Annotated in this window: 41 protein-coding genes, 3 tRNA genes, 1 pseudogene and 1 other annotated feature (1 of these 46 only partly in view); of the genes and pseudogenes, 16 read left to right on the forward strand and 29 right to left on the reverse strand. The window is 49.5% G+C overall.

From position 1 onward, the window contains the following. The 8 genes from alr to BMX58_RS03410 form a co-directional block, all read right to left on the reverse strand. Positions 1-190 carry the start of an alanine racemase gene (gene alr, locus BMX58_RS03375; RefSeq protein WP_068621728.1) on the reverse strand. The gene continues 932 nt to the left of window position 1, outside the view, so the window shows 190 of its 1122 coding nt (coding positions 1-190); the start codon lies at positions 188-190; the stop codon falls past the left edge of the window. A 15-nt stretch (positions 191-205) separates the two neighbouring features. Beyond that, entirely contained in the window at positions 206-556 is a 351-nt protein-coding gene (acpS, locus tag BMX58_RS03380; RefSeq protein ID WP_068621905.1) for a holo-ACP synthase, read from the reverse strand. Positions 557-678: 122 nt separating this feature from the next. Further along, entirely contained in the window at positions 679-2229 is a 1551-nt protein-coding gene (gene cshA, locus BMX58_RS03385; protein WP_068621726.1) for a degradosome RNA helicase CshA, read from the reverse strand. Between the two features lie 405 nt (positions 2230-2634). Then, on the reverse strand, positions 2635-4011 hold the full coding sequence (locus tag BMX58_RS03390; protein ID WP_068621724.1) for a UDP-N-acetylmuramoyl-tripeptide--D-alanyl-D-alanine ligase: 1377 nt from the start codon (positions 4009-4011) through the stop codon (positions 2635-2637). Between the two features lie 138 nt (positions 4012-4149). After that, the gene (locus BMX58_RS03395; protein WP_068621722.1) at positions 4150-5235 is read right to left on the reverse strand and encodes a D-alanine--D-alanine ligase; all 1086 of its coding nucleotides are present in this window, start codon (positions 5233-5235) and stop codon (positions 4150-4152) included. A gap of 180 nt (positions 5236-5415) precedes the next feature. Beyond that, positions 5416-6165: a hypothetical protein gene (locus BMX58_RS03400; RefSeq protein WP_068621720.1), complete on the reverse strand. Its 750-nt coding sequence runs from the start codon at positions 6163-6165 to the stop codon at positions 5416-5418. A gap of 228 nt (positions 6166-6393) precedes the next feature. After that, positions 6394-7302 (reverse strand): zinc metalloprotease HtpX, encoded by a 909-nt coding sequence (gene htpX, locus BMX58_RS03405; protein ID WP_068621718.1) that lies wholly within the window; start codon positions 7300-7302, stop codon positions 6394-6396. A 36-nt stretch (positions 7303-7338) separates the two neighbouring features. Next, complete coding sequence (locus tag BMX58_RS03410; protein ID WP_068621716.1) at positions 7339-7896, reverse strand: LemA family protein; 558 nt, start codon at positions 7894-7896, stop codon at positions 7339-7341. Positions 7897-8077: 181 nt separating this feature from the next. Between BMX58_RS03410 and BMX58_RS03415 the strand changes: the two genes are divergently transcribed. Then, entirely contained in the window at positions 8078-8857 is a 780-nt protein-coding gene (locus tag BMX58_RS03415; RefSeq protein WP_068621714.1) for an SMI1/KNR4 family protein, read from the forward strand. Positions 8858-9255: 398 nt separating this feature from the next. Here the strand turns inward: BMX58_RS03415 and BMX58_RS03420 are convergent, their stop codons facing one another. The 9 genes from BMX58_RS03420 to BMX58_RS03460 all read right to left on the reverse strand — a co-directional run bounded on the left by BMX58_RS03420 (position 9256) and on the right by BMX58_RS03460 (position 18501). Then, the gene (locus BMX58_RS03420; protein WP_093088781.1) at positions 9256-10392 is read right to left on the reverse strand and encodes a DUF1801 domain-containing protein; all 1137 of its coding nucleotides are present in this window, start codon (positions 10390-10392) and stop codon (positions 9256-9258) included. Between the two features lie 282 nt (positions 10393-10674). Then, positions 10675-10938: a type B 50S ribosomal protein L31 gene (locus BMX58_RS03425; RefSeq protein WP_068621712.1), complete on the reverse strand. Its 264-nt coding sequence runs from the start codon at positions 10936-10938 to the stop codon at positions 10675-10677. 185 nt (positions 10939-11123) lie between these two features. Further along, entirely contained in the window at positions 11124-11486 is a 363-nt protein-coding gene (locus BMX58_RS03430; protein ID WP_068621710.1) for a DUF6568 family protein, read from the reverse strand. Positions 11487-11581: 95 nt separating this feature from the next. Beyond that, positions 11582-12841, reverse strand: a complete 1260-nt coding sequence (gene rho, locus BMX58_RS03435; RefSeq protein ID WP_068621708.1) for a transcription termination factor Rho — start codon at positions 12839-12841, stop codon at positions 11582-11584. Positions 12842-12972: 131 nt separating this feature from the next. Beyond that, on the reverse strand, positions 12973-14244 hold the full coding sequence (locus BMX58_RS03440; protein ID WP_068621706.1) for a UDP-N-acetylglucosamine 1-carboxyvinyltransferase: 1272 nt from the start codon (positions 14242-14244) through the stop codon (positions 12973-12975). A 318-nt stretch (positions 14245-14562) separates the two neighbouring features. After that, complete coding sequence (gene fba, locus BMX58_RS03445) at positions 14563-15420, reverse strand: class II fructose-1,6-bisphosphate aldolase (RefSeq protein WP_068621704.1); 858 nt, start codon at positions 15418-15420, stop codon at positions 14563-14565. Between the two features lie 175 nt (positions 15421-15595). Next, the gene (locus tag BMX58_RS03450; protein WP_068621703.1) at positions 15596-17206 is read right to left on the reverse strand and encodes a CTP synthase; all 1611 of its coding nucleotides are present in this window, start codon (positions 17204-17206) and stop codon (positions 15596-15598) included. A gap of 216 nt (positions 17207-17422) precedes the next feature. Next, positions 17423-18031 (reverse strand): DNA-directed RNA polymerase subunit delta, encoded by a 609-nt coding sequence (rpoE, locus tag BMX58_RS03455; RefSeq protein WP_068621701.1) that lies wholly within the window; start codon positions 18029-18031, stop codon positions 17423-17425. Between the two features lie 44 nt (positions 18032-18075). Then, entirely contained in the window at positions 18076-18501 is a 426-nt protein-coding gene (locus BMX58_RS03460) for a YwiB family protein (RefSeq protein ID WP_162268598.1), read from the reverse strand. Positions 18502-18716: 215 nt separating this feature from the next. Here BMX58_RS03460 and BMX58_RS03465 point away from each other — a divergent pair, with 215 nt between their 5' ends. The 7 genes from BMX58_RS03465 (at position 18717) to BMX58_RS03490 (ending at position 26579) form a co-directional block, all read left to right on the forward strand. Next, entirely contained in the window at positions 18717-19568 is an 852-nt protein-coding gene (locus tag BMX58_RS03465; RefSeq protein ID WP_068621697.1) for a lipoate--protein ligase family protein, read from the forward strand. A gap of 19 nt (positions 19569-19587) precedes the next feature. Then, on the forward strand, positions 19588-20973 hold the full coding sequence (locus BMX58_RS03470) for an HD domain-containing protein (RefSeq protein WP_068621695.1): 1386 nt from the start codon (positions 19588-19590) through the stop codon (positions 20971-20973). Continuing rightward, positions 20970-21782 carry a sugar-phosphatase gene (gene yidA / locus BMX58_RS03475; protein ID WP_068621693.1) on the forward strand — a complete coding sequence of 271 codons (813 nt, stop codon included), beginning with the start codon at positions 20970-20972 and terminating at the stop codon, positions 21780-21782. Before BMX58_RS03470 ends, yidA begins: the two co-directional genes overlap by 4 nt. 296 nt (positions 21783-22078) lie before the next feature. Next, entirely contained in the window at positions 22079-22957 is an 879-nt protein-coding gene (locus BMX58_RS03480; RefSeq protein ID WP_068621691.1) for a helix-turn-helix domain-containing protein, read from the forward strand. Between the two features lie 132 nt (positions 22958-23089). Beyond that, complete coding sequence (locus tag BMX58_RS03485) at positions 23090-23404, forward strand: hypothetical protein (protein ID WP_068621689.1); 315 nt, start codon at positions 23090-23092, stop codon at positions 23402-23404. A 571-nt stretch (positions 23405-23975) separates the two neighbouring features. Then, a complete protein-coding gene (locus tag BMX58_RS14575) occupies positions 23976-24338 on the forward strand; it encodes a hypothetical protein (RefSeq protein WP_131814035.1) in 363 nt (120 codons plus the stop codon). 105 nt (positions 24339-24443) lie between these two features. Next, positions 24444-26579 carry an ABC transporter ATP-binding protein/permease gene (locus tag BMX58_RS03490; protein WP_068621687.1) on the forward strand — a complete coding sequence of 712 codons (2136 nt, stop codon included), beginning with the start codon at positions 24444-24446 and terminating at the stop codon, positions 26577-26579. Between the two features lie 88 nt (positions 26580-26667). Here the strand turns inward: BMX58_RS03490 and BMX58_RS03495 are convergent. After that, positions 26668-26859: pseudogene (locus tag BMX58_RS03495) on the reverse strand (2-hydroxymuconate tautomerase); the annotation flags it as partial. Between the two features lie 73 nt (positions 26860-26932). After that, entirely contained in the window at positions 26933-28090 is a 1158-nt protein-coding gene (locus BMX58_RS03500) for an aminotransferase class I/II-fold pyridoxal phosphate-dependent enzyme (RefSeq protein ID WP_068621681.1), read from the reverse strand. Between the two features lie 265 nt (positions 28091-28355). Further along, positions 28356-28623 (forward strand) — a binding site (T-box leader). 362 nt (positions 28624-28985) lie between these two features. Here BMX58_RS03500 and BMX58_RS03505 point away from each other — a divergent pair. From BMX58_RS03505 to BMX58_RS03530, 6 genes are all read left to right on the forward strand, one after another. After that, positions 28986-30062, forward strand: coding sequence for a methionine ABC transporter ATP-binding protein (locus BMX58_RS03505; RefSeq protein ID WP_068621678.1), 1077 nt, complete (start codon positions 28986-28988; stop codon positions 30060-30062). Then, positions 30059-30739, forward strand: a complete 681-nt coding sequence (locus tag BMX58_RS03510) for a methionine ABC transporter permease (protein WP_068621675.1) — start codon at positions 30059-30061, stop codon at positions 30737-30739. The genes BMX58_RS03505 and BMX58_RS03510 overlap by 4 nt, the downstream gene beginning before the upstream one ends. Positions 30740-30929: 190 nt before the next feature. Beyond that, positions 30930-31784 (forward strand): MetQ/NlpA family ABC transporter substrate-binding protein, encoded by an 855-nt coding sequence (locus BMX58_RS03515; protein WP_068621673.1) that lies wholly within the window; start codon positions 30930-30932, stop codon positions 31782-31784. A gap of 85 nt (positions 31785-31869) precedes the next feature. After that, complete coding sequence (locus tag BMX58_RS03520) at positions 31870-32727, forward strand: MetQ/NlpA family ABC transporter substrate-binding protein (RefSeq protein ID WP_068621671.1); 858 nt, start codon at positions 31870-31872, stop codon at positions 32725-32727. Between the two features lie 118 nt (positions 32728-32845). After that, positions 32846-33703 carry a MetQ/NlpA family ABC transporter substrate-binding protein gene (locus BMX58_RS03525; RefSeq protein ID WP_068621670.1) on the forward strand — a complete coding sequence of 286 codons (858 nt, stop codon included), beginning with the start codon at positions 32846-32848 and terminating at the stop codon, positions 33701-33703. Between the two features lie 81 nt (positions 33704-33784). Then, complete coding sequence (locus tag BMX58_RS03530; RefSeq protein WP_068621668.1) at positions 33785-34972, forward strand: amidohydrolase; 1188 nt, start codon at positions 33785-33787, stop codon at positions 34970-34972. A 78-nt stretch (positions 34973-35050) separates the two neighbouring features. Here BMX58_RS03530 and BMX58_RS03535 read toward each other — a convergent pair whose 3' ends face one another. The 3 genes from BMX58_RS03535 to BMX58_RS03550 all read right to left on the reverse strand — a co-directional run bounded on the left by BMX58_RS03535 (position 35051) and on the right by BMX58_RS03550 (position 37517). Continuing rightward, complete coding sequence (locus tag BMX58_RS03535) at positions 35051-35470, reverse strand: methylglyoxal synthase (RefSeq protein ID WP_068621666.1); 420 nt, start codon at positions 35468-35470, stop codon at positions 35051-35053. 356 nt (positions 35471-35826) lie between these two features. Beyond that, on the reverse strand, positions 35827-37263 hold the full coding sequence (locus tag BMX58_RS03545; RefSeq protein ID WP_068621662.1) for a 6-phospho-beta-glucosidase: 1437 nt from the start codon (positions 37261-37263) through the stop codon (positions 35827-35829). Between the two features lie 14 nt (positions 37264-37277). Next, on the reverse strand, positions 37278-37517 hold the full coding sequence (locus BMX58_RS03550; protein WP_068621660.1) for a SemiSWEET transporter: 240 nt from the start codon (positions 37515-37517) through the stop codon (positions 37278-37280). A 226-nt stretch (positions 37518-37743) separates the two neighbouring features. On the opposite strand from BMX58_RS03550, the gene BMX58_RS03555 reads away from it, so the two are divergent. Further along, complete coding sequence (locus BMX58_RS03555) at positions 37744-38640, forward strand: MurR/RpiR family transcriptional regulator (protein ID WP_068621658.1); 897 nt, start codon at positions 37744-37746, stop codon at positions 38638-38640. A 193-nt stretch (positions 38641-38833) separates the two neighbouring features. Here BMX58_RS03555 and paiA read toward each other — a convergent pair whose 3' ends face one another. The 4 genes from paiA to BMX58_RS03580 all read right to left on the reverse strand — a co-directional run bounded on the left by paiA (position 38834) and on the right by BMX58_RS03580 (position 41288). Beyond that, entirely contained in the window at positions 38834-39352 is a 519-nt protein-coding gene (gene paiA, locus BMX58_RS03560; RefSeq protein WP_068621656.1) for a spermidine/spermine N(1)-acetyltransferase, read from the reverse strand. A gap of 24 nt (positions 39353-39376) precedes the next feature. Further along, positions 39377-39829 carry a MarR family winged helix-turn-helix transcriptional regulator gene (locus BMX58_RS03565; protein ID WP_068621654.1) on the reverse strand — a complete coding sequence of 151 codons (453 nt, stop codon included), beginning with the start codon at positions 39827-39829 and terminating at the stop codon, positions 39377-39379. A 320-nt stretch (positions 39830-40149) separates the two neighbouring features. Beyond that, positions 40150-40512, reverse strand: coding sequence for a MerR family transcriptional regulator (locus BMX58_RS03575; RefSeq protein WP_068621649.1), 363 nt, complete (start codon positions 40510-40512; stop codon positions 40150-40152). A 17-nt stretch (positions 40513-40529) separates the two neighbouring features. Continuing rightward, positions 40530-41288 carry a carboxymuconolactone decarboxylase family protein gene (locus BMX58_RS03580; RefSeq protein WP_068621647.1) on the reverse strand — a complete coding sequence of 253 codons (759 nt, stop codon included), beginning with the start codon at positions 41286-41288 and terminating at the stop codon, positions 40530-40532. A gap of 182 nt (positions 41289-41470) precedes the next feature. Here BMX58_RS03580 and BMX58_RS03585 point away from each other — a divergent pair, with 182 nt between their 5' ends. Continuing rightward, complete coding sequence (locus BMX58_RS03585; protein WP_068621645.1) at positions 41471-42448, forward strand: aldo/keto reductase; 978 nt, start codon at positions 41471-41473, stop codon at positions 42446-42448. A gap of 268 nt (positions 42449-42716) precedes the next feature. Here BMX58_RS03585 and BMX58_RS03590 read toward each other — a convergent pair. The 3 genes from BMX58_RS03590 to BMX58_RS03600 form a co-directional block, all read right to left on the reverse strand. Further along, positions 42717-42800: transfer RNA gene (locus BMX58_RS03590), tRNA-Leu, on the reverse strand. Positions 42801-42845: 45 nt separating this feature from the next. Continuing rightward, positions 42846-42916, reverse strand: a tRNA-Cys gene (locus BMX58_RS03595). A gap of 22 nt (positions 42917-42938) precedes the next feature. After that, positions 42939-43010: transfer RNA gene (locus BMX58_RS03600), tRNA-Gln, on the reverse strand. Positions 43011-43072 lie beyond the last annotated feature (62 nt).

A 43072-nucleotide genomic window follows, 5' to 3' on the forward strand; every position in this document is an offset into this window, starting at 1 on the left:
AAAAACCGTCCACTCCGGCTTCCTTCGCCTTTTTCGCGACCGGTACAGCCCCCAGTCCATAGGCGTCCGCCTTGACGACCGCGAAAAATTTCTTTCCGGGAGAAAGACTCTTCCGGATTTGTTGGATGTTCCACGAAATAGCTTCCAAATCGACTGTTTCTACCGTGGGACGGTGCTTTCCTACTACCATGTATTAAAGACCCCTTTACTTTTCTAGTACCACTTGAGCGGCAATGATGTTCCCCGAATGGGTGATGGAAACGAATCCTTTCCCCTCAAACGGAGATTTGGTTATTTCCGGCTTTCGGTTTTCTCCGGGCAAAATTTCGACGTCCTGGAAGGACAGTTTGCCGATGCCCGTGCCGTAAGCTTTCGAAAAAGCTTCCTTCGCGGCATAGCGCCCCGCCAGAAATTCCATTTGGCGCGACCCGCCCAAAGCCAAGAACAGCTTCATTTCCTCTTTTGTCAAAACCCGTTCCGCAAACCCCGCCCGCCGATCATAGGCTTTCGTGATGCGGTCCAGCTCGGTTACGTCCAATCCTATCCCATAAATCATTCCGATCGCCGCCTCTTCTGCATACATTGTTCTCATTTTACCAAAAAAAGAAAAATTTTCCACCATAAGAAAAACCCCTTCCCCAGGCGCGAGCCAGTCGGAGAAGAGGTTTTGGTTACGGATTAGTCGTTGCTGTTGCGGATAGTGAAGCTATGGCCGCTTTTTTTAGGTGCGCCGGTGTTGCCGCCGCTGCGTTTTTCGTCATAGCGTTTGCCGCCTGAACGTGGCTTTCCATCGTTTGAACGACTTCTGTTGCCGCCGCGTTCTCCGCCGCCGCGTCTGTCGGATGAGCTACGGTTGCCTTTGTAGCCGCCGCCACCTTTACCGCCTTTATAGCCGCCTTTGCCTTTTCTTGATGGCAATGGGCGTTCTGGTGTGATCTTGACAGGAACATCAGTCGCGTCTTTAGAAAGACTCTTCAAGAACGCTGCTACCAAGTCTTCTGGATTGTGGTCTTCCAATAGACGCACAGCTGCGCGTTTGTACTTGTCGGTCTCAGTTTCCTGCACCAATGTTTCCACTTGATCGATGGCTGCTTGCATCTGTCCGCGGAACGCTTCGTCGTCGGTCGGCGGCTTCAATGGTGTCATCGCTTTTTTGGTCAAGTTTTCGATTGTGCGCAAGTAATCCATTTCGTTTGGTGTCACGAAAGTAACGGACATACCTTCTTTACCGGCACGACCTGTACGGCCGATACGGTGTACGTAGCTTTCCGGATCTTGCGGGATATCGTAGTTGTAAACGTGTGTTACGCCGGAAATATCCAATCCACGCGCAGCAACGTCAGTCGCGACCAAGATATCCAGATCGCCTGTTTTGAACGCGTTCAAAACGCTCATGCGTTTTTGTTGCGTCAGGTCGCCGTGGATACCTTCCGCACGGTAGCCGCGCAGTTCCAAACCTTTGGACAATTCATCAACGCGGCGTTTTGTACGGCCGAAGACGATCGCCAATTCAGGATTTTGCACATCGAACAAACGCGTCATTGTATCGAATTTCTCGAAATCTTTACATTTCACGAAATATTGATCGATCAGATTCGCTGTCATTTGTGTCGCTTTGATTTTGACATGCTCTGGAGCGCGCATGAATTTGACGCCGATTTTTTTGATCGAGTCAGGCATTGTAGCTGAGAACAACAATGTTTGGCGTTCTGCTGGCGTTTCGCTCAAGATTGCTTCGATGTCTTCCAGGAAGCCCATGTTCAGCATTTCATCCGCTTCATCGAGTACCAATGTCTCGATGTGGTCCAAACGGATTGTTTTGCGTTTGATGTGGTCCAAAAGACGGCCAGGTGTTCCGACGATGATTTGCGGCTTGTTTTTCAAAGCACGGATTTGACGGTTGATGTCAGCTCCACCGTAGACAACCTGTACAGTTACACGTTTGTCCTTGCTTAAGCGGTACAATTCTTCTTGCGTTTGGATAGCCAATTCACGTGTCGGTGCAATGACGATACCTTGGATGACTTTGTTGCTGTTGTCGATTTTTTGAAGCATCGGCAATCCGAATGCTGCTGTCTTACCAGTACCGGTTTGCGCTTGCCCAATAACGTCCAACCCTTGCAAGGCTAAAGGAATGGTTTGCTCTTGGATCGGTGTTGCTTCCTCAAATCCCATTTGCTCGATCGACTTCAATAACTCCGGGTTTAACCCTAATTCTGAAAATTTCATGTTTCCTCCTATGATTGAGAAACTAAAATTTAGAGAGTCTTTTCTTTTACCCGCATGTTTCATGCGGTTCATAATCTTATAAATAAAAGATAAACCTTTTTACTTAATCCCTTGAATAGAAAGCTTGATAAATCAAACATTCTGCACTTCGCAGAAAAAACCCTCTTATTTCTCTATTCTTACCATCAGCAATAATAACACGCTCCGCGGATTTTTACAAATCATTTTCTCTCAGAATAATGAAATTTCTTACAAAAAAACCTTGATATAAGAATATTTCCAATGAAAATGACAAGTATCCCCACAATTTACTGACATTTGCCGTTTGCAGTTCCGGTTGGCCGAGAAACGAGGTTCCTTTGCTTTTGCGACGCCACTAGCAGCTCAAACACCTTACATTTCCTATTATACACGCAAAGCCGCCACAACCGCCAACAAATCCGTGCCGAAGCTGGATTTGATCAGCACTTGATCGGCTTGCTGCAGTTCCGTCTTCAGCTTGTCGATCAACGGCGCCTTCTCTCCAACATAATGATAAAGCGCTCCTTCAGGAAAGGCTGGCTTTAGTTTTTCGTAAAGAGCAGCCATTTCGGCGCCGTACAGATACACTTGATCGAAGTCCTCCGAAGAAATTTCAGTCGCCAAGGCAGCATGCATTTCTGAAGAATGTTCGCCCAATTCGCGGATATCGCCCAATACCACGATTTTTTTGCCTTCCCTTGGGAGCTGCGCAAACGAACGCAGCACCGCTGTCATGGAAGTCGGGCTGGCGTTGTAGGCATCGTTCAGCAGTTGCGAACCGTTGATTCCCTCAAGCCACTGGGTGCGGTTGGCGGTCAGCTGAAAGGTCGCCAAAGCTTCCTTCACTTCAGCCATCGTCAGGCCCAATACCTGAGCAGCAGCCAAGGCAGCCAAGGCGTTCCGGACATTGTACACGCCCAATACCGGAATCTCCAGATCGACCGCCGGATCGAGGTTCACACGGAAAGTCGTTCTGGTCTTGCCGGGAACGACAGCGTAGGCATAGACTGCATCGGTCTCATCCGTGCCGAAAGTCAGCTGACGGAAGCTGCTTCCTTGTGGTAGCTCTTCCGCGATCAGCGGCTCATCGCCGGGATAGATGAACGTTCCTTCCGGTTTCAGCCCATCCAAAATCTCCAGTTTGGCTTGGGCGATGCCGCGGCGGCTGCCGAGGAATTCCAGGTGGCTGTCCCCGATCAACGTGATGATGGCGACATCCGGTCTAGCCAAGCGGCTCAGCAAGCTGATTTCGCCGAAGTTGCTCATGCCCATCTCAAGCACGAGCACTTCTGTGTCTTCGGGCATCTCCAGGATGGTCATCGGCATGCCGATTTCGTTGTTGTAATTGCCCTGAGTCTTGTGGACGCGGAAACGGGCGGAGAGAACGGCCGCGGTCATGTCCTTGGTGGTCGTTTTGCCGTTGCTGCCGGTGATTGCGACAACTTTCGGGTGGACCATAGTCAAGTAGGCTTCCGCCAGTTTTTGCAACGCTTCGAGCGTGTCGTCCACCAGAATGACCGCGATTTCCTCCGGCGCTTCTCCCGCCGCACGGCTCCACAAGGTTGCTGTCGCTCCGTTTTTGATGGCCGCTTGGACATAATCATGCCCGTCCGTTTCCCCTTGCAAAGGCACAAACAGACTGTCCGGCTCCGCCTTACGGGAGTCGAAGACAACAGAAGTAATTTCAGCGAAGCGGTTGGCCGACGTATAATCGATCGCGCCCACTGCTTTCACAACATCGATGATGCGTAATGGTTTCATTTTGGGTTCCTCATTTCCGGTTTTACTTTGGTTTTGCTTTGGCTTGATCTAAAAAAGGCCGTCCTTCCCCTGAGATCGCAGCAAGCATCCTATGCTTTCGGTGCTGCTGGCGATCAGGAAAATCACGGCCTTTCATCTTTACTCTACAAATTGATAGGATACTTTCTCTTCATGGCGCTTCAAAGCCAGTTGGATCAATTCTTCCACCAAATCGCTGTACTTCAATCCTGTGTGTTCCCAAAGCAACGGATACATGCTGCGGGAAGTGAAACCAGGCAAAGTGTTGACTTCATTGATGTAGATTTCATTGTTTTTGGTCACAAAGAAATCGCAACGGCTCAATCCGCTGCCATCCAGCGATTGGAAAGCAACCGTGGCATATTCCTGCAGTTTGGCGGTGATTTCTTCCGGTAATTCAGCCGGAATCTGCAGCAACACTTCCTCATTGCCGTACTTCTCTTCGTAGTCATAGAAATCTTTGGTTTTAACGATTTCACCGGGTACGGAGGTATGCACATCGCCATTTCCCAATACGGCGATTTCGATTTCACGGGCTTCGATGCCCTGTTCCACGACCACACGGCGGTCGTAGCGGAAGGCTGTTTCGATCGCGGCGGTCAGCTCTTCCAGATTGGTTGCTTTGGAGATGCCGACGCTCGATCCCATGTTCGCTGGTTTCACGTACATCGGATAGATCAGGCTGCCTTCGCATTTGATGAAGATCTTCTCGCGGTCATTTTTCCAGTCATTGCGTGTGACGGCTACGTAAGGCACCTGCGGCAAGCCTGCTTGTTGGAAAAGATGTTTGCTGATGATTTTGTCCATCCCGCTGGCGCTGGCAAGGACACCGCAGCCGACATACGGCATATCCAGGACTTCAAACAGCCCCTGTACCGTTCCGTCTTCTCCGTTCGGTCCATGCAGTACCGGGAAAATGACAGCATCCTCAGAGCGGATATCAGCAGGCGAAATCAGCTCGCCGTAGGATTTTCCTTCTTTCGAGTCGGCAAAACGTTTTTCGGAACCAGGCTCCAAATAAAGATTCTCAGAGAATGCCACCGGACCCGAAAGAGTCTGCCCTTGAATCCACGCGCCTGCCTTCGTGATGTAGACGGGCACAACTTCATAATAGTTGAAATAGATTGCTTTTATGATCGAATGTGCTGTCAGGATCGAGATATCGTGCTCAGCACTCTTTCCCCCATAAATCAAATAAATTTTCATCGAGAAATCCTCCGAATTTTTTGATAACTACTCTAATCAAGGAACATTGTACCACATTTATTTTTTCCCTAAAACGATTTTTGTGAAAAGTGGTTGCCGCTCACGGTCAGCGCGGCCACAACCGCAAGTCCGGATCCGCATGCACCAAAAAAGCCTAAGTTGTGGCTTAGGCTTTCCTCTTCATTCGAAGTCTATATCGATGTTCCATTCATTGCGTTCCATGTCATAACAGATGGTGCCTACCGAATCCTTTTCGTTGAAGCGGCCGTCGATGCTGGCATAACGGTCTTCCGCGATGAACAATGGGATGCAGCACTTATTGCCTGCCGTGCTCATCTGCTTGAAGGAGATGACGGCTCCTTCCTTGAAGATCGGAATGAATTCCTTCACACGTTCGATCGGGAACGGCGCAATTTCTTTGCTTTTTTGGTAAAACCGTTTCTTCTCATTCACTTTTTCCGCCAGCTTGACGGTGATCGCTTCAGCGAACAGCTCGTGGAATTGATCCAGATAACGATAGTACATTTTGATGAACCCGTTCGGCATGGTCAGATAAATGTAGTTATTTTGTAATTTATAGTAGAACGGCGAGTGCAAGTGTGTATGCGCATGAGCGATATAAAGGATCTCGGATATTTCGATTGGGGTAAGGAGGTGCAACATGTCTACATTCACGAAATCGATCCATTTTCCCATAGCGGCATGGTTGTCCATCCCTTTTTGGAAGAATGCCTTCACGTTTTCTTGGCCTTTGATCACCTGAAACCCGGTATGATTGTCATAGGTTCCGATACTTTTTCTGCCGTCTATCAACAACAAGTTTTCCGGCAGTTTCCGGGCCAACTTTGTGTAGTCCTTCACCGCTATCCCTTTGCTTAAAACATAGTTGCTGACTGTTTCATAGTGAACATACAGCATATCTTCGTTCATGAATGATCCCCCCCTTTCCATAATATCCCTTATTATCATTCTACTACTTGCAGAACTGCTTAAGGTATCAGTACCATGTTAATATTATTACAAATCCGTATCTTTTACAAAGATAATTTGTCTTTTTCTCCTATTTTTTTTTGCGCCAATAATTTGAAAGGGTTTTCATATCAAAAGCCGAACTTTGTTTGGACGATTTGAACAAAACGTCCGAAAAAAAGAAGCTATTTACATAGCTTCTAATCGTTTGATCCGGTTTGCCGTGGAGGGGTGCGTCGAAAACAAGCCGTCACTTTCCGTTTCGCCCGTCTTCATCCTTTTGAACGGATTGACGATATAGAGCGAAGCACTGGCGGCATTGGCCGCCTCCATCGGTTCGCTTGTCGCAATTTTCCTCAAGGCGGAAATCAGCCCGTCCGGATTGCGCGTGAACTCAATCGCACTCGCATCAGCCAAGTATTCCCTGTTCCGCGAGAGCGCCAAGCGGATGATCGTGGCCACAAAAGGCGACAGGATCAGGATGAACAAGGACAGCACCAACAGGATGATGCCCAGGCCGCCGCTGTTGTCGTTCCTGCGCCGACGCCCGCCGCCACCCCAGAACATCATCCGGGTGCTGAACTGGGCCAAAAAGGCGATCAAGCCTGCAATGGCCAAAGCGACCGTGGATAGGCGGATATCATAGTTGCGGATATGCGCGAACTCATGCGCCAGGACTCCCGTCAATTCCTCCCGGTTCAGCTTTGCCAACAAGCCCGTCGTCACTGCCACCGAGGCCTTTTCCGGGGAATTCCCGGCCGCAAAAGCATTCGGGCTTTCATCCTCGATGATGAAGATTCTCGGAAAAGGCAACCGCGTCACGATCGTCATTTCCTCAACGATATTCCAGAGCATCGGATATTGGGCCTTGTCGGTTATTTCCTTGGCATTGTTCAGGCCCATGACCACTTGTGTGGATTGCGCCACCATGATGCCGACGTAGGCCAAGCCGATGATCAGCGCGAGCGCGACACCGGACAAGGCGTTATCCCAGTTCAGGTAACCGATGGCCGCGCCCAAAGCCGCAAACAGAAGGAAAAACAGGAATACGATCCATACGGTGCGCCGTTTATTCTGCTCAATTTGTTGATGGAGCAAAGGTACTCACCAACTTTCCATCTAAATCATACGCGATCAGAACGACACTTTCGGTACATTTTTTTCTTCTTCCGGCGTGGCAAGCACGACTTCCGGACGGAAACCATGAATATTCGCCACAATATTGCTCGGGAACGTCCCCAATTTAATGTTGTACTGGGTGACACTGGAATTATACAGTTGGCGCGCATAGGCAATTTTGTTTTCGGTTGCGGACAGTTCTTCCTGCAGAGCCAGGAAATTCTGGTTCGCTTTCAGATCGGGATACGCTTCCGCCAAGGCAAAAACGGTCTTCAACTGGCTCGACAGCTGATTGGACAGTTCCATTTTCTTGGCAGGATCCTCGGTGCCCATATCGGAAATCATGTTGCGCAGATTGATGACTTTGGTCAAAGTTTCCTGCTCATGCTTCGCATAGCCTTTGACCGTTTCAACGATGTTTGGGATCAGATCGTTCCTGCGCTTCAACTGGACATCGATCTGGCTCCATGCCTCCGTGACCCACAATTTATTTTTCACAAGACTGTTATAAAGGGATATCCAAACTACCCCGACGACAACGGCTAACGCAATGATGCCAAAAAACCAGTTCATTTTATCCACAGCTCCTTTTCTCACGCCACCTCTGCGGCTGACCTAGACAACTTTTCCGTCTACACCTACCATTATAGAAGACTCCTGCAGTTTTGTAAAAAAATAGACCATCCAGCTCCGCGCCGAAAAATAGCGGCTTTTGTGCTATCATTAGGGAAAGAAAATCAGATGAGGTGTCGATATGTATTTCATCCCGCAACAAGCCTTCAAACAACTGCCCATCCTGTTCAAGGCCGATCGGTTGACCAGCGCCATCACCGCTGCCGATTTGCCGCAGGCCTATCTGGATCTGCTGGCGGAACAGAATGGCGGCTATCTGCTGTGCTCCCGCATCCCCACCCATGAGCCGACCTCCGACGGCATCGATTATGCCGCGGTCCATGCCATCCTCGGACTGCACGATGGCCCGGAAAACAGCCTCTATGCCGGGCAAACAGTCGCCCATTCGGCGGGGCTACCGGATTATTTTGTGCCTTTCAGCATCAACGGCAACCAGCTCTTCGCGTTCGACTATTCCAAACTGTCTCCATCCGGTGAACCGAGCATTCGCCATATCGATATCGAGACGGACAACTGGCAGACTGTCGCCGCCGACTTTAACGAGTTCCTGCGTAGCCTGATTCCGGCGCCGATCGCCATCCCGGAAGAAGTCCGGCTCACGCACACGGAAGGCGCGCACGCCTTTTGGCTGGCCGACTGCGCAGGCTTGCCTGAGCTGTTCCTGCACTTCGAGGACGACCCGGATAAACAGTGGTATCTCCGATGGATCGCGCATTTTTCCAACCATCCCGACGCGGACTGCCGAAAAACCGCCTGCGAAGCGCTCGAAACCCAGATCCTCTACTTCCGGAGTGAGCTGCCGGATATCGCCCACGCTGTGCTGGCGAAATTCCTGGCCGATCCCGATCCTGCGATCCGGGAATTGGCCCTGACGCTGAAAAAAGAACTTACGGACGGCTGATGCGCGGATGCGCTCGGACAGGTGCAATGACAGCGGCTGGCGCTCGTCGGAGAAGGGAACGCAAAATCAGCACCAGCTCCGGTGAGGAAACGCTCGCCGGAGCTGGTGCCGCGAAAGCATCGTCACTTCCGGCGGGGAAACGCTCGCCGGAGCTGGTGCCGCGAAATTAATCGCGACTCCGGCCAGGCCCCCTTCACCGGACAAGAGATGTACCCCGGAGACGAAAGCTCCATACCTACAGCCAAAAGCCAAGGGTTGCCTCTTCATTCAATGAGCCGTCCTCCCTACTTGCTTTTGTATCCTTGCTAAGACCGAACACCCGACAGACGCTTGATCTGTCGGGTACCGTCGCCTCAATGCATTCTGTCCCGCTCTAATCTTAGTATGTTTTTTATGTTTTAACGCCTTTGTTCCTTCAGCCACTGCTGGTAGAGGTTCTTCGTTTTGTGGCCTTTGCCGAGAATATCCAGCATTTCTGTTTTGCGTTTCTCTCGCGTAGTCGGTTGCTTGGCGCTGTAGATGTAACGGGCCCAATCGCGCTGATAGCCCGGCGTCAGTTCCGCATAGAGTCTGGCGATATCCGGGTGCCCTGCTTCCATGAATTTTCCAAGCTCCGGAATGAACTGCTCGTAGTCAGCCGTGTTGCCGCTACTGGCTTTTGTTTGCTTGCCCTTGCCTTTGACGTCATTTTTCATCCCGACGAGCGTAAACGTGTCATCCAATTTGAGCATCCGCGCAAACTTCAGCGTGCTGTCGCCGACATATCCGCTGCCGGCGTCCACTCCAAGACTCGGAAAAATGGCATCGCGGTGCACCGATGTGCCATAGGTCTTGTTCCCTATTTTCGGATAGGCGATGTAAAGGTAGCCTTCCGGATTCAGGCGCTCCGCTTTGATCGTGTCCCGTACGCGCTCGGCCAGTTCCTCCAACGTCAGCACATAGGCAAAAATCAGATCGTATTTCCCGCCATCCAGCCTTGGATCATAGGCTTCCAGGCCCGTAAAATCATCAGCAACCGCACGCTCTTTCCCCAGAACGGCCCGCCTGGCGAACTTTTCCAAACCCAACCGGCGCGTGAGCGATGTTGTAGCCGAAATCGGTTCGCCAGCGGCCTGTTCCCCATAAAGCCGGGTCGCATAAGCGATGTCTTCCCGGATCATCTCCTTCAGCACCGCTGTGTCGATGTCGGACAATTTATTGACATACACACAACCTTTTCCGGTTTTGTGCTTGCCGAGTTTTGCGAGCAGTTCCTCACGTTTTTCTTCGGGCAACATCAAGTAGAGCGTCAGTGCCGTTTTGCGCGGCGAAAAAGCAGCCAGCGGGGCATCGCCTTCATGGCCGCTCGCGTACCGGTAATGGTATTTCCCGAAGCCGATGATGCTCGGCCCCCACATTTTGGCCTCTTCGCCGGACTCTTCTGAAAACAACTTCAGCAGCGCATAAGCGTCTTCTTTCTTCTGCGGCTGCTGGATCTTTTCAATGAATTCCTCCACGGAAACTTCCGTGGGTTTGGTCTTGGGTTCGTATGCCATCTTCGTTCGCTTCCCCTCTCGTCCTTTGCTTGTTACAGCTATCATAACAAACCAACCAGACACCGGCAAAACACAAGCCTTGGCGGCGGGCCCATTGACCCGAGCTCGAGCCGCGGGACCGGAGATACTCCGCTTCTCCGGGGGACGCAAGCTTCACCGGAGTTCACCCCACATTTTTCAGCCTCAGCTCCGAAGAGCAGCGCTCCCGCTCAATCGGATGCCTTTGAAAGCCGCCGCACACAAAAAAGGGCCTTCCCGAAACCGGGAAAGCCCTCAAGAAGATTATTCTTGTTCTTCTTTGTTTTTGAAACCATATTTTTTGTTGAAGCGGTCCACACGGCCATCGGCTTGCGTGAATTTTTGACGTCCAGTATAGAATGGGTGTGAATCTGAAGAAATTTCTACACGGATCATTGGGTAAGTGTTGCCATCTTCCCATTCAACAGTTTCGCTTGAACCTTTTGTTGAACCTGATAAAAATTTGAATCCTGTAGTTGTATCCATGAATACAACTGTTTGGTAATTTGGATGGATTTCTTGTTTCATGTCTCTTTCGCTCCTTTTGCCCTGGATTATTTACTAAGCCAGAGTTGTCATTTGTAATAAAAGTCATACCGCATGGTATTCCTTTTTAACGTTAAAATGATACCATGCCTGCAGCAGGAATGCAATGATAATTTTAAAAAAACACGTTTCCCCACACAGGCCGCGGCGGGAAAAACGTGTTTGCGTTATTTGTCGAGAATGGCCGCGATTGCTTCTTCCGAAAGGCTGCTGTCGGCATTCAGGTTCGTGAATTGACCCGGTCCGTCGATCGTTACGAGCGCAGGCACCGTACGGACGCCCATTTTGTCGCGCAGGCTTTGGATTGCAGGATCGGTCGGTGTATTCAGGCTATCCAGATAGTGGATCGTCAGGTTCTTTCCTTTGCGGACGCTTTCCAACTTAGGGACAAATTTCCGGCAATACGGACAAACTGCCTTGCCGATATAAACGATCGCTTTCTCACCGGCAGCCAATTTTGCTTCGAACTGCACGGCGCTGATCTCTGTGAATTCTTTTGTGTCTTCTTCGTAATTTCCTTTGTTGAACATATTCTGAAACCTCCAGTTTCGCGTTTTGATAGTTCCACTATACCGGGAAGCTAAAAAAAACGCTCATCATTTGCTCACATGCCGTCAGACCGTAGTCATTTCATCAAGGCAATCCGCTTCAGCAAAGCTTCATTGTCTTCGGTTGTGTTCATCTGTTTCAGGAAGCTTTCGGTGTATTCCAAAGCATCCCCGCGCATATTGCGGCGGACTTTGTAGATGTTCTCGAGCGTTTTCGCATCGAGCAGGAGGTCTTCTCTGCGGGTACCCGATTTTTTGATATCGATGGCAGGGAAGATGCGGCGTTCTGCCAGTTCACGCGAAAGGACAAGTTCCATGTTCCCTGTTCCCTTGAATTCCTCATAGATGACTTCATCCATCCGGCTGCCTGTATCGACAAGCGCGGTGGCGATGATCGTCAGGCTGCCGCCGTCTTCGATGTTGCGGGCCGCACCGAAAAAGCGTTTCGGCCGATAAAAGGCAGCCGGATCGATCCCGCCGCTCAAAGTCCGGCCGCTTGGCGGGATGACCAAGTTGTAGGCCCGGGCCAGGCGCGTCAGGCTGTCCATCAGAATGACCACATCGCGTTTGTCTTCGACGAGGCGCATGGCCCTTTCCAGGACAAGTTCCGTCACCCGGACATGGTTGGCCGGTTGCTGGTCGAAAGTCGAGGAGACGACATCGCCCTTGACACTGCGCTCGATATCCGTCACTTCTTCCGGACGCTCATCGATGAGCAGCATGATCAGTTCAACATCGGGGTGGTTGGTGGTGATGCCGTTCGCAATCTCTTTCAGCAGGGTCGTTTTTCCGGCTTTCGGAGGCGCCACAATCATCCCGCGCTGCCCGAAACCGATCGGAGCGAACAGATCGATCATGCGAGCGGTTACGTTTGTCCGATTACTTTCCAGCTTCAGCTGTTGGTTCGGGTAGATCGGGGTCAATCCCGGGAAATGCGAACGTTCCTTGGCCTGATCGGGCCGTTTTCCGTTCACGGTGCTGACTTGCATCAGGCCGTAATAACGTTCGGATGCTTTCGGCGGCCTGGCCTTTCCGGCAACTTTGTCCCCATTGCGCAGGTCAAAGCGTCTGATTTGGGATGTCGATATGTAGATGTCTTCCTGGCTCGGTGAATAGTTGATCGGCCTTAAAAATCCGAATCCCTCTTGGGAAACGATATCCAAAATGCCCTCAGTCATGAAGAACCCCTGTTTCTCTTCTTGGGCACGGATGACCGCCAAGGATAGTTCCTTTTTGTTCATTTGGCTGTAATAGGGGATCTTCAGTTCTCTGGCATAGGTGTATATTTCTTTCAGCGTCTTGCTTTCCAACTCATGCAAGGTAAGCATATCTTCCAATCAGCTCCACCTTCCTCTCTTCTCATTCTTATGCTGTCGGTTTCCGGCTGCAGCATACAGGAATCAAAACGCCCCCAAAGTCGTTTGCTGCTTTGAAGGCGCCTCGTGATTGTTGTGTTGCGCGAAAAAATTTATTCTTCGCCCTCGATCATTTTGATGTCCGCACCCAAGGCGGTTAATTTTTCGACGATATGGTCATAACCGCGCAGGATATTCTCGATACCGGAAATAGTGGTCGTGCCTTCCGCCATCAAACCGGCAATGACCAGGCAGGCGCCGGCGCGCAGATCGCTGGCCGTTACTTCCGCACCGGTCAATTTGTTGGGGCCCTGCATGAAGATCATATCACTTTCCACCTTGGCCTTCGCCCCCATCCTGCGCAGTTCCGGGATATGGTTGACGCGTTTCGGATAGATGGTATCGATGATGGTTCCATCCCCGCTCGCTTTCAGCATCAGCGGCGTCAGCGGTTGCTGCAGATCCGTTGCAAAACCAGGGTAAGGCAGCGTTTTGATGTGGACCATCTTCAGGTTGTCGGACTTCTTGACGAGGATGCTGTCTTCGCCGATCTCCATATCCACGCCCATTTCCTCCATTTTTGCGAGCAGGCTTTCGATATGTTCGACGATTACATTCTTGACCAGCACCCGTTCTCCCATCGCAGCGGCAGCGGCCAGATAAGTGCCCGCTTCGATGCGGTCAGGTATTACGGTGTGTCTGCAGCCGTGCAGGCTTTCCACGCCTTCGATGCGGATGATGTCGGTACCGGCGCCGCGGATTTTCGCGCCCATGTTATTCAACAAGATGCAGACATCGATGATTTCCGGCTCTTTAGCCACGTTCTCAATGATTGTCCGCCCTTTGGCTTTGACAGCTGCCAATATGATATTGATCGTCGCTCCGATGGAAACCACGTCAAGATAGATCCGTTCGCCTTTCAGACCCTCTTCCGGCGTAGTCAGATAGATGGCGCCCATTTCATTGCGCACTGTCGCGCCTAACGCCTCGAAGCCTTTGATGTGCTGATCGATCGGTCTCGGGCCCAAGAAGCAGCCTCCCGGCAGCCCGATGACGCCTTCGCCAAATTTCGAAAGGATAGCTCCCATGAAATAATACGAAGCGCGTAAGCTTTTGATTTTTCCGGTGGGCATCGGAATCGAAATCATGTCGGTCGGATCGATCGTGAGGATGCCCTCATCCTCCTCGAATGACACATCGACGTTGAAGTCTTCAAGAATATCGATCAGCGAGTGCACATCCTGAATGTTGGGGATGCCTTCCAGGATGACTGGGGAGTCCGCCAAAATAGCAGCCGGAATCAGCGCAACAGTACTGTTTTTCGCTCCGCTGATTGTGATTTCACCGTTCAGCGGTTTATTCCCCTCTATAACTAATTTTTTCATAAAAAATCCTCACTTCATGTGTAGTTGCCGAACGATAAAGCTATAGCCCGGAAATGAATGGATCGCTTGCACCAACTGCCCGGAAAAGGACAACCAGTGCAACGATACCGAAATGCCATTATTTTTAAGTTTTATCCAATTGATGGGTGATCATCTATAATTCTAACAAAAATACAGGGTGTATTACTAGTTTTTTTATGCAAACGTCTGCTTTAAGGCGCAATGTTGTCGAAAACGTAGGAATATCCGGAAAAATGAGGGCAAAAAAAGGAGATCCGGAACATGGGTCCCAGACCTCCTCGAAGATCGTTGATGGAATTAAGCTTTGTTGCTTGAACCGAAAACTTGCATTCTTTCTTTAACGACTGCAACGATCGCTTCTTTACCAGGTCCGATAACTTTACGTGGATCGTAAACGTTAGCGTCTGAAGCTAATTTTTCTCTTACAGCAGCTGTGAAGACTTGTTGGCATTCAGTGTTCACGTTGATTTTTGAATGTCCGAATTCGATAGCTTTTTTGATTTGGTGTTCTGGAATTCCTGAACCACCGTGCAGTACTAATGGTTTGTGCGTCAATTCAGAGATTTCTTTCATTTCGTCGAAGCCCAATACAGGTTCGCCGGAGTAAGGTCCGTGTACGGAACCTAATGCAGCAGCCAATGCATCGATAGCTGTTTCAGTAGTCAAACGCAAGCATTCAGCCGGATCAGCGTACTGGATTCCGCCAGTGATTCCGTCTTCAGTACCGCCGACAGTTCCGATTTCAGCTTCTACAGAAGCGCCTTTGGAATGTGCGTACTCAACAACCAATTTAGTTTGTGCAATGTTTTCATCGATAGGGTAGTGTGATTTGTCGATCATTACAGAAGAGTAACCAGCATCGATAGCAGCTTTACAGCTTTCAAAGCTTGTTCCGTGGTCAAGATGCAAAGCTACAGGAACAGTGATGTCCATTGTTTCCAACAATGCGTTAACCATTGAAGCTACCACTAGGTGTCCACCCATGTATTTAGCTGCGCCTTCAGAAACGCCCAAAATAACTGGTGATTTTTCTTCTTGTGCGGCTTGCAGGACAGCTTGTGTCCACTCAAGGTTGTTGATGTTGAATTGTCCTACGGCATACTTTCCTTCTAACGCTTTGTTTAACATATCTGTCATACTTACTAAACGACTCATTCTTGTTGCCTCCTTGGAATCCATTGGTCTCTTTTGTTTGCAGAAAATTCACATCTTGGAATGTGAACACTTTACAACAATTTCATTTTATCAGAAAATGTATTTTTTTACTACCTTATTAGGAAAATCGCTCAAAATGAAAGCGCAAAACCGTTCATTTTCTTTTAAAAAACTCTTATTTACAGGCCTTTTCCAAAGCAGCTTCAATGAAACCATCAAATATCGGCTGCGGTCTGTTCGGACGGGAAATGAATTCCGGATGGAACTGGGCAGCAATATAGAACGGGTGGTTTTTCAATTCCACGATTTCCACCAAACGCTGATCCGGAGATACGCCTGAGAAGACCATGCCTTTTTCGGCCAGACTCTCACGGTAGGCATTGTTGAACTCGTAACGGTGACGATGACGTTCCTGAACCATATCAGCATTGTTATAGAGTTTCTTGGCCAAAGTCCCTTCCTTCAATTCGCAAGGATACAGACCCAAACGCAAAGTGCCGCCCATTTCGTCGATGTTTTCTTGATCAGGCATCAAATCGATGATGTTGTTTTTGCATCCCGGCTTGGTTTCCGCTGAATCCGCATCTTCCAGACCGACAACATTGCGGGCAAATTCCACACACGCCAGTTGCATCCCCAGACAGATACCGAAGAACGGCACATTGTTTTCGCGGGCGTATTGGATGGCAGCAATCTTGCCTTCGATACCGCGGTCTCCGAAGCCGCCGGGAACAAGGATGCCGTCCGCATCACCCAAACGTTCTTGGGCGTTCGCAACAGTCACTTCTTCCGCGTTGATCCATCGGATGTCGATTTCGGTATCATGCGCATAACCGGCGTGCTTCAACGCTTCCGCTACGGACAAGTAGGCATCCTGCAGCTCCACGTATTTTCCGACAAGTGCGATTTTGGTTGTTTTTTCCAGACTTTGGACTTTTTCCACCAAGGCTTTCCAGTCGGTCATGTCTGCTTGCGGCAGATCGGAGAGTCCCAGATAGTCGCAGACAATCTGATCCATGTTCTGTTCCTGCAGCAACAACGGGATTTGGTACAAAGTCTCCACGTCACGGGATTCGATGACCGCTTCAGGTTTCACATCGCAGAAGGAAGCCAATTTGTTTTTGATGTGTTGCGGCAAAGCCATTTCCGTACGCACAACCAAAATGTTCGGTTGGATCCCCAGGCTGCGCAATTCTTTCACGCTGTGCTGTGTCGGTTTTGTCTTCAGTTCGCCGGCTGCGCGCAAATAAGGAATCAGGGTTGTGTGGATGTACAGCACATTTTCGGCGCCGACTTCCATCCGCATTTGACGCAAAGCTTCCAGGAACGGCAAGGATTCGATGTCCCCAACCGTGCCGCCGACTTCCGTGATGACGATGTCGGAATCTGTCGTTTCACCGGCACGCATGATTTTTTCTTTGATTTCATTCGTGATGTGCGGAATGACCTGAACGGTAGCCCCCAGATAATCCCCTTTGCGTTCCTTGCGGATGACTTCGGAATAAACTTTACCGGTCGTCACATTTGAATATTGGTTCAAGTTAATGTCGATGAAACGTTCATAGTGGCCCAAATCCAAATCGGTTTCGGTGCCATCATCCGTTACGAACACTTCCCCATGTTGGTAAGGGCTCATCGTGCCCGGATCCACATTGATGTAAGGGTCGAATTTTTGGATCGTGATCTTCAGTCCCCGGTTTTTCAGCAAGCGTCCCAAAGAAGCCGCAACGATACCTTTACCGATTGAAGATACTACCCCGCCTGTTACAAAAATATACTTAGTCATTTTTTTCTTCCCCCTGTTTTTGAATGTGAAAAATTATGTCCGAAGGTTTCTCAAACGCTGCACTAAAAAAAATAAAGCTCCCTGTTCTTTCCAGAACAGGGAGCTGTTAAAATTCAACGTATGCTATCCAAAAAGAAATGCTTTTTGGGAGCCCAAGGAAGATAATACATCCAATTGCATAGGGTGTCAAGAAAGAATTGGCGACCGGGGGAGTGGTTATTCCTCCTCGTCCTCTTCTTCCGCAACGAACTCATCTTCTTCCTCTTCGAAATCTTCTTCGTCCTCGAACTCTTCTTCATCGATCAGAGTCAAGTCCTCCTCGATACCGCTCGTGATGTCATCATCGTCATCCGTGATGTCCACTGCGTCGACTTCATCGACTTCATCTTCATCGACATCGATATCTTCATCTTCGTCGACAACATCAATGTCTTCCGGATCGTCATCATTGTAGTCGATCACATCGTCATCGTCTTCCGATGTGGCGAAGGCATTCAATTTCTTGCGTTTCTTGCGGCGGACTTTCACTTCATCCTCATCGATACTGGAAAGAATCTCTTCATCGATTGAATCAATCGGATACCATGAACGCAATCCCCAACGATTTTCTCCTAGAGAAATAAAGCTGCCATCAATGTTCAAGTCAGTGTAGAAACGTGTCATCTTGCTTTCCAATTCTTCTTCCGACATTTCAAGATAGTCCTGTATCTGAACCAATAATTGGTTGAAGTCCAGTACGTCACCGTTTTCTTCGAAAATTGCGTGTGCAACTTCTATCATTGACAATTCGTTTTTGTTCGTGCCATCTAATTGCTTCAATTTCAATGGTGTCACGTCCTTTCAAAAGTTTACTCTTAATCATACAATACTCAGGTGGTAAATTGCAATTCAATTCGGTAATCTCCCAATTTTTGTTCATTCAATTGGAGTTCATAACGGAGGCTGACTTTCCCGGCAAACGGCTTCTCTTTGAATTCCAGCAGCATCTCATGGGTGACCGTTTCGATCTCCATCAGACCTGCCGGCGTCGGAACCGTGGCCATGCCTTTTGCTTCGGCATCGAAAGTCATGCGGCTCGCCTGTTCCGCTCTGCGGATGATCGTCATCTTGCCTTCACGGGATAGTTTGAGCGTGACCGGAACCGCTGTTTCGGCTTCGACGTAGCGCAGATAGAGCCAATTGCCCATCTCCACGATCTGTCCCATCCCTTCATATAGGAAGCTTTCCTGCTCCCCCTCTTGCTTCACCAGCGTTTCCAATTGGAATTCGATGGGCATTCCTTCTTTTAAAGACAATTTTTTCCACCTCATTGACCAACGTACGGGCGTTTTGTGGCCGCACGCGTTTTTCAAATATAGTATAGCGGTACAAATGAGCGCTGGTCAATCATTTGCGGGATGATTTTCCAAAATCCGAAGAAATCCCGGCTTTCGCCGCAATTCACTCTCGAATCTCAGCTGAACTTTGCTATAATGGGAGCAGAAATAGCCATACAGATAAGGAAACGAACATGACAAACCATTTAAAAAACAACATTTACCATATTTACGATACGTCGCGCGGGCAAATCGGCACCGATGCCCTTTCGCATTTCGCGATGGGCGATGCTTTGATCCGGTTGGTCGGGAACGCCGAAGCTCCTGCAGCTCTGCATTTTTGGCCGATGGAAAAACTGGTCATTTTGGGCATGATGGACACCCGCCTGCCCCATCTCGGGGAAGGGCTGCGCTATTTGCGGAGCGTCCCGACCGATGTCGTCGTCCGCAACGCCGGTGGATTGGCCGTTGTTGCCGATGAGGGGATCCTGAACTTCTCCTTGGTGCTCCCGGAAACCGAAGAAGCCAAACTCACCATCCATGATGGCTATGTATTGATGAAGGACCTGGTCGAGCAGACCTTTTCCGATTCGGAACAAACGATTGAGGCCTTCGAAATCAGCGACTCGTATTGTCCGGGCGATTTCGACCTGAGCATCAACGGCAAAAAATTTGCCGGCATCGCGCAGCGCCGCTTCAAAAACGGCGTGGCGATCATGATCTACATGAGCGTGACCGGCGATCAGCAGCAGCGCGGGGAAATGATCCGCCGCTTCTACGCAGAAAGCCTGCAGGGAGAAACGACCCGTTGGCATTTCCCGGCCGTCGACCCCGCTTCCATGGCGAACTTGGCGGAACTTTTGGACAAACCGCTGACCGTAGCCGATGTGAAGAAACGGATTCTGTCCGTCTTCACCAAGAACGGAAATACGCTCCTGCCAGGAGAATACAATGAACGTTTGCTGGCGGAGTACGATACAGCCTATGCAAAAATGAAGAAACGCAATGAACAAATCAATCAGGAACAGCATCCAGAAGCGGACTGACAGAAAGAGGCGATGCGATTTGAGTACACACTACACCGCGGAATTATTGCCGAAAGAAAAAGTATTCCGGGACCCGGTCCATGATTACATCCACATCCAGTACCGGATCATCATGGACCTGATCAATACGCCTGAATTCCAGCGATTACGCCGGATCAAGCAGTTGGGAACTTCCTCCTATACTTTCCACGGCGCCGAACACTCCCGCTTCAATCATTCTTTGGGAGTCTATGAAATCGCCCGCCGGATCTGCGATAAATTTGTCCGGAATTACCCCAGCAAAGAACCTGGGGATGGCCTTTGGGACGATGGTGAGCGCCTCGTGACGCTTTGCGCCGCTTTGCTACATGACATCGGCCACGGCCCGTTCTCGCATACCTTCGAAAAAATATTCGATACGGACCATGAAGCCATCACAATCGAAATCATCACCTCACCGGATACCGAAATCAATCGGATTCTCCAACGGGTCGGTCCGGATTTCCCGAATCAGGTTGCCGCTGTCATCGCCAAGACCTACGATAATCCGCAGGTCGTTCAGCTTATTTCCAGTCAGATTGATGCGGACCGAATGGATTACCTGTTGCGAGATGCCTATTATTCCGGCGTCACTTATGGTAATTTCGACCTGACGAGGATTTTGCGCGTCATCCGTCCTTATGAGCATGGTATCGCCTTTGACATTTCCGGCATGCATGCGGTGGAGGATTATATCGTCAGCCGCTATCAAATGTATATGCAGATCTACTTCCATCCAGTTTCGCGCGGCATGGAGGTCGTGCTGAGCCATCTCTTGAAACGGGCAAAGGATGTCTATTTGGATGAACAAGCTGAATTCCGCCATACCGCCACTTTCCTGACGCCGTTCTTCAAACAGGCCTGGACGCTTAAGGATTATCTGCGCTTGGATGATGGCGTCCTGACGACCTACTTCAACCATTGGCTTGACGAAAAGGATCCGATTCTGAACGATTTGGCCTATCGCTTCGTCAATCGTCATCCTTTCAAATCGGTCCGCTACACAAAAGGACGCGATGATGCTACACTGGAACGTATGAGCGCCATCATTGAGCGCATGGGCTTCAATCGGGATTACTATACGGCTGTCAACAACAGCTATGACTTACCGTATGATCTTTACCGGCCGCATCAGGCCACCACTCGGACCCAGATTGAACTTGTCCAAAAAAACGGCAGTTTCCTGGAGCTTTCGCAAGCAAGTTCGATTGTTTCGGCTTTGACGGGCAAAGTCCGCGGGGATGAACGTTTCTATTTTCCGCGTGAAATTACCCACGGCGATGAGGAACCGGGCATCAACCTGTTCGAGTCGCTGTCACAGGAATTTTCAACTTTTTTCGAAAATGATGAAATTTTACAAAACCAAAAAACAGGAGGTACACTATGAGCATCAAATTAATTGCCATCGACATCGACGGCACATTGGTAGACCCGGAGTTCAAGATCACCCCGGAAGTGAAAGCAGCTATCACGGAAGCGCGCGAACAAGGCGTAAAAATCGTACTCTGCACCGGCAGACCGTTCCCGGGCGTCAAACGCTACATCAAAGAATTGGAATTGGATCAGGACGAAGATTACGTCATCACTTACAACGGCTCTTTGGTGCTGTCCACCGCAACAAACGAAGTGCTCGTTTCACACACACTGGATTACAGCGACTTCGTCCGGATCAACGAATTGGCCGAAAAGTTCCATGTGCACACGCACGGAATCGACAGCGAAGCCATCTATACCGCGAACAAAGACATCAGCATCTTCACAACACGCGAGTCCTTCATTACGACGATGCCGATCCGCTATCGCTCACTGGCTGAATTGCCGGAAGATAAACTGTTCACGAAAATCATGTTCATCGACCAGCCTGAGCTGTTGGACATCTTGATTCCAGCGATTCCAGCGCAGTTCCATGAAGACTATGTGATCGTCCGCAGCGAACCGCATTTCCTGGAAGTGCTGAACAAAGATGCCGGTAAAGCCAGCGCTTTGGCCGAATTGGCTGCATTGCTGAATATTGACGCAGAAAACATCATGGCCATCGGCGACAACGAGAACGACCTGAGCATGATCGAATACGCAGGCGTCGGTGTCGCGATGGGCAATGCCGTCGATAAAGTGAAAGAAGCTGCGGATTTCATCACTAAATCCAACGCTGAAAGCGGCGTGGCACATGCAATCCGGACCTACTTGAATAAATAAATTTGAGAAAAGCTGAACGGGTTTGTTCAGCCCTGAAAGAAATTTAGGAAATCTGTCCGCCTGAGCATCGAAGAGCGCAATAGGACAGATTTATCTAATTTCCGAAGGGCTAACCCGTTAAGCTGGACAATATTTTAGGTGCATGAAACATTTTGCAAACTTGTGAAATACCTACGGTGATGCACTTTTCACTCTGGAAAATTTTATGAATTCCTATATGTTAAAAAAGGTATGCATATGGCTGTCTCATTGAGACAGCCCCATTATTTTAATCACGCGTGAAGCAGGTGCCTGATATGGACAATCATTCTGCGGGGTTCGGCAAAACCCTCCTAAGGATAAGAAAAAACAAACAGTATTCCCAACAATATATGGCCGAAAATAAGATCCATCAATCTACCTATTCCAAGATCGAAAGGGATCTGATCGAGCCGACGCTGGGCAACTATCGGCATCTTTTGAGCAGGCTGGACATGTCCGATGAAGAGCTCCAGTACATCATGAACGATTACAATCATTCCGAAAAGGAACAACTGCTGACGGCTTTCATGAATCTGTCCTTTAACGATGTCCCTCTCTTGCAAGAAATTCGGGAGAAAGCCCTGAAATATCTGGATGTGCATACTGATTACATCATCACCGACATCGTTCATCTGACGGATGCACTGATCATTCTGGCAATAACCGGAGATATTGCAGACGCCCGTAAACATGTGCGCCCTGTTTGGGAAAGGCTCGAGAAGCTTGATGGCTGGTATCTGGTGGAATTAAGGATGATCAACGCAATGCTATTCCTGTTCCCTATCGACGAAGCCATCCTGATTTCCGGGACCGCTTTGGCTCAGATTCAAAAATACGTCAATCATCCCTTCGCAAGCAAAATCGCCGTCTCGTTGCGCCACAACTTGTGCTTATTGCTGTTGAAGAATGGGCGTTACGCAGAGACGATCATGCGCATCGATGAACTGATCCCGGCGGCGAAGGAAGCTGGCTCCTACCGGCACTTGTCCGTCTGCTATCTCAGAAAAGGTCTTGCCTTAGCGAAGACGGGAAATCCCGAAGGCCAACTGCTGATCGACCAAGCCTTCCGTTTGATCGAAGCAGCGGATGATCAGGATTTCAAAGTCAATCTCGAAAATGAATATAACCTCCTGAAAGAGCAATCAAACAGCTGATTGCTCTTTTATGCGTATAGGAATATTTCGTAAAGAGGCGAACCATCTGTATTAAAATGAAAACACTTATGGGAAGACTGTCGTGATAATTCCCAAAATGAGCATTTCTTGGAAGGAAGGCAGGTAAAGTCAATGAATCCAAAACGATGCAATCTATGCGCTTATATACTGGGCTGTGCCTGCCTGATCGGAAGGGCACGGTATCCTGAAGTGCCAGAATCCTGGTGGCTCACAATCGGTATCTGCAGCGGCTTGTTGTTTGTTTCCAGCAACTGCATGGAATCCGCGCAGCATTGGACCTTCCTTGGCATCGATGCCCTGAACCTGATTGTGCTGGCCTTGCTTATTCAGGTCCTTCCACCAAGTTTGGGAATGTCAGTGAATATCGTTGTCCTTTTGGCAATCTTCCTGCTTCTCTATATCAAAAGTACCTTTCACGAAAAATAGCTGTTTTGTAGTCATTGTATCCGGTCGCAAGGTTACCTGTACTGTGAAAGGAGGCCTCACCCATGAATTGGATCCGTCTGATCATCGGCGATATATGGTTTCTATAGCAAATTGAATAGAAAAAAATTCAATCCATTAACTTAGATGGGTAATACAATGCATAAATATATAGCAAAAAAACATTATATTAACCTTTAAAATTTGAATAAAATATTTACTGTGTTACAATATTAATAAGCATTATTTTGAAGTGTATATATAGATAAGAACAAGAAAAAAAATTACATGTTATTACGAAACCATAATTTTTCACCTACTTTAAGTATAGATTTTGTAGGTTTCAATTCAAAAATATAAACGTATTAACATAAATGTCCCAAATCCCAATATCTATTGAAATGCAAGCTTGTGCCCGCGAAGACTGACTTAATAGCGGAGAGGTGTTGAGTAGTTGCCCTTAAGGGAACTCAAATACATTAAATCTTTGGACAAATAAATAAGGTAAAAAACCGTCATATTGTTTTCAAGGTTATTGAGAAAATAAATTTTTCAAAAATTTAGAGGAGGTAACGTGACGAGAAAGGCCAGTATCAAAAAAAGACAATATGCTATCAAAGTTATTACCATCGCTCTACTCACATTGTCATTCGTAGGGATTCTTTCTGCTCAAAATGTGAATGGGGCAGAAGGTACCTGGAATTCTCAATGGCTATGGGATGCAAATGGAGGTTCTACTGTTTATACTACCAATGCAAATACTTATTCAGTATGGACTCTCTTTTCAATTTGGCGTGCTTCAGGGCAATTGGGTTCAAAAAATGTAAATATTCCAGCTCATTCATACAGCGAGTATACATATTGGGGGCAGCCGCTCCTAGATCGACAGGGAAGAGTTTACTTCTCAGGGTATCATGCACCAGGTTTTAACCCCTAATTCTATATAACTCTCATAACCTTGAAATCAGAATAATAACAGACAATAGCCTGATTGTTGTCTGTTATTATTTATTTTATAAATTTATGCTGAAGGAGGATCTTTATGCTTAGAATCGAAGGACTTACGAAAAAATATAAACAAAAGATAGTGTTGGACAATATATCATTAGATTTTAGCGAAATAGGCGCGAGTTATGCCATTATCGGAAAGAGTGGCAGCGGAAAGACTACGTTACTGAACATCTTGTTTGGTTTGGATTCTGATTTTGAAGGAACTTACTACTTGTTCGAAAAAAAATCACACGAGTATAGTATCGAAGAATGGGATATGATCCGAAAAAACCACCTTCAGATTGTTTTTCAGAACTTCAATCTTTTGCCTGCTATGACTGTCTATGAAAATCTATACTATTCTGCCTGGCTCTCGGAGGAGGAAGATGTAGATGTCAGAATTAGGGAAGTGCTCCGGAAGGTAGATTTGGAGGACCGTTTGAAGGAAAAGGTGGGGAATTTGAGTGGCGGAGAAAAGCAGAGAATTGCTCTCGCGAGAGCCACACTCAACCATCCTCGCGTTCTTCTTTTAGATGAACCGACAGGTAATCTGGATGAAGAGAATGTGGATAGGGTTCTGGAGTATTTGGATAGGATTAGAGAAGAAGGTACCACCATCATTCTAATCACGCACGATAAACGGGTTTCAGAGAAAATGGATTATGTATACAGGATTGAAGCGGGGGCTGTGCAGAGAATGGATGGGAGGACTTTCATTCATTCTCATGGGGACAACACGGCCGTTGAATCAACAAATCCTAAGTCAGAGTCCCGAAAGAAAGCTTCCTTAAGGCAACTGGTTCAGTATGCGTTTGCCAGCGTCAAAACTAAATCCAAGGAACTCTTTTTCAACCATATCGCGGTGTTGCTGATTTTCATGTCTTTCCTTATTGTTTACAACATTTTTCAATCATCTTCTGTTGCCTCTTTTAATCAATTATTTAAAGGCCTGACTGAGGACGTCATCATACTTGATCTGAATCAGGTGGCAGAAGGGGAAACCGAGAGCGATCAGTTTGGTTTCACAGAAGGTGAGATTGCGCGTGTCGCATCGCTTCCAGGAGTGAAAGAGGTAGTTCCTTTTTCCGGCGCAACGCGAGCACTCTATGATAACGACAAATTCATCTTCAACAGCACACTTGAAAGAGAAGCGTTCCCTGAAGAGTTGCAGGAAAGCCCAAGCTATTCATCAAGCAATACGCCGATACAATTCAGTTTTATGTCTTCGACAGTTCCGTATGCATACAAAGACTCTTACAATAAGGATCAACTTAATTTGCTCGCGGGTACTCTTCCGCATGACAGGACCGATGAGATTTTGATCCCTGATATTCTGGCGTTCGATTTCCGTGAACGCCTAGGTTTATCCATTACCCAAGATTTGGTGGGAAAAGAGATTTTGCTCGATGTTGTAGATTTTGAAGGAAATCCAACGACCAAAAGTTACACCATAAGTGGGATTTATCAAACGACGTATCAAAATCAAATTCCTGAAATGGTGCGTGTATATGTGAACTATATTGATATAGTAAAGGAAACATATGGTGAAAATGATATGCAGACTACCTATGAACAGATAAAGAAAGATTCTGCCCTTTCCAGTGGAATCGCTGTCGATAGTTTTCAAGAATTTCAGAAAAAGTTTGGAACAGGCTACTCGGAGCTGCTAATTATCACAGAATCAGAGGAGCGCTTGTCGGAAGTGACAGCGCAGATTCAGGAAATGTTTCCGAGCCTTTTGCAACTTTCCCAATATTCTATCAAAAGCGGAGAGTTTTCTAAAATATATAAGCGTTTGATGACGATGTTGATAGGAGGAACGCTGCTTCTTGCTATTATTTTGGGCGTCATCGTGACCTTCCTGAACAAAGGCTACATTCACTCGCGGAACAAAGAACTTGCCATTCTCTATAGTTTGGGATATTCAAAGAAAAATACGGCTTTCGTCCTCTTATTGGAAAATTTGATAGTGTTCGGTACAGATGCGGTGGTAGCCTATGCAATTTTAGGGTTGACCTATCGTTATTACCTCCAATTTTCACGAAGTTATGCTTACTTCACCAATATGTTTTCTTTGGGAAACATCCTGTACTCCTTATTGCTTTTGCTTGTGATAATGAGTGTGGCTACGCTATGGGGAATTCGTGGAATCAATAAGAAAAAGCTGAAAAATTATCTCTTCAATTGATAGCCTGAACTATGATAAGTATACTCAATGTAAAAAATAAGCCAAGGCCGGACTTTTCATCCCGGCCTTGGCTTATTTTACGGCACCCTTAGGCTTTTTCGCCTATGAATTCGCCGTTTTTGGTCAAATGTTGTTTCGAAATCTCATTCAGGATCACGTGCACGCTTTCCTTCGATACATTGGCATTCTTTACCACAGCATCCACGACATCGCGCATCAACGCTTGTTTCTGCTCGTCGGTTCTGCCTTCCAATAATTCAATGTGAACATATGGCATCTTCCATTCCCTCTTTTCGCTTTATGGTTTCGTCTCCGTTTCATTTTAGCAAGTATCTCTGCGGATTGCACCCTACTTATTTGGAGGCGATGTAAGTCTTCAGGCGTTCAGCCGCCTCAGCAACCATCTCCGTGCTCAGCGCGTAGCTCATGCGGACATAGCCCTCTCCGCCCGGTCCGAAGATCGATCCCGGCAGCATGCCCACCTTGGCGTTCATGCCGATTTCACGGCAGAAAGCCTTATCGTCTGTACCGAATTTCGCCGGAATCTTGGCAAAAGCGTAGAAGGCACCTTTCAGTGCGGGAACCTCAAAGCCGGCTTCCTGCAAAGCAGGAACGAGGATATCCCTTCTCTTTTCATATTCGGAACGCATCTTTTCGACATCCGGCGCGCTGTTGCGGAATGCCTCCTCGGCCGCGCGGTTGGAAACCGTCACGCCGGTCGTCACCAATTGCTGATGCGCCAAGAACAGGGTCTTCATCCATTTCGCATCCGCAGCGAGCACGCCGACGCGCCAGCCGGTCATCGCAAAAGCTTTCGAAGCCCCCTGGAAGAGGATCGTGCGGTCGCGCAGCAGAGTCGCGATCGACGTATGCTTTTCCCCGTAGGTGATTTCGCTGTAGATTTCATCGCTCAGCACGAAAATATCGTACTGCTTGATCGCGTCGGCCAAAGCCGTCAACTCTTCTTTTGTGTAGGTCGCGCCGGTCGGATTGCTCGGATAGTTCAAAAAGAGCGCTTTGACGTTTTTGTTTTCGGCCATCGTCTTGTGCAGCAGCTCCGGCGTCATCAAAAAGTTGCTGTCGGACGTGTCGACAAGGATGCATTCGCCGCGGTTCAGCTCCACCGCATAGCTGTACAATGGAAAGTAAGGCGACGGGATGATGACCTGATCGCCCGGGTTCAACAAGCCGAATGCCGCAGCAAAGAGCCCTTCCGTGGCACCCACCGTCATCACGATTTCCGTTTCGGGATCGTAGTGCAGATCATATTGCTTTTCCAGGAATGCGCTGACCGCTTTCCGGACGCCGAGTTCGCCGGAAGTGTGGGCATAGTGGGAAGCATTGTCTTCGATCGCCTTGATGGCGGCCTGCTTGACGTTTTCGGGCATGTCAAAATCCGGTTCCCCGATCGTCATCGGTATGCAGTCCTCCACACTGCGGAATAATTCATCAAATTCGCGGATCTGCGAAGGTTTGATGCGGGAAAATAATTCGTTTGTTGTCAAAGCCATCTCTTACATCCTCCATCCAAGTGTGCAGGCGCCACCGAAAAACCTTGCGGCGCCTGCTTTTTAATAGGAAAGCATCCTTTTTCTCACATGATTTTAACATTAATCAGAATACGACTATTCCGCCCATAAGTCAAGCGCCCCATGGCTTCGCCCGCACGAAGAGAGCGTTTTCCCATTTTGAATATGAGAAAATTTGAAATTTTTGCCATTCTTTTTAATCTTATGTGTTGACAACGAAAGCGGGATTGGGTATAGTAATCACATCAAAAACACAGCGAAGAGAAGAGTAAATCATTCCACTCCTTCATTAGAGAGCTTGGTCAGGTGAAAGCAAGCAAGGAAGTGTTGGTTGAAGATGGTCTCAGAGTGGCTTGTCCGATGAATGGTTTCTTAGGGCAGGACGGGAACACCCGTTACAGTGTCTCAGTCTGACTTGCAGCAATTTGCAAGCGCACTGGCTAAGGCGGATGCAGCGATGCTTCCGTGAACTAAGGTGGTAACACGAGATCGAATTTTGAGCTCTCGTCCTTATCTTGCGCATAAATGATGCAGCAGATAGGACGGGAGTTTTTTGATTTTTATGATATAATCTGAACGCGAGGAAGAGGAAAGTAAGATCCGCAACGTATCACAGCGAGCCTGGTTGGATGAGAACAGGCATACGGAACGGTTTTGAAGATGGCCTTGGAGCGGGAGGGATGAGCTGGCACATCAGTGAGTCCTTCAAGGGAGCACCCTTTATCGTGCACGGGTGAAGCAGGCCTTCACTCATTGAGGGATCCAGCCGCGAGGGGGATCCGAACAAAGGTGGTAACACGAAGCGTCCGCATTCGTCCTTAACGTCATATTTTTTTGATGTAGGATGGATGCTTTTTTATTAGAGGAGGAAAGATACATGATCAGTCTACAGGATATTTCAGTGACTTTTAAAACTGACAAAAACAAAACCGTTCATGCCGTTCAGCACGTTTCGCTCGAAGTCGACAAAGGCGACGTCTACGGGATCGTCGGCTACAGCGGCGCCGGCAAGAGCACCTTGGTAAGGACCATCAATCTGCTGCAGCGGCCCACCGAAGGAAAAGTCATCGTGAGCGGAAAAGACATGATGGCGCTGAACGACAAGGAACTGCGCGAATCGCGCAAAAAAATCGGGATGATTTTCCAGCACTTCAACCTGATGCGCTCCCGCACCATTTACGACAACGTCGCATTTCCATTGAAGAACTCTTCCCTGAGCAAACAGGAAATCCACGACAAAGTGACGGAGCTGCTATCATTAGTGGGCTTGTCCGAAAAAGCCAAAGCCTACCCTTCCCAATTGTCGGGCGGACAAAAGCAGCGCGTGGCCATCGCCCGCGCCTTGGCGAACGACCCGGAAGTGCTGCTCTGCGATGAAGCGACCAGCGCCTTGGATCCGAAGACGACTTCTTCGATCTTGGCCTTGCTGAAAGAGCTGAACAAACGCTTGAACCTGACGATCGTCATCATCACGCATGAGATGCAGGTCGTGAAGGAAATCTGCAACAAAGTGGCAGTGATGGAAAACGGCGGCGTGATCGAATACGGTTCGATCCTTGATATCTTCACGAAACCGCAGAACCAATTGACGAAGGACTTCATCGATACGGCGACACACGTCGAACACGGCATCGAAACGGTCATCACCCATCCGACCATCCTGAATTTGGGCGAGCATGATGTGCTGACGAAGCTTTCCTTCGTCGGAGGTTCCACAGGCGAGCCGCTCATCGCCAAGCTGGCCAATTCGTTCAACGTGAACGGGAACATCCTGTTCGGGAACGTCGAAATATTGCAGGACACGCCAGTCGGCACCCTGCTCCTCGTCCTGAGCGGGACACCGGAAGCCGTCGCAAAAGCGGTCCGTTACCTGCAGGATAACGGCGTAACCGTGGAAATCATCACGGAAGAAATCATCGCCGAAAAGAAAAATAAAGGAGGAGACGAAGAATGAACACATTCATCACTACATTTCTCCCGAACGTCTCTGAAATCTGGGATGAAGTGATCCAAAGTACCTGGGAAACCTTATATATGACTCTCATTGCCGGGTTGATCGCCGGTGGGCTGGGCGTCATCCTGGGCGTCATCCTGCTCGTCACCCAAGACGGCGGCATCCTGGAGAACAAATACCTGTACAGCATCCTGGACAAACTGGTAAACATCTTCCGATCGCTGCCGTTCATCATCCTGATGGCACTGATCGTACCGTTCACGCGTTTCGTGGTCGGCACTTCGATCGGAACGACCGCATCGATCGTACCGCTTGTGGTCGCAACGGTTCCCTTCTATGCCCGTCAGATCCAAAACGCATTGGTTGAAGTCGATCCCGGCGTCATCGAGGCGGCCCAATCAATGGGTGCCAGTCCTTGGGAAATCATCTTCCGCGTCTACCTGAAGGAAGGCTTGCCCGGCATCATCCGCGTATCATCCGTAACAATCATCAACCTGATCGGCTTGACGGCGATGGCCGGAGCGATTGGCGGAGGCGGCTTGGGTAACCTGGCCATCACCCGCGGCTACAATCGATTCCAGAACGATGTGACCTTGGTCGCAACCATCATCATCCTGATCATCGTATTCATCAGCCAAGCCATCGGCAATGCCTTGGTGAAGAAAGTCAGCCATTAAAGAAAGAAAAGCGGAACGGGTTCGTTCAGCCCTGAAAGAATTTTAGGAAATCGTGCCGACTGAGCATCGAAGAGCGCAATAGGTACGATTTATCTAAATTCCGAAGGGCTAACCCGTGAAGCTAGCCAACTATGTTGGAGTTACACACCCTTATTGGAAACTAAAAAAACAAAATCGGAGGAAACAAATCATGAACAAGAAAAATGTATTATTCTCAGGTGTTGCAGCACTTACCCTATTTTTGGCAGCTTGCGGAAGCAACGGATCGGACACGGACTCGGCAGCGGACACAACCGCTTCAGACAATGAAGCAGTGAAAATCGGCGTAGTCAGCGAAGTAGAAGTCGAAGTCTGGGAAGATGTCGCAGCGCGTCTGGAAGACAAAGGTATCGATTTGGAAATCGTCCAATTTACAGACTATGTACAACCTAATGTTGCCTTGGAGAATGGCGACGTCGACCTGAACGCGTTCCAGCACGTTGCTTACCTTGAGGATTTCAATGCCAACAATAAATCGGATCTGACACCGATCGGCTTCACCTATATTTCCCCGCTTGGCTTGTATTCCGAAAAAGTGACGGACTATGCCGATATCGCCGATGGAGCTAAAATCGCCATCCCGAACGATGTGACAAACGGCGGACGCGCACTCCTGCTGCTGCAAGCAATCGGTCTGATCAAACTGGATGAAGCAAAAGGAACAACGCCGACAGTCAATGATATCACCGAAAATCCGAAAAACATCAGCTTTGAAGAATTGGATGCTTCCCAAGTTGCCCGTTCCCTTCCGGATGTGGATGCAGCGGTCATCAACACGAACTACGCTACCGATTCCGGTTTGAACCCTAAAGAAGATGCTTTATTCTTGGATACAGACAACATCGCCAGTGTTGCGGACGTCTACAAGAACATCGTAGCCGCTCGCGCTGAAGATGCTGAAAACGAAACTTACAAAAAGGTCGTTGCGGAATACCAAACAGCCGAAACAGCAGCAATCCTGGATGATGTCACAGAAGGCAACGACGTACCCGCTTGGGAACAGTAAGACCTAAGACCCATTCATTTGTTTACAAAAATCATGTTTGCAGACGTGATGTAAAAATATAATAAAACAATCGGAGGAAATACATATGAAAAAGAGTAAATTATTTGGCGGCCTAGTCCTTTCAGCTTCATTATTTTTGGCAGCATGCGGAAACAGCGGCACAACCGCTGATTCATCCGCTGCGGAGTCAAGCGCAGCAGCAGAAGCAACTACAGTCAAAATCGGGCTGGTCAGCGAATCCGCAGTCGAAATCTGGGAAGCTGTCGCAGAACGTCTGGAAGATGACAACATCGACCTTGAAATCGTCAAATTCACGGACTACAACCAGCCGAACATCGCTCTGGACAACGGCGAAATCGACTTGAACGCCTTCCAGCACGTTGCTTTCCTGGAGAACTACAACGCCAACAACGATGCCGACCTTACCCCGATCGGTTTCACTTTTGTGTCTCCACTGGGAATCTACTCTGACAAGTATGAAGATTACAGCGAAATCCAGGACGGCGACACAATCGCTATCCCGAATGACGTAACCAACGGCGGCCGCGCGTTGTTGCTGCTGCAAGCCATCGACTTGATCACTCTGGACAACGCAACCGGCACAACCCCGACAGTAGCGGACATCATCGAAAATCCTAAGAACCTGAACATCGAAGAATTGGATGCCGCTCAATTGCCGCGTTCGCTTCAGGATGCAGGCGCTGCAGTCATCAACACCAACTTCGCCGTCGATGCCGGCTTAGTGCCTACCGAAGATGCCCTTTACTTGGATACGGACAACATCCAAAAAGTCTTGGACATCTACAAAAACGTCGTGGCTGCCCGCGCTGAAGACGTCGACAACGAAGTCTACAAAAAAGTTGTAGCGGAATACCAAACGGAAGAAACAAAAGCTTTGATTGCAGAAACAACCGCAAACACGGATATCCCTGCTTGGGACTAAGCGACAACCCTTCTTCCCCAGCCCGATAACATACTAAATTTACGAGTAGCATCAAGCCGGTGCGTTTCTTTCGCACCGCTCTTGATGCTATCTTTATATACTAAGGAGCCCTTTACTAATGAAAAATAAGCCTTTTTTAGCAACCTTGACCCTTTCAGCCAGCCTTTTCCTTGCCGCTTGCGGCAGCGCAGCCTCCGATTCCGCCAGCGACTCTGCCGCTACGGGCGCCGACGAGCCGATCAAAGTCACGTTGGGTGTCGTCGGCGAAGTCAACGAGCCTTGGGACTACGTCATCGAAGAGTTGAAAGAAAAAGAGAACATCGAAGTCGAACTGGTCAAATTCACCGACTACACAACCCCCAACAATGCCTTGGCCGAAGGTGAGATCGATCTGAGCTCGTTCCAGACCGAAATCTTCATGGACAACTACAACAAAGACCACGGTACGGACTTGACGACCATCGGCTATACGGTGATGGCTCCATTAGGGCTTTATTCCGAAAAAATCACGAGCTTCAACGAATTGAAGGAAGGCGACACGATCGCCATCCCGAATGACGTCTCAAATGAAGGCCGTGCCTTGATCCTGTTGCAGACATCCGGACTGATCAAGCTTGATCCTAAGGCCGGTTTGGTTCCAACAACTGAAGATGTTATCGAAAACAGATTGAACCTGCAGTTCCGGACGCTCGAATCCAATCAGACTGCCCGCGCCTTGCAGGACGTGACTGCTTCCGTCATCAACAGCGGAATGGCAGTTGATGCAGGCTTCATCCCGAGTGAAGATGCTGTCTTCCTTGAGCCGGTTACGGAAGATTCAAACCCCTATTACAACGTCATCGCGGCGCTTGACGAAGATGCCGACAACGAGGTCTTCCAGACGATTGTGGAATATTATCAATCCGAAGGAACTGCCAAAGTCATCAAAGAATCATCAAAAGGCTCGCAATTCCCGGTTTGGGACCAGGCGGAATAATCAGAAAAGCTTAACATTTAAAGGGGCGTGGGCCATCAGCCCAGAGCCCCTTTCCCATACAGATCCAAGGAGGAACCAGCCATGACCATCATCCAAAAGCAGATCCACGAAGAAGTTACCGACATTTACGATTATATCGTCGCCTTGCGTCGCCATTTCCACCGGCATCCGGAGCCGAGCCTGAAGGAATTCGAAACGATCCAACGCATCAAGGAGGAAGTGGAAAAAATCGGCGTACCTTACATCAATGTCGGAGAGACCGGCATCTTGGCCACTTTGACCGGCGGGAAAGGCCCAGGCAAAACCATTCTGCTGCGCGCCGATATCGATGCGCTGCCGCTGCCGGATGAGACCGGCAAACCCTACGCTTCCGTCAATTCTGGCTTCAACCACGCCTGCGGCCACGACGGACATACGGCTTCCCTGCTGGGTGCGCTGAAAATCCTGAAGGAGCGTCAGAATACGTTTGCGGGGACGATCCAGTTCGCCTTCCAGCCGGCAGAGGAAATCGGCGGTGGGGCGCGCCAATTCGTGCGCGGCGGCCATATCGACGGCATCGACCATGTCTTCGGCATCCATCTTCAATCCGGCACGAAACTGGGCAAAATCGTTGCGACACCAGGGCCTTCCAATGCGTCCTGCGACATCTTCAAGATCAAAGTTTTCGGCAAGAGCGGGCATGTCTCGCGGCCGGATCTGGGCCGCGATGCCTTGGTCAGTGCCGCTGCCATCGTTACGGAACTGCAGACGATTGTCGCACGGGAAGTCCGCCCCACCGATGAAGTCGTGGTCGGCATCGGCGTGTTGCGTGCCGGCACGAACTACAACATCATCGCCAACGAAGCTGAAATCGAAGGCACCGTCAGAACCTTCAGTCATGAAGTCCGCGCGCAAGTGCTGGAAGCGGTGGAAAGGATCGCGAAAAGCGTTGCCGATGCGCATCGCACAACCATCGAATTCTCCAACTACGATGCCGCAGCGCCGCTGATCAATGATCTGCAGGCGGCTGAGCATGCCATCCGGGTCGCCTCGGATATCGTCGGCATCGAAAACGTCATCACCGACAGCCCGAAAAGCATGGGTGCCGATGACTTCGCCGATTACCTTGCGGTCGCACCCGGCGTCTACTGCTTCGTCGGCACCCAGAGCGGCGAAGAGACGGCTTACGGCCATCACCACGAAAAATTCGACATCGATGAAAAAGGCTTAGCCATCGCGACGGAACTCCATGTTTCCTATGCGCTGGCCTATCTGAGCAGCCCTTTTTGATCCCCAAAAAAACGCGTCGCCCAGATGGATTATTCCATCTGGGCAACGCGTTTTGAATTTTTACAGACAATCACCTGTTTAGCCGAAATCGATGCTGCCTTCCGCATTGTAGAATTCGCGCCAATCGACGAAACCGGCGTCCAGTCCGCGGAGCAACACTTCAGCCGTACCGATGTTGGTGGCCAACGGAATTTCATAGACATCGCTCAGACGGATCAAAGCGGTCACATCCGGTTCATGCGGCATGGCGGCCAACGGATCCCGTAGGAAGATGACCACATCCATTTCATTTTCCGAAATCATCGCCCCGATCTGCTGATCGCCGCCAAGCGGCCCAGATTTAAAACGGTGGACTTCCAGCCCGGTCGCTTCCATGATGCGGGTTCCGGTTGTTCCGGTCGCAAATAATTCATGCTCTTCCAAAATCGCTTTATAGGCGGTGCATAATTGGATCATCAAATCTTTTTTTCGGTCGTGTGCGATTAATGCTACTTTCATTCGTTTTCCTCCCTGCAATTTTTATAAGTATAGTATATCATTTTAGCGGTTTTATGGTGGAAACGGTCACAATATTTTTCTTATACTTACCGAAAAAAACAAAAAATATACGGATTTCTTCATATTCTCTTCACAATTAAGGACTATTATACAGATAGGCCAATCACAACAATCTTTTTACTCTTCTTTACTCCTCCAAAGTAAAGAACAACTCCTTTATTCCACCGTTCTTATGAGCGGTGGTTTTTTGTGGTTGTTCGAATTTATGCCGGTTGTCCGATTTCCCGGAAGTATCGGACAACCACGTGAAAAGGCTGCCCCGAAAATTCGGAACAGCCTTTTCCAAATATGTAATTTTAAGCCAAATCTTCCCCATTGGAAGCGACGACTTTCTTGTACCAGTCGAAGGAATCTTTTTTGCTTCTTTCCAGAGTCCCGTTGCCTTCGTTGTCGCGGTCGACGTAGATGAAACCGTAGCGTTTCTTCATTTCGCCGGTCGTGAAGGAGACGCAGTCGATGCAGCCCCATGGCGTGTAGCCCATCAGATCGACACCGTCCTCTTCGACGGCCTTTTTCATTTCTTCGATATGCGAACGCAGATAGTCGATGCGGTAAGGATCGTGGCAGCTGCCGTCCGCTTCCTTGACGTCGATCGCACCGAAGCCGTTTTCGACGATGAACAACGGTTTTTCGTAGCGCTCATAGAACTGGTTCAGGGTGTAGCGCAAGCCTTCCGGATCGATCGCCCAGCCCCAGTCGGATTCTTCAATGAACGGGTTCTTCACGGAATGCGCGCTGGATCCGTCCAGAGATTTCGACACGTCTTTGTTTACGGTCGAATCGACAGTGTTGCTCATGTAGTAGGAGAAGCCGATGTAGTCGACTGTGCCTTCCGCCAAGGCTTTTTTGTCTTCTTCAGTGATGTCGAGGTTGAAGCCTTTGCGTTCGAACATCTTCAAGGCGTAAGCCGGGTAGTGGCCGCGGCATTGGACATCGCAGAAGAACCAGCGGTCGTGCATCATCTGGTTCGCCAGCACCATGTCAGCCGGGCGGCAGGAAAACGGATAGATCGGCACCATCGCGATCATGTTCCCGATCTGGAAATCCGGGTTGATTTCTTTGCCGATTTTCACAGCCAATGCGCTGGCAAGCAACTCATAGTGGCCGCATTGGTACATCGCTTCTTCCGGATTCGGATAGTCGCCGAAATGCGCGCCGGAGTTGGTCCAGCCGAAGATGTCGTTTTTGTAGTTCATTTGGTTGTTGATTTCATTGAAAGTCATCCAATATTTCACTTTGTCTTTGTAGCGTTTGAAGCAGACTTCGGCAAATTTGACGAAGAAATCCACGGTTTTGCGGTTCATGAAGCCGCCGTATTCTTTGGCCAAGTGGTAAGGCATCTCGAAGTGGGACAGCGTGATGACCGGTTCGATGCCGTATTTCAACAATTCGTCAAAGACATCATCATAGAACTGCAGGCCTTCCTCGTTCGGCTCGGCTTCGTCGCCGTTCGGGAAAATGCGCGACCAGGCGATCGACGTACGGAAACACTTGAAGCCCATTTCCGCGAACAAAGCGATGTCCTCTTTATAGCGGCCGTAAAAATCGATGCCGACGTGGTTCGGGTAGTAGTTGCCTTCAACCACACCATCCGTGATGACGCGGGGAACGCCGTGTGCTCCGGCCGTCATGACGTCCGCCACGCTCAAGCCTTTCGAGGTGTTCAGAACCCCTCCTTCAAACTGATGGGCAGCCAAGGCGCCGCCCCACAAGAAATCTTTATCCAATGCCATATCTATCTCTCCTCTTATTTGTATTTGATTTTATAAGCCAAGATGATGGAAGCCAACACTAAGGTGATGCCGTTCGCCGCGATGACGGCATAATCCTGGATGTTCCAGCCGTGGATCAGCCAGAGAAACACGCCCACCACGAACATGGCGTACATGCCCAATGAAATACCCGAAGTGTCCTTTGTCTTGATGATCTGCCAAGCTTGCGGAACGAAAGACAGCGTTGTCAAAATAGCTGCGATGAAGCCTATCATTATTTTCTCCCCCTACCGGTTTGGATGCGCGACTCGAATGGCCAATAAGACGGCTGCATTCATTTACCATTCGATTATAATGGATAGCGGACCAAAGGCAATAACTTCCGGTCACTCCGTAACAACGTTTACAAATTTCCCGTTTTTTTGTTCCGGATTTTTAAATAAGATTCTCAAATCTGGTATGATGTTCTTGAGGTTCAGAAAATACGCGAGGGGGATTGGGATGCTCATCAGAGAACGGCTCGAAAATTTTGAATTTTCGAACAGCGAAAAAATGATAACGACCTATATCTTGGAGAAAAAATTGGCCATCCGGGAGATGACCACCAAAGAGATTGCCGAAGCGACCTTCACTTCACCGTCCACGTTGGTGCGGATCGCCCATAAGATGAATTTCAGCGGCTGGAGCCAATTGAAGGAAGCCTACCTGAACGAGGAAGAATATCTGCAGAAACATTTCAGTGAAATAAACGCCAATTTGCCTTTTCAAGGTAATGATACCATCCTGTCGATCGCAAGTAAAATCGCTGCCCTGGAAAAGGAAGCCATCGACGACACTTTGTCTCTGATCACCCACGACGACCTGCAGCAGGCCATCCAGATCATCCGCAAGTCTTCCTACATCAGCCTTTTTGCCGTCAGCAACAACCTGCTGATCACGCAGGAATTCCAGCATAATATGTCACGGATCCAAAAGCGGGTCGATATCTGCTCGTTGCAGGGCGAAACGATCTTCAAAGCGCACTTGGCGGATTCGTCCTCCTGCGCGATCATTGTTTCCTATTCCGGAGAAACCACGATATTGAATGAAACAATCCACTATTTGAAGGCGAACGGCATCCCCATCATCGCCATCACCAATATCGGCGACAACACGACGGCGCGGCTGGCGGATTGCGTCCTCAGGATCAGCACGCGGGAGAAACTTTATTCAAAAATCGCTACCTTCTCCACCGACAGCGCCATCGTCTACCTGCTGGACGTGCTGTATTCCTGCATCTTCGCTTTGGATTACGACAGGAACCTGCAGCTGCGGATCAACACATCCAAAATGATCGAGGCCGGCAGATTCTCCACGCTGGACATCATCAAGGAAGAGGAGCAGGCTCCGGAAAAATGAACGCTCGGCCGTGTTCTTGAAAACAGCAAAAATAAATTGGCTTTTCTTCATGATAATTTCACACTTGCGGCCTATTATAAGGACAAGCCAATCAAACAACCTTTTTACCCTGTTCTCTTCTTTATTCCTCCCATGTAAAGAACATGCAAAAAGCCATCGCCCGCAACCCGACGATGGCTTTTTGCGTCTCTTGTCAGCCCAACTGCTTCGTCATGATGAAGTCCGTCTGTTCGTCGTCGCCCATGAAAAAGGAATGCGCGCCGGTGCGGACGAAGCCCATTTTTGCGTAAAACGCGAGGGCATTCAGATTGTGCTCCCAGACGCCCAGCCAGATCGTAGTCTTGCCTTGCGCGCGGGCGATTTCAATCGCTTTGTCGATCAGATATTTCCCGTGTCCCCTGCGCTTGAATGCCGGCCGGATATAGATCCGCTCCACTTCCAAAGAATCGGGGCCCATGTCTTCCGTCAGGGCCGCATCGACGTTGACTTTCAGGTAACCCGCCAACTCTTGCCCATCGTACAGAAACCAGAAAGTTGACCCCACCGTGGCGAGCTCCGCCTTCAGCTTTTCCGGATCGTAGGCCTTTTCCAGATAGTCCTGCAGGTCCTCCGGCGTGTTGTGGGCCGCGAACGTGTCCGTGAACGTTTCGATGCCGATTGCCTGCAGCTCCTTCAAATTTTCGCTGCCGCATTTTTTCAGTGTGATTGCCATATGGGGTATCTCCTTTTCCATGTTTCAATAGTCTCTTTTGTAGCCTTTTTTCACGTATTCCCAATCTGTTTCGACGTTGTTCCGGACCCTTTGGAGCAGTCCGCTGAGAAGCGCCGTTTCCGCTTCCGATAACCCCTGCAACGCCACCCGTTCCGAGTGGTCATTTTCCTTGCTGATGTTCGGTGCGATCGCTTTGCCTTTTTCTGTCGGGAAAATCATTTTGATCTTTTTGTTTGTGGAGTCGGCTCTCTTTTCGATGAAGCCGTTCGCCTCTAGCTTCTTGATGGCGCGCGAGGCCGTCGTGCGGTCGACTTTGATCATTTCCGCCAGCTTCTCCTGGATGATGCCCGGATTTTCGCAGATCCGGACGAGGTACAGATACTGCCCCCTCGTCAGATCGTATTCCTTGAATTCGATGTTCGCGATCGAATCCAGCGCCCTGGCGATCATCCCGATTTCCCGCAATACTTCCGCCATTCCTGCTCACCTGCCTTTTTCCGGAAATTTAGATACAGCATACCCCATTTTTATTGCATTTGCAACAAAAAAAAGAAGTGCGGATGATTTATACCCAAAAACAAAAACGAGGAAAAATGCTGCCGAACTCCGGTGAGGCAAGGGTTCCCCGGAGTTGAAGGGTTCATCACCAGGCCTAGCTCCGGTTTGCCGGTCCTCGCCGGAGCTGCGGTCCCGGATCGCATCCGCTCCTCCGGTGACCCGGCCTTTCACCGGAACTGAGGCTCTCCCCACCCGCTCTCCACCTCAAAAAAGCTGCCTCGCCAGAGACAGCCGTTTCCTTAATTTTCTCCTTTCAGCAGCGCCTCGTAATGGTCCGCTTTCCCCCTCAGCTGCGCCAAGGTCGCCTGCAATGCTTGGATCTTCTCTTCGAGCAGGTCGCACTCGTCGACCCACAGATCCCTTCTGGCCGGAACGGTATGGGACCCCGCTCCGCACAACTGCACGTAGTCGATCAGCGGTTCGAGCGACAAGCCGGCCGAACGCACGGCGATCACAAGATCCAGCCACCGCAGATCCTGCTCCGAATAATCCCGTGTGCTGCCTGCAATCCGTTTCACTGGCGGCAGCAGCCCGATCCGTTCGTAGTACCGCAGACTATCGATCGACACTTTTTTCTCTTTGCTGACTTGAGCGATTTTCATGTATATCCCCTGCGCTTTCAGCTTTCTTCCGGTGCGACTTCATTCAGGCAATGCAAGGCCGTCAACGTCCGCGGATAGCCGATGAACGGCAACAGCACGGTGAGCGTATCCAACAGCTTTTGCTTGTCGTTGCCGACACGGATGTTGTTGCGGATATGCCCCTTCATTTGCGTTTCAGCCCCGCCCATCGAAGCAAGCATGACGAAAATCAGCTGCTCCCGTTCTTGGATGGACAGCCCGCTGCGGGTAAAATGATCGCCGAAGCAGTTATCCGCCAGAAAAGTGGCGAAATGTTTCTGGTTATCCGGCATTGTTTTCAACAGGTTATCCACAGCCTCACCCGCGGCTTCGCGGACGATTTCCAGCCCCTTCCCGTACCGCGTTTCAGCCGTCGTCGTGGCTTGCCCTTCCAACGGCAGCGCAATACCGTTTTCCTCCAGCACAGCGTTCGTCGCATGCAGGAAATCGAACACTTTGCCCAGGCCGGCGTACGGGACCGCCTGATAGACGATTTCCTTCAGCTCGATCGGCGTGACGCCCACATTCAGGGCCCCCTTTGCCATCGCCTTGAATTCGTTCACGCACTGCATGGCGATCAACGCCGCCAAGAGCACTCTTTGCCGCTCCTTCACATCCAGGCTGGTGTGCTGCAGCACCTCATCGAACGCAAAATTGTCGAACACTTCGATCAGTTCCGGATCCTTCTCGGCCAATACCGACACATGTCCCGGAAACAGTTCGTCGTGGTTCTTTTGCGCAGTTTCACTGATCTTCATTTTCCATTCCTCCAGCTTTCGTTTTGTTGCTTTCAGTGTAAATCCTGAAGTGGACTCCAAGTCAACCGCAACCGTGGCTAAGGAAAAATATTTTTTGGGGATGACAAAAAGATTTGACTTGGAGTTTACTCCAAGCTGTACACTAGCGGTATAATCAAAACAAAAACATTGGAGGCGCTGACATGGAATACGTAAAATTGGGGAACACCGGTATGGATGTCTCAAAACTTTGCCTGGGGTGCATGGGCTTCGGGGAGCCGGAACGCGGCCGTGAGAAATGGTCGATCGGCGAAACGGAGAGCCGGGAAATCATCAAAAAAGCCCTGGACTCAGGGATCAATTTCTTCGACACCGCGAATCTGTACTCATCCGGTTCCAGCGAAGAGATCGTCGGGAAGGCTTTGAAGGATTTCGCCAACCGCGACGAAATCGTGCTGGCTTCCAAATTGTACTTCCCGATGTTCGAGGGACCGAATGCGAAAGGCCTGTCCCGCAAGAGCATCTTTGCCGAAATCGAGCATTCGCTGAAGCGGCTGCAGACGGATTATCTGGATCTCTACATCATCCACCGCTGGGATTACGGCACGCCGATCGAAGAGACGATGGCAGCTTTGCATGATCTGGTGAAAATGGGGAAAGTCCGCTACATCGGCGCCTCTTCCATGCACGCCTGGCAATTCGCGAAAGCCCAATTCGTCGCCGAGAAAAACGGCTGGAAGAAATTCGTCTCCATGCAGAATCTCTATAACCTGCTCTACCGCGAAGAAGAACGCGAAATGATCCCCTTGCTGCAGGACCAAAAAGTTGCGATGACGCCTTGGAGCCCGCTGGCTGGCGGAAGATTGACGCGGGATATCGGCGCCGTCACGGCCCGTGCCAGCCAAGCCGCACAAATCGAACTGCCCGCTTATCTAGTAGCTTCCGACAATGAAGTCATTTCAAGGGTCCACAAGTTGGCCGACGAGCGCGGCATCACCCGCGGACAGGTCGCCACGGCCTGGATGCTGAGCAAAGACTTCGTCACCGCCCCGCTGATCGGCGCGACAAAAGTGAAATACCTGGACGATGCCCTGGGTGCCTTCGGGGTCGCCTTGAGCGCTGAGGAGATCAAGTATCTGGAAGAAGCTTATGTTCCAAGGAATATCACGGGGTACAGATAGGGACTATCAATGCGCCTGGGGACGATGGGTTCGGGAGTCCCAGCTCCAGTGAAGGGCCGGCTTGCCGGAGCTGAGCGAGCTATTCGCCCAACAACTCCGATGAAGCCCCTCTCGCCGGAACTGGACAAAGAAACCGGCGCCCAATCTCCGGCGAACACTCGCCTCACCGGAGTTCGGCGTCCCGCAGCCACTGCTCCAATATCAGCGGCATGCAAAAAAACAAGCCCCGAGAGATGGAAACCATCTTTCTGGGCTTGTTTGTGTGTGATACCGGCGGCCGGGGTCGAACCGGCACGCCCTCGCGGGCACTGGATTTTGAGTCCAGCGCGTCTGCCAATTCCGCCACGCCGGCATGATTATGAATGTTGCAAGTTTCCATCTTGATGTTTCCATGGAAAGGCGGTAACCGGATTTGAACCGGTGATAGAGGTTTTGCAGACCTGTGCCTTACCACTTGGCTATACCGCCGAGATGTTGCTATTTGAAAAAACTGGGCTAGCTGGATTCGAACCAACGAATGACAGAGTCAAAGTCTGTTGCCTTACCGCTTGGCGATAGCCCAATAAAGAGGGCGACTGATGGGAATTGAACCCACGAATGCCGGATCCACAAACCGGTGCGTTA

The sequence above is a fragment of the Trichococcus ilyis genome, from assembly GCF_900109135.1.
Lineage (GTDB): Bacteria > Bacillota > Bacilli > Lactobacillales > Aerococcaceae > Trichococcus > Trichococcus ilyis.

Excerpts from the sequence above, each read along its gene's own strand:
- acpS (WP_068621905.1), bottom strand. The coding sequence starts at position 556 with ATGATTTATGGGATAGGATTGGACGTAACCGAGCTGGACCGCATCACG.
- cshA (WP_068621726.1), bottom strand. The coding sequence starts at position 2,229 with ATGAAATTTTCAGAATTAGGGTTAAACCCGGAGTTATTGAAGTCGATC.
- BMX58_RS03390 (WP_068621724.1), bottom strand. The coding sequence starts at position 4,011 with ATGAAACCATTACGCATCATCGATGTTGTGAAAGCAGTGGGCGCGATC.
- BMX58_RS03395 (WP_068621722.1), bottom strand. The coding sequence starts at position 5,235 with ATGAAAATTTATTTGATTTATGGGGGAAAGAGTGCTGAGCACGATATC.
- BMX58_RS03400 (WP_068621720.1), bottom strand. The coding sequence starts at position 6,165 with ATGAACGAAGATATGCTGTATGTTCACTATGAAACAGTCAGCAACTAT.
- BMX58_RS03410 (WP_068621716.1), bottom strand. The coding sequence starts at position 7,896 with ATGAACTGGTTTTTTGGCATCATTGCGTTAGCCGTTGTCGTCGGGGTA.
- BMX58_RS03415 (WP_068621714.1), top strand. The coding sequence starts at position 8,078 with ATGTATTTCATCCCGCAACAAGCCTTCAAACAACTGCCCATCCTGTTC.
- BMX58_RS03420 (WP_093088781.1), bottom strand. The coding sequence starts at position 10,392 with ATGGCATACGAACCCAAGACCAAACCCACGGAAGTTTCCGTGGAGGAA.
- BMX58_RS03425 (WP_068621712.1), bottom strand. The coding sequence starts at position 10,938 with ATGAAACAAGAAATCCATCCAAATTACCAAACAGTTGTATTCATGGAT.
- BMX58_RS03430 (WP_068621710.1), bottom strand. The coding sequence starts at position 11,486 with ATGTTCAACAAAGGAAATTACGAAGAAGACACAAAAGAATTCACAGAG.
- BMX58_RS03440 (WP_068621706.1), bottom strand. The coding sequence starts at position 14,244 with ATGAAAAAATTAGTTATAGAGGGGAATAAACCGCTGAACGGTGAAATC.
- fba (WP_068621704.1), bottom strand. The coding sequence starts at position 15,420 with ATGAGTCGTTTAGTAAGTATGACAGATATGTTAAACAAAGCGTTAGAA.
- BMX58_RS03450 (WP_068621703.1), bottom strand. The coding sequence starts at position 17,206 with ATGACTAAGTATATTTTTGTAACAGGCGGGGTAGTATCTTCAATCGGT.
- BMX58_RS03465 (WP_068621697.1), top strand. The coding sequence starts at position 18,717 with ATGACAAACCATTTAAAAAACAACATTTACCATATTTACGATACGTCG.
- yidA (WP_068621693.1), top strand. The coding sequence starts at position 20,970 with ATGAGCATCAAATTAATTGCCATCGACATCGACGGCACATTGGTAGAC.
- BMX58_RS03480 (WP_068621691.1), top strand. The coding sequence starts at position 22,079 with ATGGACAATCATTCTGCGGGGTTCGGCAAAACCCTCCTAAGGATAAGA.
- BMX58_RS03485 (WP_068621689.1), top strand. The coding sequence starts at position 23,090 with ATGAATCCAAAACGATGCAATCTATGCGCTTATATACTGGGCTGTGCC.
- BMX58_RS03490 (WP_068621687.1), top strand. The coding sequence starts at position 24,444 with ATGCTTAGAATCGAAGGACTTACGAAAAAATATAAACAAAAGATAGTG.
- BMX58_RS03500 (WP_068621681.1), bottom strand. The coding sequence starts at position 28,090 with ATGGCTTTGACAACAAACGAATTATTTTCCCGCATCAAACCTTCGCAG.
- BMX58_RS03505 (WP_068621678.1), top strand. The coding sequence starts at position 28,986 with ATGATCAGTCTACAGGATATTTCAGTGACTTTTAAAACTGACAAAAAC.
- BMX58_RS03510 (WP_068621675.1), top strand. The coding sequence starts at position 30,059 with ATGAACACATTCATCACTACATTTCTCCCGAACGTCTCTGAAATCTGG.
- BMX58_RS03515 (WP_068621673.1), top strand. The coding sequence starts at position 30,930 with ATGAACAAGAAAAATGTATTATTCTCAGGTGTTGCAGCACTTACCCTA.
- BMX58_RS03520 (WP_068621671.1), top strand. The coding sequence starts at position 31,870 with ATGAAAAAGAGTAAATTATTTGGCGGCCTAGTCCTTTCAGCTTCATTA.
- BMX58_RS03525 (WP_068621670.1), top strand. The coding sequence starts at position 32,846 with ATGAAAAATAAGCCTTTTTTAGCAACCTTGACCCTTTCAGCCAGCCTT.
- BMX58_RS03530 (WP_068621668.1), top strand. The coding sequence starts at position 33,785 with ATGACCATCATCCAAAAGCAGATCCACGAAGAAGTTACCGACATTTAC.
- BMX58_RS03535 (WP_068621666.1), bottom strand. The coding sequence starts at position 35,470 with ATGAAAGTAGCATTAATCGCACACGACCGAAAAAAAGATTTGATGATC.
- BMX58_RS03545 (WP_068621662.1), bottom strand. The coding sequence starts at position 37,263 with ATGGCATTGGATAAAGATTTCTTGTGGGGCGGCGCCTTGGCTGCCCAT.
- BMX58_RS03550 (WP_068621660.1), bottom strand. The coding sequence starts at position 37,517 with ATGATAGGCTTCATCGCAGCTATTTTGACAACGCTGTCTTTCGTTCCG.
- BMX58_RS03555 (WP_068621658.1), top strand. The coding sequence starts at position 37,744 with ATGCTCATCAGAGAACGGCTCGAAAATTTTGAATTTTCGAACAGCGAA.
- paiA (WP_068621656.1), bottom strand. The coding sequence starts at position 39,352 with ATGGCAATCACACTGAAAAAATGCGGCAGCGAAAATTTGAAGGAGCTG.
- BMX58_RS03565 (WP_068621654.1), bottom strand. The coding sequence starts at position 39,829 with ATGGCGGAAGTATTGCGGGAAATCGGGATGATCGCCAGGGCGCTGGAT.
- BMX58_RS03575 (WP_068621649.1), bottom strand. The coding sequence starts at position 40,512 with ATGAAAATCGCTCAAGTCAGCAAAGAGAAAAAAGTGTCGATCGATAGT.
- BMX58_RS03580 (WP_068621647.1), bottom strand. The coding sequence starts at position 41,288 with ATGAAGATCAGTGAAACTGCGCAAAAGAACCACGACGAACTGTTTCCG.
- BMX58_RS03585 (WP_068621645.1), top strand. The coding sequence starts at position 41,471 with ATGGAATACGTAAAATTGGGGAACACCGGTATGGATGTCTCAAAACTT.